Here is a 50,902-nt window from a genome sequence, read left to right as displayed (position 1 = left end):
AAAATGCAACATTCCATAATAAAATGTTGCATCAGTGCAAACCAGCAGGCAAGGAAGGCTGAATAAAAACAGGGAGGTTATCGATATGCTGCGTCTGACCGTTAGTCCGGAAGAATACCTGATGATCAATGACAATATCAAGATCGTGTTCCTGGGAGGAACCAAGAATCATCTCCGCATTATGATCGATGCACCGAAAGAGGTGAACATCGTGCGAAGCACGGTATTAGAAAACCAGATCACAGATCCGGAGGAGAGAGCGAAGCTTCCTAAATATTATGCGGAAGAAGAGCACCCGGAGAAGTACCGCAAGAAGTCAAATGTGATCATCACAAAGGGAAATGCGGACAAATAATTTCATATGGTAATAACCGGAGGAAGAGCGGCTCTGTCAGGGCCCGACAGGGAAGCTCCTACTCCGGTTACTATAAAAACTAAAAACAAGTATCTGGGAGAAAAGGATTTCTCAATAACAATACAGATACGCACACTGCCGCAAAAGGAATTGGGCAGTAATACAAGGAGGTAAATTATTATGGTAGTACAACACAATCTTACAGCTATGAACTCTAACAGAATGTTAGGCTTAACCACCGCTTCTCAGGCAAAGTCCACCGAGAAACTGTCTTCCGGTTACAAGATCAACCGTGCAGCAGATGATGCAGCAGGCCTGTCCATCAGTGAAAAGATGAGAAAGCAGATCAGAGGTCTGACACAGGCTTCTTCCAACGCACAGGACGGTATCAGTGCAGTACAGACCGCTGAAGGCGCTCTGAACGAAGTTCAGGACATGTTACAGAGAATGAACGAACTGGCTGTAAAGGCATCTAATGGTACAAACTCTGAAGATGACCGTCAGTACATTCAGGACGAAATCGATCAGTTGACTACAGAAATTGATCGAGTATCCACAACAACCAAATTCAATGAGACTTATCTGTTACAGGGTAATGCAAAAGGAACTGTTAAAGCAGCAGCAACTTTAAATAACGTTGGTGGAGTAACAGGATTAGGACTTAGTGTAGCAAAAGGAGCAGAACTTACCGCAGGAACAGTTACATTAGGAAAAGTTGGAGCAGAAGTTGATGATGCACAATTAGATAATGCAACTGCGTCTTTAGCTACTGACAGTTTAAGCAAGGATTTGCTGACCGCATTGAATGATTCTAACGACGGAACAGTAACGATTGCGCGTGAAGCAGATAAGGACACATGGACAATTGCAGGAACTGGAGCATATACTGCTGATGATCTCAAGAAAATGGGATTGAATGTTACGGTTACTAATCATGCAGCGGAATCGACAGTAGTAATTCGGAAGAACTTTACCGCAACTGATGCAAAAGATTTACAGACAGGACTTACAGTTACAGGAGTTGACGCTGTTGATGCTGGTGCTTTGAAGAGTGTAAAATTCGGAACAGAAGTAAAAGCAACGGTAAAGACTACAGAAGAAGACGGAGAAAATGTTTCTACAATTAACACATATGAAAATAATTATGTTCCTGATGCTTTGAAGTTTACTTTACACGTTGGTGCTGATTCAAATTCAGATAACAAGATTAAGATTGAAGTTGAGTCTATGAGTGCGGCCGGTCTTGGCCTGTTAAATGAAGATGGTAAATTGCTTGTAAATGGCAAAGATAGCACAAATGCAGATGCAGCTATTGATACTATTGCATCAGCAATCCAGAAAGTATCCACCCAGCGTTCCGCACTTGGTGCTGTTCAGAACCGTCTGGAGCACACCATCAACAACCTGGATAACGTTGTAGAGAATACCACCAGCGCAGAGTCCGCTATCCGTGATACCGATATGGCTACTGAGATGGTTAAGTACTCCAACAACAACATCCTGTCTCAGGCAGGTCAGGCTATGCTGGCTCAGGCTAACCAGTCCAACCAGGGCGTACTGTCTCTGTTACAGTAAGCTTAAGCTGAGATCAGGTTGTTTCCTAAGAGGAACGAACCATATCTGTAAGAGTTATGTAAGAACCAAAGGGCAGTCCATGATGGGCTGCCCTTTTGCTTTAATATTTATGCATTTGTAGAGCGGACATGAGAGCCTCTTGAAGAACTTTTGATACATTGATTCCTGCCTTATCAGCCTCCACATTTAGCCAATGAGGAAGGGTTACATTTTGCCTGACAGATTTGGTATCTACTTTTCTCCGATATTCTGCAAAGTCTACATCCACCAGGGAAACATAGGACGTTCCGGATTTATAGAATTTCCCCTGTTCAATAGAAATATTGTTTATATCACTTGGCTCTGCCATTACTTCTTTTTTATCTGGCGTATGAAAATTTTAAAACAGCATATTACCCAAATTCCAGGGGTCAAGATTTTGCTATTCTGCTACATTGACAATGAGATAGATGTCTGTTATTCTCAGCATGTAAGCAGATTTTTCTATTTCAATTTGTAATTATTCAGAACTAAGGCAATTTTCATAATTTGCGAATGAAGTGCTGAATAATTACATCAATTCTTTTATATCAGCGCAAGTTGATGTCTTTGACTTCAGAGGAATCCCTGCTTAGATACCCATTAATGACAATAGAGCAGGGGAAGACATAGAAAGAAATCGGAAGATTTGTTTTGTAAAGTGTCGTATATATTCTCCTGTGAAAGTGTGGAAGGAGAATACAAATGGCAAAACGGTATGAAGAACTGTCGATTGAGGACGATTTTATGTTCGGCAAGGTAATGGAGGATAAGGAACTTTGTCGGGATGTGCTGCAGTGTCTGTTGGAAGAACCGGTAGGAGAACTGGAGGATGTGCGGACACAGAGGGAGTTTCGATATACCTCGAAGGGTAAGCCTATTCGCCTGGATGTGTATACGAGAGATCAAAAACGGATTTATGATGCGGAGATGCAGAGATTGAATCATCAGACACCGGAAAACCTAGAATTGCCGCGCAGAAGCAGATTTTATCAATCTACCATGGATACAGATCACCTGAGCAGGGGCAAGTCCTATCGGGAATTGCCGGAGGGCAAGGTGCTATTTCTCTGTACCTTTGATCCGTTTGGACTGGGATATGCAAAGTATTCGTTTCAGAATCTTTGTATGGAAGACAGGAAATTGTGTTTAGAGGATGGAACCGAGAAAATTTTTTATAATTGTATCGCGGAAGAGATACCAGAGCAATTGAAGTATCTATATGAATACATCAGAACCGGTCAGGTCGGAGACGATCTGACCCAGAGAATAGATGAGGCAGTAATCAGAGCCAGAAAGAATGAAGAGTGGAGGTCAGAGTACATGAAAGAATTATTGCATGATGATGACGTCAGAGCAGAGGGAAGAGCAGAGGGAAGAGCAGAGGGAGAACACTCTGGGAAAAATAAGATGATATTGTTAATATCCAGAATGAGTTCGGGAGGAGATGCTGATAAGGTTGTACAGTTGGCTGATCCTGAAGTGTTGGAAGTAATGCAGGAAAAATACGGAATCAAATAATATAATTAAGTGAATCCGGGAGAAGCTCCGGTTATCGGAGGAAGAAGTACAGAGAGACATGAAACTATACTGGTAAAGAGTATATCATAATGAGAGGGCATCCCTATAGGGATTGCCCTTTCTGCTTTTCGTTAGACTTTATCATATTTCTGAATGGTTCGTTATTGTTGACTATAGTTCTGGTAAATACTCATATCACAAGGTCCTTATAATGACAAGCAGAAAAATGTTACAATTATGCTGTTAAAACGAAAGAAAAATGTTACAGAACGCTTCTAAAGTTTTACTTTCCCGGCATTTTGGGGTAAGATAAGCAGTATAGATTCCTAAGGACACAGAAAGAGAGGGTTACTATAATTATGAGATTTCAGGACATGCCTTACGAGAGAATAGATTTTGCCAAAGTGCAGGAAGAGATGGAAGAGCTGATCCGGGAGCTGGAGGCGGCGAAGAGTGGGGAGGAGCAGTTCGAGGTGCATAAGAAGTACTATGCGCTGACGGACCGTGTCATGACGCTGATGACGATCGCAAATATCCGCTTCGACATCGATACCTCCGATAAATTCTACGAGGAAGAGCATAAATACTACGATGAGCAGGGTCCGGTATTCAGCAATCTGGTGCTGGCTTATCAGAAGAAATTATTCGCATCCCCCTACAGAGCTTATCTGGAGGAGAAGATCGGTCCGGTCGCGTTCAAGAATATGGAGCTGGCACAGAAGTCCATGAGTGAGGCATTGATCCCGCTGATGCAGGAGGAGAACTCCCTGACCATGGAGTATGACAAGCTCATCGCCGGTGCGAAGATCGATTTCGACGGCAGGGAGCTGAATCTGTCCTTGTTGCGGCCCTATCTGGTGAATTCTGACCGCAATGTCCGCAGACAGGCGTGGGAGAAGATGAGTGCCTTTTTCCTGGAAAATGAGGAAAAGCTGGACAGCATCTACGACAAACTGGTGAAAAACCGTACCGCGCAGGCAAGGGCAATGGGCTATGAAAACTACCTGGAGCTGGGATATTACCGGATGAACCGCAACTGCTACGGCAAGGACGAGGTAGAGGCTTTCCGTAAGCAGATCAAGGAGTATTTCGTACCCTTCGCAGAGAAGCTGCATGACCGTAGAAGACAGCGTCTGGGTCTGGAGAAGCTCAGCTATATCGACGAGCAGGTATATTTTAAGGACGGCAACCCGGCACCCACCGGAACCCCCGAAGAGATCATGGCAGCCGGACAGAAGATGTACCGTGAGCTGTCCCCGGAGACTGCAGAATTTTTTGACTTCATGATGGAAAATCAGTTATTTGATGTCCTGGGACGCAAGACGAAGAAGGCAGGCGGTTACATGACCTATCTGCCCCTCTACCATGCACCTTTTATCTTCGCCAACTTTAACGGTACCAGCGGTGATGTGGACGTCATCACGCATGAGTGTGGCCATGCGTTCCAGGGGTATCTCGCTGCACAGGATCCCATCAGAGAGCATGCGGATATCGGCATGGAAACTGCGGAGATCCATTCCATGTCCATGGAATTTTTCACGGAAAAGTGGATGAACCTGTTCTTCGGTGACAGAGCGCAGGATTACGTGGAAATGCATTTGGAGGATGCGGCTGCGTTCATTCCTTACGGTTGTATGGTGGATGAGTTCCAGCATATCGTCTATGAACACCCGGAGCTGACACCGGCAGAGAGAAAGCAGACATGGAGCCGTCTGGAACGGGAGTACAAGCCTCATCTGGACTACGAGGGAGATCCTTTCTTCGGACAGGGAGGCTTCTGGCAGAAGCAGCTGCACATTTACGACTATCCTCTGTATTATATCGATTACTGCCTGGCACAGACCTGTGCACTGCAGTACAAGGTGAAGATGGATGCCGATTTTACAGAGGCGTGGAAGAGCTATCTGAAGCTGTGTCGGCTGTCTGCCAGTGATTTTTACATCAATATGATCAAAGAAGTCGGACTGGACAGTCCTTTTGAGCCCGGATGTGTGAAAAATATCGTGGAAAAACTTGAAAAATATGTGAAATAGCTTTCTTTTTCCGCTAAAATACGGTAAAATAAGGAGTCATTGGACTTAAGACGCTAGGAAGGAGACATGTAAGCGATGTCTAAGAATGAAAAAGTTACAGAAAATAAGGAACAAAAAGAACAAACAGAACAGAAGGTCATGACAAAATATGACCGTAAAGTACAGAAGCGTAAAGAGGAGAAGGAAAAGGAGAAAAAGGAAGAGCGCATCAGCACGGCAGTCGGGATCGTATTCCTCGTTGCTCTGGTATGCCTGGTGGCATCTTTCCCGATCCGGACCTATCTGGCAACCCATGAGACTTATGTAGTGATCAATGGTGAAGAGGTGAATAAGGTAGAATTTGATTATGTCTACAACACCTCCAAGAACAACTACATTACACAGTACGGAAGCTATTTAAGCTATTTCGGACTGGATACCAGCAAGGATCTGTCCACCCAGATGTATTCCGATACTCTGACCTGGCAGGACTATTTTGAGCAGAATGCAGTAGAGAGCCTGAAGCAGAATAAGGCGCTGATGGAGGAAGCCAAAGCAGCCGGCTTCACCTATGATACTACGGATGAGTACAACACTTTCAAGGAGACTATCAAAACCTCCGCTGCAGCCGCAGGCGTATCTGATAAGGAATATGTACGTTCCATCTACGGAAGCTATGCAACCATGGGTCGTATCGAAGAATATGTGAAGAATGACATGGTAATGAACGCTTATTATCAGAAGCTGCAGGAGGACAATGCTCCCAGTGATGATGAGATCCAGAGCTATTATGAGGAAAATAAGGCAACCTACGATTCCGTAGACTACCGCCTGACCACGATCGAAGCTGATCTGCCCACCGAGCCTACCGAACTGGCCGATCCCGTAGAGGAGACTGCTGCAACCACCGATACCACTGCAACAGACGGAACTGCAGCTACAGATGCAACAGCTTCCGACAGCACCGATACCGCTTACCAGCCTTCCGATGCTGAGATCGCCAAAGCCATGGATGATGCCAAGGTGCTGGCTGATGATGCAGAGCAGACCGTGGCAAAAGACGGCGAAGCACATGAGAATGAGAAGAAGTCTTCCGTGAACTACATGATCTCCGACTGGCTGTTCGATGATGCCAGAAAGGCAGGAGACACCACTGTCATTACCAATGACAACAGCCATTGCTACTATGTCGTGGCATTTGAGAAGAGATATCTGGATGAGACTCCTTCCGCAGATGTACGTGTGATCATTCCCACCGAGGATAAGACCGGTGAAGAGATCCTGGAGGAGTGGAAGAATGGTGCAGCTACTGAGGACAGCTTCGCAGAATTGTGCAAGAAGTATACACAGGATACTTCCGCAGTAGAGAACGGCGGTCTGTTCGAGCAGGTAACCAAGACCGGTATGACAGAGGAGCTGAGCAACTGGATCTTCGACAGCAGCCGTCAGGCAGGAGATACCGTAGCCATCACTGTCAGCGACACCACTTATGTACTTTACTACATCGGACAGGATCAGCCCGAGTGGAAGATCAACATCAAGAATACGCTGGTATCCGATACAATGAGTCAGCATATGCAGGATATTACCGCAGATGTAACGGTAGAGGATCCCAAGGGTAAGCTGAATTATCTGAAGGTGCAGGCAGAGGAATCTGCAGCTGCTGAGACTGAGACTGCAACGGCAGAGACTCAGGAGATCACCGAGGAGCAGACCGCTGCTACCGAAGAGACCGCAACACAGGCACAGTAAGGCTTGCCGGGGAACAGAACATAGACAACAGACAAGTACCTGTTTCACTGCGCAAGCAGAAGAGACAGGTACTGTTAGATTATGAGCAAAGATAGTCGAAAAATGGCGGAAAACAGGATAATGTGACTTTGCCAGTTACGTGAGCTGAACAGAGAATAACTTTGAGAAAGGTATGAATAAACATGCAGGAAAAAGTTCTGGTACTGGATATTGACGGAACACTGACCAATTCAAAAAAAGAGATTACGGAAGCTACCAAACAGGGAATCTGGAATATTTTACAGCATGGACACAAGGTGATCCTGGCTTCCGGACGTCCCACGCCCGGTATGCGGAAATGTGAAGAGGAACTGGAGTTGAAAAAATACGGCGGATATCTTCTGTCCTTTAATGGAGCCCGCATCGTGGAATGTAAAACGGGAGAAGTGGTCTATCAGAGAACACTGCCCCTGTCCATTGTGCCCGGATTGTATGAATTTGCCAAAGCGAATGGTTGCGGATTGATCACTTATCAGGGGGAGGGAGTCATCTCCGCATTTGAGCCGGATAAATATGTGCAGTTAGAAGCGAGGATTAACGGGATCCCCATTAAAGTGGTGGATGATTTTGTGTCCTACGTAGATTTTGATATCAATAAATGTCTGATGACGGCACCGGAAGAGATTGCTCCCAAACTGGAGAAACAGCTGCAGGAAAAATACAACGATGTGGCAAGCATCTACCGTTCCGAGCCCTATTTCATTGAGATCATGCCCAAGGATGTGAATAAAGCGACCTCTCTCGATCACATGCTGGAGGGTATGGGACTGACCAGAGAGAATGCGATCTGCTGCGGTGACGGCTACAACGACATCTCTATGATCGAATATGCGGGAACCGGCGTAGCAATGGGGAATGCTCAGCCGGCGGTCAAGAAAGCTGCAGATTTCATCACCGGTACTAACGATGAGGACGGGCTGGTGGAGGTCATCGATAAATTTATCATGAAACCGGAGCAGGAATAGCCTTTCTTAGAAACAAACAATAGACACAAAGCAGTAACAAGCGAAAAATCACAGAGCAATGAGCGTGTGTGATTTTTGCAAAAGAGGATATATATGATTCAGATACAAATACCTGAAAAAGCGAAATATATCATAGAGACCATACAGAATGCCGGGTTTGAAGCCTATGTGGTAGGCGGTTGCGTGCGGGATTCCATCCTGGGAAGATGCCCGGAGGACTGGGACATTACTACTTCGGCGAGACCGGAGCAGGTGAAGGCGCTGTTCCGTCGTACCATTGACACCGGGATCCAGCACGGTACCGTGACAGTCATGTTGGACAAAGAGGGCTTCGAGGTCACCACTTACCGCGTGGATGGAAAATACGAAGACAGCCGACATCCCAGGGAGGTCACTTTTACCCCGAATCTGGAAGAAGATTTAAAACGCCGGGATTTCACCATCAACGCCATGGCATATAATGAAACAGAAGGTCTGATCGATATCTTCGGTGGCTTACAGGATATCGGGGCGAAGCTGATCCGCTGCGTGGGCGATCCGGAGGAACGTTTCGGAGAGGATGCCCTGCGCATCATGCGTGCCATCCGTTTTTCTGCGCAGTTAGGCTACGAGATTCATGAGGACACCGAAGCGGCGATCCGGAAGCTGGCACCCACTTTGCAGAAGATCAGTGCGGAGCGGATCCAGGTGGAATTGACCAAGCTGCTGATCTCCCCTCATCCTGACACCTTGCGAGATGCTTATGACATGGGTGTCACGAAGGTGATCCTGCCGGAATTCGATGCCATGATGGAGACTCCTCAAAAACATAAGCACCATAAATACAACGTGGGAGAGCATACCTTACATGCCCTCATAGAGATCGCACCTGAGAAGAATCTGAGGTATGCTATGCTGCTTCATGATATCGGCAAGCCTGAGACACTTACCGTGGATGAAAACGGCACCACCCATTTCCACGGACATCCCGCAGTGGGTGAGGAGATGGCACGCAGGATCCTTAGGAGACTCAGATTTGATAATGATACAGTGGCAGTGGTGACCCGTCTGGTAAGATATCATGATTATGGTAATGATGTGACACCTGACCTGCGGATCGTGCGCCGGGCTGTGAATAAGATCGGGGAAGACATCTTCCCGCTATTGTTCCCGGTGAAACAGGCGGATATCCTGGCACAGAGCGATTATCTGCGGGCAGAGAAGCTTAAGAACCTGGAGCTCTGGAAGCAGTTATATGAAGAGATGCTGGAGAAAAAGCAGTGCGTATCCTTGAAAACGCTGGCTGTCACCGGCAGAGATCTCATTGCTATGGGAATGAAGCCCGGCAGGGAGCTGGGCGATATGCTGCAGAAGCTATTGGAACTGGTCTTAGAGCACCCGGAGCAGAATACCAGAGAACAACTGCTGGAAAAGGCGGGCGAGCTGGCAGCAGGCAAAGAGTGAGCATACTTTTATAAGATCTCTCATAAGATAGCGTAGGAACCGTCAAACCGGTTAAGTACATATCTTAGGAGGGGTTGTAAGTGAATGACAGAGCGGTGGCACTGCTGGAGCAGTATGAGATAGAGGTATTGCGTACCCGAAAAGGGCGGGGGGCGATTCTGTGCGATACACAGCAGGGCTGCCTGATCTTCAAGGAATATACAGGACGCGAGGAACAGCTGCGTCTGCAGGAACAGGTGCTAAAGCATCTGGAGGCTTGTGGGAATATCTCTGCGGAGAGACTGCTTGCCACCAGAGAGGGTGCACTGTCGGTCACGGACAGGGACGGTGTCAGATATATTCTGAAGACCTGGTGGGAAGGCAGAGAATGTAACATCCGTGACAGGGAAGAATGCATGGAAGCCATGGGGCTGTTGGCAAGGCTTCATGGAGATCTGGAATTTCGACCGGTATTTCCGGAGACGGAGGACGAACCGGCACCTAAAATAGAGAGATATCTTCCCAGCAGAGATTATGAGAAGCATAACAGAGAACTGAAACGCGCCCGGAAATTCTTAAAACAGCGAAGCCAGAAGACCTGGTTCGAGATTCGTCTTGCAGCCGTACTGGATTCTTTTTTAGAGGAAGCGGTGAAGGTCAGTAACGAGTGGAAAGCGCTGGAAGAGGAGACTGTGGCGGCACAGGATGCCGAAGCAAACGTAACCTTTTGCCACGGCGATTATCAGTATCATAATATATTGCGGCAGGACAGAGACTTTTTCCTGGTGAATTTTGAAAAATGCCAGGCAGACGGTCCGGTGAGAGATCTATATCATATCCTGCGAAAATTATTGGAAAAAAGTGAATGGGACCGAAGTCTGGGAATCGGACTACTCGAAAGCTACGAGAAAGTCAGACCGCTTACTCTTACGGAGAAGAGGGATCTGTATTATCGATTGTCTTATCCGGAGAAACTGTGGAAGATCGTTAACTTCTATTATAATTCGGGAAAGGCATGGATACCGGAGAAAAATCAGGAGAAGCTGGAGCACCTGTTAGAGCAGGAGACTGCCAGAAAACGATTCCTGCGAATCATGGAGCCGTAAGGCACCGGGAAGGAACAAAGGCATGAACGTAAGATACAGGAAGAAAATAACATGTATTTTGCTTATGACAGTATTGTCAATAAGTGGCTGCGGGCAGGCATCTACTGCAGGAAATGTACAGGACACAGTAACATTGCAGACAACGGAAGAATCCGACAGAGTGGATACCGGCTTCGTGGTGACGAATCCGGACAGCTATGATTCGGTGGATACAGCGGTACTGGTGGATATCAACAGTGTTGACAATACTGTCACATTGTTGAATCTGGATCTTGGGAAGCAATATACCCTGTCCGTGGACGGGACTACGCGCTATACGGACAAATACGGCAAGGCAATCTCTCTGGAGCAGCTGGGAGAAGGCGATATTGTGGATGTAACTTTTCTGAAGACGAAGAAGCATCTGACAACTCTGCAGCTGTCCCGGTCGGCATGGCAGTATGATGATGTGGAGCGCTATGATTTGAATACCGTACGCCGGGAAGTGACCATCGGGGAAGAAGTCTTCAAACTGTCCCGGGATACCCGGTATTTTTCCCAGGGGCACAGTATCGAAGAAATGGATCTCAACCCTTCCGATATCCTGACTTTTCATGGGATAGACACCACAGTACTCAGCGTAACGGTGGAGAAGGGACATGGGTATCTCAGACTGGTAAATGATGAAAATTTTATCGGCGGATGGCTGGAGATCGGGCAGGAGCAGATCGTCCGGATCACGGAGGACATGCTGGTGACGGTGCCTGAGGGCAGTTATCAGGTGGATATCAGCTATAACGGCGGAGGCGGCACGAAAAATGTGGTGATCAACCGTAATGAAGAGACCGCGCTGGACATCGGGGATCTCGAGGTCGCCGAGGCGAAGTACGGTATGGTGCTGTTCTCCATGAATCCTTCCGGCGCGGAACTGTATATCGACGGTAGCCAGGCGGATCCCTCCCAGCCCATCACGCTGGAATATGGCATCCATCAGATCATAGCGAAGGCGGACGGCTATAAATCTCTGACCCAGTACCTGCGGGTAGCCCAGGAGTCAGCAGGCGTGGATGTGGAGCTGGACAAGGTAGATTCGGACAGCGATAGCGATGAGAGCACGGGCAGTTCGGCTTCGACATCGTCCACTGCGACTTCCGCTACATCAGATACTACAACGACTTATTACCGGGTACATATCGATGCACCGGAAAACGTGGAAGTATATCTCGATGGCAACTACGTGGGAATCTCGCCCTGCAGTTTTAAAAAGACTTCGGGAAGCCATGTGATCACCCTGCGCAAGTCCGGATATGAGACCAGGAGTTATACCGTGCAGGTGGACGAAGAGAAGAAGGATGTGTCCTATTCCTTCGTAGATCTGGTGGCAAGTACATCGGCATCGGAGTGATCGTTACAAAGGCGTGAGAAATGCCGTAAATATGCGGAAATGCCTTGACAAAAGGGATAAAAACAGATATATATATTTATAGACGTTTCAAAAGAACTATTTTCGAGCGTAAATTTAATCACGAAAACTCATTATAGGAGGAGTTCAATATGAACAAAACAGAATTAGTTGCAGCTATGGCTGATCAGGCTGGTCTTTCCAAGAAGGACGCAGAGAAGGCATTAAAGGCTTTCACCGATGTTGTTGCTGAAGAGTTAAAGAAGGATGGTAAGGTTCAGTTAGTTGGCTTCGGTACTTTCGAAGTATCCAGCAGAGCAGCAAGAGAGGGTAGAAATCCTCAGAGCGGCAAGCCTATGAAGATCGCTGCTTCCAAGGCTCCTAAGTTCAAGGCTGGTAAGGCATTAAAGGATATGCTGAACGCTTAATAGAAGCTGAATTTTCAGAGACTCGAGAGGACAACCTTTCGGGTCTCTTTTGTATCTGTGAACGAATTAAGAGGATAGGAACATGAGATTAGATAAATATTTAAAGGTATCCCGTCTGATCAAGCGGCGTACCGTGGCAAATGAAGCCTGTGACAGCGGCAGAGTATTGATCAATGACAAGCCTGCGAAGGCATCTGCCAACGTAAAAGAGGGAGACATCATCACCATCTCTTTCGGTAATAAAGAGGTTAAGGTGGAAGTCCTGGATGTGCAGGAGACGGTGAAAAAAGAAGCAGCAAAAGAACTTTTCCGTTATATTTAATTTACGTATAAATTCCCATTTTGTACCATAAGATGAAATATAAGTCCGTACAGTGGAACAGGTGTGGCAAGGATGGGAGGACATATGGAAGATTTAAATACAGCAGGACGCATGCATAAAATATCGATAACGAATCGCCGGACCTGCACGGTGAACGGGGTAAACGATGTGCTTTCTTTTGATCTGCGGGAGATTGTGCTGGAGACGGAGCAGGGGATGCTGATGATCCGCGGAAATGAGCTTCATGTGAACCGCCTGACCCTGGATAAAGGGGAAGTGGATATCGACGGCAGGATCGACAGCTTTGTATATTCGGATACCGCAGCATCCGGAGAAAAACAGGAATCTCTTCTCACCAGGCTGTTCCGCTGATGAATGAGAATGTTTTTCTGCTGCATGCCGTTCTCCTGGGTGTGGAGATCACTTTTCTATATGATATACTGCGGATCCTGCGGAGAGTCTTTGTCCACAGTGGCATCATGGTGTCACTGGAGGATATCGCGTTCTGGATCTATTGTGCAGGGGAAGTGTTCCTGCTGATGTTTCGGGAGAGTAATGGGAATCTGCGGTGGTTCGCCGTACTGGGTGCGCTGGCGGGGATGTACCTGTATCACAGAACCTTCAGCCCACTTTTGGTAAAATATGTATCCGGACTGCTTAACAGCATCTTAAGCCCTATCCGCAGGAAAACGCAGGCGGTGAAGAGTTGGCTAAAAAAGCAGTTGACGAGCCTGTGGAAAATGCTTAAAATATTCTATAAAAGGAGATGCGCGCATGGCAAAGAGAAGAATAGCCTACCGCAGGAGACGGCACCAGAACCGGTTCAGCATGTTCTTAGTGAGTCTGGTCGTATTGATGATCATGGTCGTCGTGGCAGTGCGGAGTGTGGAATTACAACGGAAGATTGATGGATACGACATGCAGATTGCAGGCCTGAACGCGCAGATCGAAGCGGAGAATACCAGGACGGAACAGATCGAGGAGTATCGTAAGTACACACAGACCAAGGCTTATGTGGAGGAAGTAGCCAAGGATAAGCTGGGGCTGGTGTATCAGGGTGAGATCCTTTTTCAGGAGGATAAATAAGCAGGGAGACTTTTTCTTAAGTTGACCTGCTTTTTTTGTCGCAAAAAATGAAGTACCCGGATCCTTAAATTTGACAAAAAGAAAACAACAACCGTCCTATAATCGTGAAGGCAGAAAGGGGAAGGATCATGGTTATAGGGAAAAAGGAACAGAGAAATCCGAGACAGGAACAGTGTGCACAGGTGTCCATGCTCTGCAGGCAGAGATTATTGGGATATGCGGAAAGCTTTGAAGAATTGGGGAAAAGTTTTTGTGAGGAAGTGGGGATTGTCGGGGATGACAGGCAGAGCATTCTGGAAAAATACATGCTTCAGCAGAGCCGTCAGATCATGGGAGATCATTTACAGACCGTGGCCAGGATCATGGAACGGGTCGCCGGAGAGGAATTGGTCTACCTTCCGTTAGAAGAGAAAAAAAGAAAAAGTCTGACGCAGGCGTTTGGTAGTGAGGGAATCCAGGCAAGGGAATTATGTTATGTCCGGAAAAAGAGCATACCGGGAGGCATCAGTATGACACTTTCCACGGAACGATCCGGATGCAAAGCTTCGCAGGCGGCGGATATGCTGACGGTACTGTTGGGGAAGCGGCTGCAGCCATCGCCGGGGAGTCCCTATCTGATCGAAAAGGAGCCCCATTGCTTCCTGTTCACGGAGGAACCGGGATATGTAGCTCTCACCGGTGTGAGCCGGGCACTGAAAGAGGGGGAGAAAATCTCAGGCGATCAGTATACGATGCTGGAGTCGGAGAGGGGCAGGCTGATACTGCTATTGTCGGACGGCACCGGCGCCGGGGAAGATGCCGGCCGGGGAAGTGGCAGGGTATTGGATCTCATGGAGAAAATGCTGGAAGCCGGATTCGATACGGAAGCTTCTGTAAATATGTTGAATTCCGCATTATATGCCCAAAACGAAGAGGGGGATCATCCTACTGTGGATATCTGCAGTCTGGATCTGTATACCGGAGAATGTGAGATCTGTAAGGTGGGCGGAGTGGCTACTTTTATCAAGGGAAGAAGTGGTACGGAATACATCGGCGGAGACAGTCTGCCTCTTGGCATATTTCAGAAGGCACAGACTGAGCGGAGCATACGGACGCTGAAACCGGGAGAAATGTTAGTCATGATGACGGACGGCGTGCTGGATGCACTGGAAGATGACTGTGAGGAGCGTATGCGGAATAGGATCGATATGCTGGAAGAACAGAATCCCCAGGAGATTGCAGAGAAGATACTTTCTTATGCCATATGCAGCTGCGGAGGCAGGATCCGGGATGATATGACAGTGTTTGTGCTGTACTTGTGGGAGAATGCGTGATTGCTGCCTTGATTTTTCCGCATAATTAGGATAGAGTAAAAACATGAATACATGGATGGATACGCGAGAAAAAGTATTTGCATATATCAGAGAACACCGTATGCTGCAGGCGCACGATCGTGTGGTGGCAGGCGTCTCCGGAGGGGCAGACTCGGTTTGCCTCTTATTTTTGTTGCTGGAATGGCAGAAAATATGTCCGATCGATATTGCTGTAGTACATGTGAATCACGGGATCCGTGCCGAGGCAGGAGAGGATGCCCGGTATGTCGAGAAGCTCTGCGAGGAGAGAAAAATCCCCTATTTCCTGACCCGGACGGATGTACGGGACAGAGCCGGACGGGAGAAAATCTCCGAGGAGGAAGCCGGACGCAGAACGAGGTATGAAGCCTTTGAACAGGCGGCGAAGGACTGGGGAGCCACGAAGATCGCGGTGGCGCACAACAGCAACGACCGCAGCGAGACCCAGCTGTTTCATCTGTTCCGGGGCAGTGGGATCCGGGGACTGGCGAGCATACTGCCGGTGCGGGATAACATCATACGACCGATCCTGTGTCTCGAGAGATGGGAGATCGAAGACTTTTTAACACAGCAGGGAATTTTCTTCTGTAAGGATGCTACCAACGATGAGGACGATTACACCAGGAACCGGATCCGGCATCATATTTTACCCTATGCGGAGCAGAATATTGCGCGGGGCTGTGTGACACATATGAACCAGACAGCGGAGTTGCTGGCGGAGACGGAGGATTATCTGGAGCTTCAGACGGCGGAGGCAGTGAACAGATGCATACGGAGCATAAAGGCTCCGGGCAGTGCGCTGCAGCCGGATGTGAGCAGTCGGGCACAAGAGGTGTATATCGCGGTGGAACCTTTTCTGACGCTGCATCCGGTGATCCGTAAAAGACTTTTGTATGAAGAGGTAAAAAGACTTTCCCCCGGGCAGAAAGACATCACCTATCAGCATATTGCGGAACTTCTGACATTGTTTACACAGGAAGGAAACCGGACGATCTGTCTTCCCTTCGGAATCCGCGGCAGGCGGCAATATGAACAGGTCATCCTGACGACACAGGCGAGTCAGATAACGAAAAAAACGGACAGTGGCATGCAGACTGCTGTTGCAATGCCGCTCTGGCAGCAGCGGGATAAGGATATGGTTCCCGGACAGATGAAAACAGTGGAATGCACCCTGGGAACACTGCAATATTCTGTATGTGAGGTGCCTCATGGATCTGAAAAAAACCAAGAAGTTCCCACAAATCAGTATACGAAATGGTTTGATTATGATAAAATAAAAAAATGTCCAACGATACGTACAAGGCAGACAGGAGACTATCTGACCATTGCAGACGGCAGAGGAGGAATGATCCGTAAATCATTAAAAAGCTATTTTGTCGATCAGAAAATTCCACGGGAGGAACGTGACAGACTGCCGATCCTGGCGGAGGAAGATCATGTGCTGTGGGTCATGGGATATCGCATCAGCGAATATTATAAAGTTACGGAGAATACAAAACGTATTTTAAAGGTACAATTAATAAGAAAGGAGTTCGCCTAAGAGCGAAGAGACAAAAGAAAATGGCAGAACATATCAGAGTACTGTTGACAGAAGAGGAAGTAGATAAGAGAATTCAGGAGATCGGAGAACAGATCAGTAAGGACTATGCAGGTAAGCAGGTACACCTTGTATGCGTATTGAAGGGCGGCAGCTTCTTCATGTGTGAACTGGCAAAGCGTATCACCGTTCCCGTATCTCTGGATTTCATGTCTGTATCCAGCTATGGCAGCGACACCAAGTCCAGCGGTGTGGTAAAGATCGTAAAAGACCTGGATGAATCCCTGAAGGATAAGGACGTTATCGTAGTAGAGGATATCGTAGACAGCGGAAGAACCTTAAGCTATCTGTTAGAGATGCTTCGTGACAGAGGACCTGCTTCCTTACGTCTGTGCACGCTGTTGGATAAGCCGGAGAGAAGAGTCATCGATGTTCATGTAGATTATACAGGATTTAATATTCCCGATGAATTCGTAGTGGGCTACGGTCTGGATTATGATCAGAGATATCGTAATCTGCCTTACATCGGTGTGGTAGAATTCGATTAAGCAATACGAAGATGCAGGAGGCCCGTGAAGTTGAAACAAAACGGCAGAACAATTAACTCATATTTTATATTTATCATACTTCTGGTCATGGTGATCGTAGGACTTAACCTGTTGAGCGGTCGGGAAGAGGAATATACCAGAGCAGAATTTATCGCGGATCTGGATGCCGGAAATGTATCTGAGATCGTAATACAGCCTAATGGAGAAGCCCCTACCGGCTATCTGGAGATCCAGATGAAGAACGGACTGAATCATAAGCTGTATGCTACGGATATCACCGAGCTGGAGACACTGGTCCGCGAGTACGGATTTGACCCCGTAGTGAATGACATTGAGAGAGAGAACTGGTTCCTTACTTATATGCTGCCGATGCTGGTAGTACTGGCTGTGGGTGTCTTCCTTTTCATGATGATGAATGCCCAGCAGGCCGGTGGCGGTAACGGTAAAATGATGAACTTTGGCAAGAGCCGGGCCAAAATGTCCATGGGTGACAAGAGCGTCACCTTTGCACAGGTAGCCGGTCTGAAGGAGGAAAAAGAGGAACTGGAGGAAATCGTTGATTTCCTGAAAGAGCCCGGAAAATACACCGGTGTCGGTGCGAGAATACCCAAGGGTGTTCTGCTGGAGGGACCTCCCGGAACCGGTAAGACGCTGCTGGCGAAAGCTGTGGCAGGAGAAGCAGGAGTACCTTTTTTCAGCATCTCAGGTTCTGATTTCGTGGAAATGTTCGTCGGTGTCGGTGCATCCCGTGTGCGTGATCTGTTTGAAGAAGCGAAGCACAATGCACCCTGTATCGTGTTCATCGATGAGATCGATGCCGTGGCAAGACGCCGTGGTACCGGTATGGGCGGCGGACACGATGAGAGAGAGCAGACCCTGAACCAGTTACTGGTAGAGATGGATGGTTTCGGTGTCAACGAAGGCATTATTGTCATGGCAGCTACGAACCGTGTGGATATTCTGGATCCTGCGATCCTGCGTCCCGGACGATTTGACCGTAAGGTAGCGGTAGGGACTCCGGATGTGGGCGGCAGAGAAGAAATACTGAAGGTACATGCGAAGAATAAGCCCTTAGGAGATGATGTAAATCTACAACAGCTCGCACAGACTACCGCAGGATTCACCGGAGCGGATCTGGAGAATTTGTTGAACGAAGCAGCGATCATCGCAGCGAAGGAGAATCGTTCCTTTATCGCGAATAAAGATGTTAAGAGGGCGTTTATCAAAGTAGGAATCGGTGCGGAGAAGAAGAGCCGCATTATTTCCGACAAGGAGAAGAAGATTACGGCATATCACGAAGCAGGTCATGCCATCCTGTTCCATCTGCTGCCGGATGTGGGACCTGTCTACACCGTATCCATTATTCCTACCGGCGTAGGGGCAGCCGGTTACACCATGCCTCTGCCGGAAAAGGATGAGATGTTTGCCACCAAGAGCCGTATGCTCCAGGATATCATGGTATCTTTGGGCGGACGTATCGCAGAGGAGATCATCTTCGGAGATATTACCACCGGCGCATCCAGTGACATTAAGAAAGCCACCAAGACAGCCCGCCGTATGGTAACCCGTTACGGAATGTCCGATAATATCGGAGTCATCTGCTATGATGATGACGATGATGAAGTATTCATTGGTAAGGATCTGGCACATGCCAAGGCTCACAGTGAGGAGATTTCCGGTGAGATCGATAAGGAAGTCAAGCGGATCATAGATGACTGCTATACCAAGGCAAAAGACATTATTATGCAGCATGAGAATGTACTTCACAGTTGTGCTAAGCTTCTGTTAGAAAAGGAAAAGATCAACAGAGAAGAATTTGAAGCACTTTTCGTATAGGAAAAGGTTTTCGAGGGTGTTTCGTAGATTTGGTAGTATTGTACAAACCTCTTTTGTGAAAAATAAACAAAAACAAATATGCATTTTTGTAATATTTGTGAATTTTGAGAATAGTCAAAAATAGTAGTGCATGCTATTATAATACTCGTAACCCCCCCAATACATTATATAGTTTTTTGCTATACCCCATAAGAAAGAAATACCTTCTCTAAAAAGGACAGTCCTCCCAAGACTGTCCTTTTTACCGTTCAAAAACAAGTCAGGATGTTGTCAGATGTAAGGAAAAAGGGTATAATTACATATGTGTGTGCTGCACAGGTAAGAATAGCAGGAGTATAATATAAATAATAAGACATTAGTCTCAGAAAGGATAGATACTATGGATCTGGAGCTATTACGTCGAACAGAATATAATCAGCAGTATATTGCTGCCATGAGGCCTGTATTTAATAGAAGAGCTCTTTTTACGGATACAAGTGCGGAGTATGTGATCCCGGAAGAGCCGGAACCATATTCCGAGGTGACGATCCGTTTCCGTACCGCCAGGAACAACGTGGACAGGATATTCCTCGTAAGCGGTGGGCAGAAGCACCTTATGGTACGAGTGGAGAGCGATAATGATTTTGATTATTATGCGTATGTGATGCGTCTGGATGACCAGAAGGTATCTTACTATTTTGAGGTACAGACCGGCAGGATCACGGGTATTTTTGATATGAGAGGACTGGTGCAGGAGGTCAACGAGTATTATGACTTTATCATCATTCCCGGCTTCCATACTCCCGACTGGGCAAAAGGTGCGGTAATGTACCAGATCTATACCGATCGTTTCTGCAACGGCGATCCTTCCAACGATGTGCTGACCAATGAATACTGCTATATCGGGGAGCCGGTGCACCGTGTAGAGGACTGGGGACGGTATCCTGCACAGATGGATGTCCGCGAGTTCTACGGCGGAGATCTGCAGGGCGTGCTGGACAAGATGGACTACCTGCAGGAGCTGGGCGTTGAGGTAATTTATTTTAACCCTCTGTTCGTATCCCCATCCAACCATAAATACGATATTCAGGACTATGATTATATTGATCCCCATTTGGGTAAGATTGTCAGCGACGAGGGTGATCTGCTTTTGGACGGACAGCGGGAGAACCGTTTCGCGTCCCGTTATATCGACCGTGTGACCAATAAGGCAAATTTAGAGGCGAGCAACGAGATGTTTGCCCAGGTAGTGGCCGAGGCGCACCGCAGAGGCATGAGAGTCATATTGGACGGTGTGTTCAACCACTGCGGATCCTTTAATAAATGGATGGACAGAGAACGTATCTACGAGAATGCGGAAGGCTATGACAAGGGTGCTTATGTCAGCGCAGACAGTCCTTACCGGAATTATTTTGATTTCCACAATCAGGCAGCATGGCCCTATAACAATTCCTATGACGGATGGTGGGGACATGATACCCTGCCGAAGCTGAATTACGAAGGTTCTCAGGAATTGATGGATTACATTCTTCACGTTGCAAAAAAATGGGTATCTCCGCCCTATAATGTGGACGGATGGAGACTGGATGTGGCGGCAGACTTAGGTCACAGCCAGGAGTTCAATCATCATTTCTGGCAGGAATTCCGGAAAGCGGTAAAAGAGGCCAATCCGGAGGCTATTATTTTGGCAGAGCATTACGGTAATACCAGAGACTGGTTACAGGGCAACGAATGGGATACTGTCATGAACTACGATGCGTTCATGGAGCCTGTGACCTGGTTCCTCACCGGTATGGAGAAGCACAGCGATGATTATAGAGAGGACCTGCTTGGTAATGCAGAGAGCTTCTGGGGAGCCATGCGGCATCATACCTCCAGTTTTTCCATGCCCAGCTGGCAGGTGGCTATGAATGAACTGTCCAACCATGATCATTCCCGTTTCCTGACGAGAACGAACCATAAGGTGGGACGTACCAATACTTTAGGCCCCCAGGCTGCAGAGCAGGGCATCAATAAGGCAGTATTTCGGGAGGGCGTTGTGATCCAGATGACCTGGACGGGCGCACCGACGATCTACTACGGAGATGAAGCGGGCGTCTGCGGATTCACGGATCCCGACAACCGGAGAACCTATCCCTGGGGACATGAGGATCAGGTGTTACTGGCGTTTCACAAGGATATTATCCGCCTGCGCCGTGAGAACGAGGAACTGCGTACAGGTTCCCTGAAAATGCTGGAGAATGATTATAACTTCATCTCCTACGGGCGTTTTAACCGCAAGGGACAGTGTGCGATCCTGATCAACAATAATTATCATCCGATCACCAAGGAGATCCACGTATGGGAGATCGGAACTCCCAAGACGGGCAAGATGAAAGTGATCCTGCAGTCCAGAGATGACGGATATTGTATGGAAGGCGAGGAGTATGAGATCAAGGCAGGTAAGATCCTGATCGAGATGCCCCAGACTTCCGCAACGATCCTGAAATTCGTGTAGGAATAACAATTTACCAAAGACAGAGAGGATTTTAGATGTTTACCATCATTATTACCTTGCTGTTGCCGTTAGTATCCTTAGGGATCTGGCGGCAATATGTTTTAAAAAATAACGGAAGCACCGGGAAAGCAGTAACCGGCAGTAAAGGAGGGTATGTTCTTCGTTATGCATCGTGCCTGATGATCATGTTTTTTGGACCCTGGGTGTTGCTTTCCCTGACCGGCAATGATGACAATACGATCTGGAGAAAACTCATCGAATCCAGAGAATATGCAGTCAAAGTGCTGATCCTGGAGATCTGCATCATGCTGGCATATACCATCTGTGAACTGTTCGTGGAAGAGGCGAAAGCCGGCAAACATGAGAAGATCCGGAAGGTGTTCGGAAAAATCGCAGACAGCAAAGTATGGAAGATCATCTGCAGATACATAGCTCCGGCAGTGATGCTGGCAGCCACAGCTTTTATGGTGTACCTGAATTTCAGCATGATGTCCGACCGTGTATTGTGGGGCGACGAAGCTTTTTCTGCAAATACTGCACATAAGAGCGTCGGCGGTATCCTTCAGGTAATGTATTACTGGGACAATCATCCGCCGCTGTATTATTACTGGCTGAAACTGTTCGGAACACTGTTCGGATTCAGCGTTCCGGTATTCCATCTGGCATCCCTGGTGCCTTTTGTCATTGGACTGGTGCTGGCGCTGACTGTGGTGCGGAAGCGTTTTGGCATGCTGCCTGTTGCATTTTTCGTGATGATATCCGGACTGGGACAGGCGTGCCTGGAATATAATCTGGAAGTGCGTATGTATGCGCTCGCATTTTTATGCGTCATGGGCTGTTTCTATTGCTCTTACCGGGTTATTGCAGACGGCAGCAGGAAGACCTGGGTTGGAATGGTGCTGTGGGCACTGGCTGCGGCATATTCGCATTATTATGCACTGGTAGCGGTGGGAATTATGATGTTTTTCACCGGAGTGGCAGTCTGGATCAAATATCGTGGTAAGACCTGGAAAAAGGGTGTGCTGGCGATTGTAGCTTTTTTCATCGGCTATGTACCCTGGCTGTATTTCCTCTATGCGGGTCTTCGGACCGTCAGCGGAGGCTGGTGGATGACGGAGATCCTCGGACTGGATAAGAGCCTGGAGATCGTCATGAGCGGCAGGAGGATGAATGTAATCGTATTTCCGCTGCTGTTAGTATTGCTGATAGTGACGCTGGTGGCGGATTCGTCTCTGTTTTCCACGGGAGAAGAGGGTATTCGTCTGCAGAAGCCGTCAGTGAAAAGATGGTCTGACAAAACATATGCCATGGTAGTAGGTGCCTGCACGATCCTAGGAACGCTGGCATTTGCGTATCTGCTGAGTGTTGTAATGGCACCGATGCTGGCACAGAGATATCTGTATCCGTTAAGTGCAGTGGCGATCATGATGCTGGTCATCGGCAGCAGCCGTCTGCTGGAACAGGTGACGGAGCTGGGGAACCGGTCCTGGAAGGGCTTGGAGCTGTCAGCCCGATTGCTGTTTGTGCTGTTACTGCTTGTAATGTTTGGCATGGGAATACAGAATTACCGGGAATGCTATGACAGTTATGAACAGCAGAAGGTAGAGACTGACAAGACCCTGGATCTGATCGGCACGCCCGAAGAGGATGTGCAGATGGTCACCAACGGAGTGAAACACCTCGGATGGACAGTACTGTATTATTATTACCCCGATAATGAGATCGTAAACGGCGATTACAACCAGGCAGAATCCGACAGATTCTGGTACTTTACACCAGATGCCATGAGCGATGAGGCTGTTGCCGGATTACAGCAGGATGGATATCGGGTGACTGATTACGGGCAGATGCAGCTGGCGCAGTATCCTTTTTATCTGTACTATATTGAAGCAGTTCAGCCTGCACCATTCGTAAAGTTGCGTTAGCACGCTTTGAGTGCGAGCACCCAATCGTCGCTTCTGTCATCCCATGGCTGAACTTTTACACTAAAATAATAAAAAATATCTTGCAATTTGTGTGAACATATGCTACAATTTCACATTGTTAGGGCACTTTGCCTGACATGGATGGATTCCCGAGTGGCCAAAGGGGACAGACTGTAAATCTGCTGCAAATTGCTTCGGTGGTTCGAATCCACCTCCATCCATTTGCGTTGATGAGCTCAATGGAACAGTGCTTAGCGCGTAAGTCCATGCAGTCGAGTATAACGCAATGCGTCCGCTGGTGTGGCGGAATAGGCAGACGCAAGGGACTTAAAATCCCTCGGGGGCAACTCCGTGCCGGTTCAAGTCCGGCCACCAGCATCAATTTAAGAGTAGGAGAAACGTTGATTTTACAGCGTTTCTCCTATTTTTGAATTTATCCTATATAAACAAACAAGAATGTCGGCATTGCTGACATCCTTGTACAATGTTGGGCTAGTTCCATTTTAATTCCAATTCTCTGTTTTGCTCTTTGCAATCTGACAAATACAGATTAATTAGTGTTTGATAGGGAATACCACATTTTTCTGATTTTGCCTTGAAGAAATCAATGGTATCACCATCAATGTTAATAGTAATCTGCTTTTTTACACGCTTTGCATAGGGATTTTTTCTGGGATTTAATTTTTCGATATCGTATTCTTTTTCCATTGATTTACCACCTTTCGTTAATTTTGTAGTATTGAGTTGTTTCATTCTTGGTTGCTTTTCTGGCGGAGATAATACGAATAACATCATCCATACCGCGATAACAATGACATACAATTAACATTTTTGCGTGATCGCTTAGCCCCAACATCATAAACCTTTCTTCCTCTTGTGAATGATTGGGATCGTCAAACAAAATGGCATTTTCATCCGCAAATACAGTGCTGGCTTCTGAAAATGTGATGTTTTGCCTCGTTGATGGCTGCTTTATTATCATCCCATTCAAAACTAATACCTTTCATAATTAAATTATAATTATAATATAATTATATGTCAAGGGATTGAATTTTATTCAATAATTTTAATGATGTTCAATGTGAATTGTAATGAAATGAAAAATGTGTAATCAAAAGATTAATGTGATAAAATGGTAGTGCAGAAAGTGAAAAAGAACTTGCCTGTAGTGGAGGAGTAGAATGGAGAGTATGATATCATGAGTGAAGCGGTAGAGGAATATGCAAAGGAATATGTAAGGGAATATGTAAGGGAAAAGCAGGCGGTCAATGTGAAAAACATTATGGAAGATACTGGATTTACCGTGGAACAAGCATTAGACGAGGCAGATTTGCTGGCAGAAAATAGTAACGAGAGAATGACACATGAAGAAGTGTATCGCGCGCTGAAGAGCAGAGTAACAATTCCTTTTACACTCCATGGCATAGAAGAAATGCTTACAGTAGAATACAAACAAGGCACAGATCCCAGGGAAATTGGCTATGATGCCCTTCATGGATTTCCGATAGATAAAATATGTTGCACGGGATATCCCGTAATGCATGGTTATTTTGAACATATGAATGCGACCGGTTACCGGAGATCCTGCGGGTTTATTCAGTTCGTGGAAAGAATTGAAAATCACGGGGAAAACAGGGAGTTTTCCATAGATGTCAGCGATGAGAATCTGGAAAAAGGCAATCCGTATTTTGCGTATGGCTATCCGGCAGAAATATTTGATGCGCCTTGCTGTAATTTGGCTGGATGTAAGCATTTGAAGTGGACTGCCTATACTTACCTGGTGGATCTGCCTTCCCGAATGAATGGAAATAAACTCGAATTCCTAGCGGGATACTCCTGGGGATATGAGGAGGATGAAAACGGCCCACAGAGGTTATTGCCGTTAGAGGTGCTGACGAAAAATGAATGGAAAAGGCATGCAACCGAAAAGGGAATAAAATATTGATTTCTAAAAATTCCCTGTTATAATCTAATTGAATGAGGAAGATCGTGGTCGTTCGGTTCACGGTTGGAGTTCCCAAACGAGAGTAGGTTCGCTTTCCCGAATAGGCTATAAAGCTGAAAAACAAGGAATCTCATAATAGATGTAGTAATGCTCCTGATTTTATCAGGAGCATTTTTGCTAATATCAGCGTTTTTTGTAACTCAAAATAGAGATACTTCAAAACAAAATTGTAAAAAAGCCTTTAGATCCAAATACGGCACCTAGATATATGAAATACATTCCTTTTTGGGCATAGTAATTTGCCGGTAACTTTCAGATTACAAAATACAAAAAGCTCCAAACGTTGATAAACAGCGTTTGGAGCTTTTTGTATGTGGGGAAGTAGGGAGGAAAAGGGAAAATCGTCTTGACGGGGAAAAGGAAGGTGTTGTAATATAAAATGAGACTGCAAGTATCACGACGACATGGGTAATCGGGGATACGGATAAGGAAGCGAAAGTAACAAAGGATAAATTCCTACAAAGGGGACAGCTATGAGAAGGACAAAAGAGATGAAAAAGGGATTGAAAAGAGGTCTGGCAATTGCACTTTCGGCGGCAATGGTAGTGGGGATTGCGCCGATGGCACCGGGAAATGTGAGTAGGGTACAGGCGGAAGAAAGCACGGAGTCGGGGCTTAAGGCAACGGTCTATGCGACGAAGGATCAGCTGATGAATTTTTCACCGGACAGCAGTGCGAAATTGGTGTTTGGTAAGAATGATCAGGGGAATGCACAGGAATGGTATGTCCTGGGAAAAGATAATGGAGTAGAAGTGGATAATGCAGTCATTTTTGCGACAGAATCGATGACAACAGGTATGTTTGATTCGAATAACAATGGTAATACATACAAAGAAGGCAATCAAGAATATCCGGTACATCCGAACCATTATGGAGCCAGTGTGTTAAGACAAACATTACAGGGTATGGTAAGTGTGGATAATAATACCTATTTTTCTGTAGCTGAAAAATCTCTAATGCAGGAGACAACCATTATAACGAAAGATGTATTGAATCAAAAGGATTATACTACTTCGGATAAGTTGTATGCTCTTGCTTCAGAGGATCAGGATTATTATCAAAAGATGTATGTAGGGAGTAATAATGATAAAGAATTAGATGTAACTTTTTGTGGTAATAATACAGATTTTTGGTTACGCACTCCAAGCGATAGCCTGGTAAATCACGCACTTTGTGCGTGCCCGGGTTTATATCGGATTGGCGGTATACTAGTTCAGTATAGCAGAGGTGTTCGCCCTGCCTCCAACCTGAACCTCTCTTCTGTCCTCTTCGCATCGGCAGCTCGTGCCTCCGGCGGTGCGGCATACGGCGAGATTGCAGACGGAACGGCAATGACTCTGCGTCTGGATGGAAGCGATAAAAATATCGGTACGGTAAACTATATTATTGGTTCACGAGAAATTATTGCAGTCAAGGGAAGTACCACCAATGATGTGGTGCTGATGGTACAAGGAAATGATGGAACGAAGGACTGGTATTACCGAAGCGCACCTTTGGAGAGTTCCGCATGTACATATAATGCCACTGATATTATGACCCAATTGGACATGTCTTCGAGTGACTTTTCAAAGTGCAAGATCTGGCTGGAAACCACGGAGGACAATGTAACCTACGCAGTGAATGCTGCGAAGAAAGAGATAGTTAGCATAATTAGTGCAAACATTAAAGCCCCGATAGAGGGCGAAGAGCTTAGCAAACAGATTAGCTGTTATGCGGAAGGAGTTGCAGAAGCGAAAATTACATGGGATAAAGAAATAGCAGGTTATTATCCGGACACCTGCAAGGCACAGATCACCTTTACCCCTGCGGATGGATATATTTTTACGGAAAATACAGTTCTCAATATAAATACCGAAGAACGAAATGATGGGAAAGTACTAAATCCGGATGGAACGCTCACTATAACCGTAAAGTTTGAGTTCAAGAAGGATAAGTTGATAAGTATTGATTTTCCCGAGCCCATCACGGTAGCAAACGGCACTGCGTATGAAGATATGAACCTGCCCACGCAGGTTGCCATCGAGACAAAAGGCAGCACCATCAATAAAGCAGATGTTACCTGGGATACCAAATCACCTGTAAGCGGAAGCTATGATCCGGCGGTGATAACCAAGCAGACAGTAACATTAAAAGGTAATGTTTCCGGTTTAGACAATTTGGATATGAAAGAAGTAGATCCGGTTACATATATTACCATCACCATTTGGGCCATGGAGACGGTTGAGGCGCCTACGGCAAGTGTAGCAAGCGGAACTTATACGAAGAATCAGAGTGTTATCTTATCCTCCGCCACCGAAGGAGCCACGATCTATTATACTACCGACGGAACGGAGCCGGACAAGACGAATGGGGAGATATATACCGTACCGATCGCTGTGACAGGAACAGCAGGAGAGAGTGTCGCTACCACGATTAAAGCCATCGCGGTCAAAGACCGTATGCAGGACAGTGAAGTACAGACATTCACCTATACTATTGAACTCCCGGAGCCGACTCCTACACCGGTGCCGACCCCTACACCGACACCGGGGCAGAGCGGTAATTCCGATAACAGTGGTTCCGGCAGCTCCACAGACAGCAGCGCGGATGTGAAGATCGTGGACTGGGAGCAGGTAGCAGCGGATATGCGGCAGCCCCTTACCGGAGAAGGAAATCTGAATTATACCGTCCGGGGTGAGAATCGGGTCGCTACGTCGGTATTACAGCAGCTTGCCGGTCTGAGACAGACGCTGGCATTCCACAGCGGCAACGGAATCGCTCTGAGCATCAGCGGGCAGGACGTAGACAGAAATGCGCTGAACAATCTGAACTCCATGAACCTGACAGTTGCGGACGGAACACTTTCCGATAAAATATGCAGCACCAAAGAGACAGGAAGTCTGAAAAATCTGCAGTTGTCCGTATATGACAGCGGTGCCTTTGCAGTGCTTGTGAATCTGCATGTAAATGTGGGCGCTGAGTATGCAGGCAATTATGCGAATCTGTACCGGTACAATGCGCAGACCGGCAGCCTTGACTATTGCGGTTCTTATCGTGTGAACGCAGACGGACGGGCAATGTTTGGACTGAAACTGGGCGGAGAATATCTGGTCACTGTGACCTGGGCGATTCCGCAGGAGACAGCGGTACACACCGACGGAGAATATATTGTAAAAGCGGGCGATGCCCTGTCACGGATCGCGGTCAGGTACCATATGCCCCTGGCAGATCTGATCCGCAAGAATCCGCAGATTAAAAATATCAGCAAGATTTATCCCGGTCAGAGGATTCGTTTGAATTGAATAATGAACGAAACAGGTATAATAACGAGAGACGGCTATCATCATCAACAGTCGTCTCTTTTTTTAATTTTTCACTCCGAGAATTTGCAACGACAGCGTCTAATATATAAAATAACGTTGCAGCGATTATTTTTCAGGAAGGAGGGTGTTATGGATACGGACAACATCATAGAAGATTTATATCATAACCACGCCCGGAATAGGAGGTTGAAATAATTCTTGGAGTATATTATCTTTAAAGTGTAAATACCAACGATATCCCCAATAAAGGGAATTGATATTAGGGATCTGTGGCGAATGTGGAATGGGAGGGAACAATATGAATTATTATATCAGTGATCTGCATTTGTTTCATGAAGCGGCGATACGTTTCGATGACCGTCCCTTCCGGGATCTGGAGGAAATGCATACAGAGATCGTAAAACGGTGGAATGAAAAGGTGAATAACGGCGATACCGTATATATCCTGGGGGATGTATGAAGCCTTGGATGGACTATGAGCCGAGAAGTCTGCAGGAGATCATTAAGATGAAGTTTGTGGAAAATGGAAACTGATAATATAAAAACAGCAGATCCCGCCAGATCTGCTGTTTTTCTCTGTGTATATGAGCGTGAAAAACACACTTCTATCATAAAATAAAGGATACTTTGTTACTTAGAACTTCTCAGCGAAGCTCTTGTAATACTCGTCAAAAAACTCGTTAATCTTTTCCATAATCTTCTTCATGATATTCACCCTTAACCTTTCCAAGACAAATGAACTGTTGACTTTGTTGTTACGCTTAAGGGGTCAGGCCTGACTTCCTTTTGATGATTATAATTTACCATATTGCGCTTATAATGTGAAATACATATAATAGAAGTATAATAATACCTAAAAGGTATAGTAGAAGAAAATACAACATGTTACACAAATAGAATGATTAAGCTGGTTTTTGGAAAAAGCATGGAAGGAGGATGCTGGGAAGATGGAATTGCGGCATATCCGGTATTTCAAGGCAGTGGCGGAGGAGAAAAGCTTCACGAAAGCCGCGGAGCAGCTGGCGATCGCACAGCCGCCCTTAAGCCGCCAGATCCAGGATCTGGAGGCGGAGCTGGGGACGACATTGTTCCTTCGGACGCCCCATAAAGTGTCCCTGACAGAAGAGGGAGAGCTTTTCCTGCAATATGCGAATCAGATCCTGGACCTGGTGAACCGGTCGGAGGAGGATGTCAGAGAACGCAAGGAAGGACTGCAGGGGACATTATACATTGCGTCGGTAGAGGGCTGCGGCCCCAGACTTTTTGCGGAATGGATCGCGGGATTCGGGCAGAAACATCCCCATGTGCAGTATAATCTGTGGAATGGTAACACGGATGATGTGAATAATCGTGTGACGAAAGGATTGTGCGAGATCGCCATGATCACGGCACCTTATAATACAGAAGAATATGAGGTGCTGCCGGTCTATGAGGAACCCTGGGTGGCGGTGATACCCAAGGGACATCCGTTGTACGCGGAGGAAAATGACCCGGTAAAGCCTTCGGAACTGTTACCCTACGACCTGTTGATCCCTTCCCGAGAGTCCCGTAAGGGAGAGATCGACAAATGGTTCGAGGGAACGGGGCATGCACCGGTGATCCGGGGGCGCATCGCTCATATGATGAATGCGTATGAGCTGAGCCTGCACGGAGTCGGGATCTCTATTTATCCGGCATCCATTTCTTCCCTGATCCGGGACAAGGATGTCTGTGTGCGGGAAGTGGAGCATCCCGATGCCCATGCGTCCTATGCACTGATCTGGAATAAAAATCATACCCTGTCCCATGTGGCTGAAGAATTTATTGCTTACGTAAAAGCAGAATCCGGACAGCAGATGTACTATGCCTGAATTAACGCAACCGATACGTCATTCACATTCGTGCCGGTAGCTCCTACCTTGTCAAAAGAAAGGAAAGACCTTATACTTGGAAGCAGGAGGGTAATACGATGAATATTACGGTATATCTGGGAGCAAATGAAGGAAATGATCCTTCTCTGAGGAAAGCGGTGCGTGAGCTGGGAAGCTGGATCGGTGAAAGCGGTAACCGTCTGGTATACGGTGGATCCAAATCCGGTCTCATGGGAGAGATCGCGGAGAGCGTATTACAGGCAGGCGGAGAGGTGATCGGCGTGGAGCCGCAGTTTTTCATTGATATGGAATATCAGTATGATGCCATTACGGAGCTGATCGTCACAAAGGACATGACAGAACGCAAGACGAGAATGATCGAACTGGGAGATGTATTTATTGCTTTTCCCGGCGGAACCGGAACGCTGGAAGAGATCGCCGAAGTGATGTCCAAGGTGTCACTGAAGCATCTGGAGGCACCCTGCATCCTCTATAACCTTAACGGCTATTATGACAGCCTGAAAGCACTGTTATCACATATGATGGAGATGGGATTGTCCTCCCCGGAGAGACAGGAAGGCATTTATTTTGCCAAGGATTTGTCGGAAATCCGCAAGATCATAGAAAATCAGCGGAGCAATGCAACGATCACTCCGCCGGAAAATACACAAGGTATAGGAAATCAGCTAGGCTAACAGGTGAAAACACATAACTGCAATGCCCAGCACCACCAGGATCACACCGGTGACACGGTTCAGGGTCTTAGGGGTCGCCTTGTTGGCGAACAGTGCAGCGATCCGCGCCCAGATCAGGGTAAATACAACGCACAGGATCCATACCGTCCAGTCGGGCATACCGCCGATGGCAAAATGGGATGCAGCGCCGGTAAATGCGGTAAATGCCATGATGAAGACGCTGGTTCCTACAGCGGTCTTCAGTTCATAACCCAGGACAGAGGTCAGGATCAACAGCATCATCATACCGCCGCCGGCACCGACGAAACCGCAGATGAAGCCGATCATCATGCCGCATACCAGAGACTGGATGGCTCTTTTCTTCGCGGAGACACCCTGCATGGCTTCCTTGGTGGTCATTACGGGACGGACGATGAATTTGATACCTAACAGGAAAGTCATGAACACGGAGAAATTCCCCATGGTAGCGGAAGGCACCAGGCTGGATACGTAGCTGCCTACGACGGTGAATACCAGCACGCTTCCCATCATGATCAGACCGTTTTTGATATCAATATTTTTGTTCTTTGCATAAGTATAGGCAGATATTGCGCTGGCGAGGACATCCGAAGACAGGGCGATACCCACAGCCATATAGGGATCCATGCCGAGGAAAGTGATCAACATGGGACTGATGACGGCAGCAGCGCTCATTCCGGCGAAACCGGTGCCCAGGCCGGCTCCCATACCGGCGAAAAAAGTGACAAGAATTGTGATTAAAATCTGCATTTATTTAGCTCCTTTCAGGATATTGTCCATATTTTCTTCCATGACATGAAGCATGTTGAAAAAGATCTCTTTGCTTGCCTCATCAGTGCCATCGAGCAGAGTATCTTTGAAAATGCTCTGTATCATACGGCCTTTTTCGACGACATCCTGAGCTTTCTCCGTGCAGAACAGCAGAGTCTTCCGGCGGTCATCAGGAGCCTCTCTGCGCTCCAGGTACCCCTCTCGCACCAGCTTGTCCACATTGACGGACACCAGGTTCGCCTTGATCCTGCGGATTTCCACGATATCACTGGCGGTGTGGTATTCCGGATTGTTGCCGAAGAACATGAGAATATCAAAAGCTGTCTGCGGCAGCTTTAGCTGTTGGCAAAGAGGCTTGCACATGGCGTTGTAAGCCAGATTGAATTTTTGCACGAATTCGATATCAGTATTCATTCCAAGGCTCCTTTTACAAAAATGAATATTTCAAATTTGAAATAATTGTTATATCGCATAATATTACAGATAGTTTTCAAAGTCAATCATAAGATGTTTAATTTCATAAAAAATTTATATAAATTAACCTATCGTAAACATCATTTCGATATGTTATAATTCATATTGGAATTACTATTCAGAGACTGTGGGCATACAGAAGAAAGTGCCGGGAGGAGATATGAGTATCAATACATATGATGAACAAAAATTCTGGGAGGAAGTGGATATCCTGTTCCCGGATATTGTAAAAGCAATTACTTCTCTGGCGAAAAAGTCCTACATATCCATAACCAATCTGCGGAACGGCGTGACATGGTGGTCCGAGAAGGCGATGGAATATTTTGGTATGCAGGAGAACTATACCATTCGCGGACAGGAAAAATCAAAACGATCGCTCCATCCGGATGATCTGGAGGATTTTCGGAGGGGATTCCAGGAGAGAGTTGCCGGGAAAAATATGGACGAGCCCTGGGAATACCGGGTGCGTGACGGAAGCACCTACAACCGGATCAGTGCCAGGGCGAAAATGCTGAATGATAAGGATGGAAAGCCTTTTGTGATCGTAATACGATATAACAACTACGGTATTTCCGACGAGGTGGATGCGACCACCGGATTGCATACGGAACCGGCGCTGGACCGGGAGATCATGGAATTCCTGGAGGAAAGCGGACAGGGGGCACTACTGAAGATCGGACTGGATCAGTTCAGCCATATCAATGTTATGTACGGTGCTGCTTTTTCGGATAAGATTCTGAATTGTGCGGCACAGGAGTTGTTGCGTCTGTTAAAGGGAAAAGGATATGTATACCGGCTTTCCGGTGCGAAATTTGTGATCAGCTTTAAAAAGGTATCCAAAGCGGAACTGCAGCAGATATACGATGAGATTGTAGAAACTTTTGAAAATACAGAGGTAGAGGGGAAAAAGATCCCTCTGAAGGTATCTGCCGGCGCAATATTTATGGAACCTTATATGAAGGAGACAAATGCGGTCCGCAGCCGTCTGACTTACGCGTTGAACCATTCCCGGTTTGAGCATCATGGAGAGCTGGTGATTTTTAATGATGAGGTCTGTGGCAGTGACGAGAACCAGTTTGAACTGATCGGCGTGATCCATCAGTGTGCTACGCATAACTTTGAAGGCTTCCGGGTGTTCTATCAGCCGATTGCCGATACGAAGACCGGCAAGATCCGGGGAATGGAAGCGCTGCTCCGCTGGGAACTGGAGCCTTACGGGATGGTGTCTCCCGGTGTGTTCATGGAATGGCTGGAACAGGACCCCTGTATTTTTGATCTGGGGAACTGGATCCTTCGGACAGCACTTACGGATGTGCAGAAGCTGCGCAAGGAGACGGAAGGCTTTTTCGTGAATGTCAATGTGGCGGCGGCACAACTGGAGCGCAGAGAGTTCCGAAGTGCTGTCATGAATATTTTAAAAGAGACCGGTGCGAGACCGGAGGAGCTTTGCCTCGAATTGACAGAACGATGCAGAGATCTGGATATTCATTTTCTGCGGGGAGAGGTAGAATTTTTCCATTCCCAGGGGATCAAGATCGCACTGGATGACTTCGGAACAGGCAACAGTTCCTTAAGTCTGGCACTGGAGCTTCCCTTTGACGAACTGAAGGTAGACATGAGCTTCATCCGTGATATTAAGCAAAAACCTCAGAATCAGGCCATGGTGCAGTCTATCGTGGATTATGCCAGGAGGACTAATACCGAGACCTGCATTGAAGGTATTGAGAATAAGGAAGTCAGCGACTATATTGAGCAGTTTGGATCTACCTGGCAGCAGGGATATTACTATTCCAAGCCGGTACCTATCGATCGTTTTGAAGAAGTGCTGCGCAAGAAAGCAACCGAAAAAGAATAAATAGCTATTCTCGAATAGCATTGGGTGCTACACCGTATTTTTTCTTGAATGCGCGGCGGAAGCTGGTCAGATTATTATAGCCTACAGCTACATATAAATCTGTTATTTTAATATTCGTTGTTTCCAGCAGATGTTTTGCCTGCGTCATGCGGACCTGTTCCAGATACGTAGAGAAGTTTACGCCAACCGTTTTTTTGAAAAGGAAGGAGAAGTAACTCTCGGAGATGTGGAACAGGTCCGATATTCTGCTTAAACATAAGGATGGATCTCCATAATTCTCATCAATATAAGCCTGAATGCGCACGATCAGCTGGTTGTCGTTTTCCGGTTGCTTGTTTTTTTCACATAATTCCAGAGCAATCTGCTCGTAATTTTCCAGGGTAGAATCTTCGGACAGACCGGCTAAGCTTGAATCATCGTAAGAGATATCATTATCTCGCACTACTTTCAACAATGTGATTTCAATGTTTTCTAAAAGCCAGTTTACTTGCCTGGAATTCAGCTTTCGTTTCTTGAAATTTTCATCTTTAATAAAATTAAAAATCGCCTTTGTCTGTTTGAGGTTACCGGATTTTACAAAATTATACAGCTGTTCCGCGACCTCATTGGGATAAAAGAAGGAATCCTGACATTCCAGAATCTCACGATACAGGCACAGGTACCCCGGGCTGGAGACACGTTTTACAGCCTCTTTGGATTGGCGATACGATTTCCAGACGGAGGAGATGGTGTCGGTTGTACAGCCTAAGCCACCATAAATCCAGATATTGTATTCCTGCAACAGCGTAGTATGGACATGTGAAAATAAATCTTCGACTTTGTCCAGTTCTTCCCGGTCATATAATAAAATAGTATAAACACTATTCTTGGAACCCTGCATGATGTAGGAATGTATAAAATAACTGGAAAGGATATCGGAAATAACCTCAGCATAGTCAGGTGACAGAATATTGATTATTCCTTGAGGGTCATTGTTTAATTCCAAAGTATCCAGGTAGACATTACAGTATAATATAGCAAAGGAATTGGCATGATCGGAAATGGAAAGATAATTTTGGGCATACGCAGCTTCTTCCTCACTCAGAATCGTACCATGAATCAATTGATCAAAATAGTAATTGCGCAGGGTGATCTTTTGGGACTCATTTAACCGCATAAGCTCTTCGTGGCTGAAATTAACTTCTTGAAGACGATATTCCATTGCTTCATAGGGTTTATAATTGGCCTTGGATAACAGCACAATAATCAAAAAGCTTCCTACAACACCCAAAAAGACAATGAACAGAGACAGTAACTGCAGTCCGTTTCCCGGTGCTCTCAGGGAGAAAGTAGGAACAATCAGATAATAGTTCAGATTCGGTGTCTGTGCGGAGGTACGGAGCACCGTGACGGGCATGCCCTGAAATAAGGTGCCGGAATATCCCCGTTCGGAATAATCCAGCGAGGAAAGCAGAGAAGCATCCGTTTTTTTCAACAGCGCTTCATTGTTACTGAAAGTAAGCATGGTGTCACCGTTACTATCCTGAATGATAAGACAGCCATTCTTCATCAGATCGACAGAATCCACCATTTGCTGCATATAATCAGCATTCAACTCAAAAATGATGTCAGCATTGATGTTTTTGAAGGTATAATTCTGCAGAGAGACAGCATAACAATAGTTTTTTTTGTGTGGTGTATATTCGGTCGCAAAACGGTCAAGAGGCAGAAATTGGTTATAATTGTCGGAGGAATCCAGAGTCTCCTTCCAGTCCTCATATTTTGAGGGATCCAGCATTTGATTGTTTTTATAAAAGGAATAAAGATTCTCAAAATCATTGTAGCTGATCACATAGTCTGTATGACGCAGATGGATATAGTAGGTCTGGATCGGCTGGAGTGAATAGTCGGAATACATATCTACCAGAGCCTGCTTGGTAATATAGGCATTATAATAAAACGCCCGTTCGCCCTGATCGGCTTCCGCCAGGCGGGAAAGACTGGAATTATTTGCCATGCGCTTGGAAATCAGATAGATATTGGCATAACAGCTGCTGTACTGTTCGGCTACATTTTCCAGAGAAAGCATATTTTCATGCAATAGTTCCTGCTTTACATTATGTGAAAGAATAAAATGAAAAACAATTCCAAGAATGAGCACAATGACCAGGAGCAGACTGTAGGACGTTATCAATTTTATGAAGTATTTATTTTTTCTGGAATTCATAACAAAAAACCTCCTGAAAGATATTATTATAGTATCATAATCGACAAAAAAGGCAATGAAATAAGATGCGGTAAAGTGAAATATGTACCATTGACATAAAAAATGAACCCCAGATAACAAAAAATATGTACACCAAATATTGAAAAATGTGACTTCTAATTGTGCAGAATGACGGATATAATGAAGGCACATTGATACTTCTGGCGCCGAAGTGACAATAATCAACAAACGAGCAGTAAAGAAACAAAGTAAAAAACAAAATAAGAAACAACACAAAATAAGAAACAACAGAGAAGATAACAGAATATGGACGGAGGTTATTTATGGTAAAGAAAAAGTTATTATCAGTTGCACTGGTTGCGGTTACCGTATGTTCCATGATATTTACAGGGTGTGGGAGCTCTGCGGAAAATACGGGAAATGATACAGGAAAGACAGATACCGATGCACAGGCAGGAAATACTGCCGGGGATGCTGCGGATGATGTAGAGAAACCGGAAAAGATTACGATTATGGTAGACGGAACTTTCCAGGCGACATTGGCAGACGGTCAGGAAGAATGGGTTAATAAATGGGAAGAACTGACAGGAATCGAACTGGAGGTCATACAGCCGGACCATAATGCCTATTATGATGTGCTGGGACAGACCTTTGCCAGCGGACCGGAGAACTGGCCGGATGTAGTTATCCTTGGATCTTCCTATTATTCCGGATATGCGGGAGAGGGAGCTCTCTGGGATATGACGGATGCCTGGAACAATTCAGAGCTGAAGAAGAATCCCAACACGGATGTGGGCGTCGTAGAAGGCAATATGCTGGACGGACATCTTTACGGACTGGCACTTGGCGGAGGTGGCGGATGTATGACTTTCCTCAGAAAACAGTGGCTGGATAACTGTGGACTGGACATTCCGACGACGTATGAAGAGTATCTGGAAATGCTGGATGCTTTCACTAACGGTGATCCGGATGGAGACGGTATCAATGGAAATACCATTGGTGTATCCGCAGCCGGATTTGTAGGAAATGAAGCTCCTTATACCAATTATCTGCCGGAATTCTATCAGGATGCATATCCTTCTTTCTATCAGGGAGAGGATGGCGTATGGAGAGATGGATTTACCGAGGATTCCATGAAGGAAGCGATCAAGAGATTACAGGATGCTTACAACAAGGGTTATATCGACAAGGAATCTCTGACGAATGCGACCAGCAACTGCCGTACCAAATTCATGGAAGGTGAGTTCGGAGCATTTACTTACTGGGCAGGCGGATGGTCTGATCAGCTGTCGGATGGACTGGCTGCGAATGGACAGGACAGCGAACTGGTATTTATGCCGCCTATCGCAGAGGTTGGAAAATACTGGCAGAGATGTGCACCGGTGTATGCGATTACTTCTTCCTGTAAGAATCCGGAAGGCGTATTCAAATATTTCCTGGAAAGCATTTTTGATGATGGAGATATGGAAACCTTGTGGATCTATGGAGTAGAAGGTGTTCATTGGTCCAGACAGGCGGAAACGGTATGTGGTAATACATATCAGGATGGAGAATTCCATATGCTGGAGATGCGTTCTCAGCCCGGAGTACAGTATACGACCATCATTATGGGAGATACCAATATCTGCCCGTTGACCGAGAGACTGGTTCCCGTGAAGAAATATACAGAGGAATCTATGGAAATCTTCAATGCCAATAACAAGACGGCACCTCTGCCGGTAACAACAGATATGATGAGTCAGTATAACGGCGATCTGACCAGCTTGAAGAACTCTATTATTGCGGACTGTGTGGTACAGGGTATTTCTGTGGAAGAGGGTTACAAGCGTTTTGAACAGGAAGGCGGAGCCGAGTGGTCTCAGGCAATCGTAGATTCCCTGAATAATAAATAAAAAGGCGACAGCATGGGAGGTTATGGTATGGCAGCTAAAATGAGAGAACTGACGGAACAGAATATACAGGAATTTGTAAAAGAAGTGGAAAAAAGAAAAATTCCTTTACACAGTGTGCTGATCGCACAGCATGGGAACCTGCTGTTTGAAAAATATTATGCACCCTATTGCCGTAATAAGCTGCAGAGAATGTTTTCTGTGACTAAAAGCTTTACTTCACTGGCAATCGGATTATTAGAGCAGGAAGGGAAAATTTCCCTGCAGGATTCTATCTGTGGTTATTTCCCGGAATATCTGCCCGGGAGAGTGCATCCCTGGCTGGCAGAGATGACGATTGAAAATATGTTGAAAATGCAGACTTGTTACAACATGACAACTTATAACAAGACCAGCACAACGGAGAACTGGGTGAGGAGCTTTTTCCAGACAGAACCTACCCACAGACCCGGAACTCTCTTTATGTACGATACCTCATCCTCCCATGTGCTCTGTGCACTGGTAGAAAAACTGACCGGTGAAAAGATGCTGGATTATCTGAAAGAAAAGCTGCTGCGCCAGATTGGCTTCAGTGAGGAGTCTTATATCATAGAGGATCCCTTTGGAACCTCTATGGGAGGGAGTGGCCTGATGGCTACTCCCGAGGATCTGCTGCGTACCGGCTGTATGCTGTTAAATCAGGAAAAGGATTCCTATGCAGCGAGAGCGACAGAGCCGAGAACAGCAACACAGCTCGATGGCGACGGCCGCTGGTATGGATATCAGTTCTGGATCCCGATGGAGGGGACTTTTGCAATGCTGGGGCTGGGCGGTCAGATAATGCTGGCAGTTCCGGAAATGGATCTCGTCGTTGTAACGACAGCAGATACACAGGGTATGGGCGGAGCCGAGCAGATGATTCTCGCTGCGGTGAGAGAAGTGCTGCTGAAGGATTGTTTCCCGGAAAACGATGTGGAGAAAACAACGTTGCCTGTGCTGCGTACGGTATTTGAAGGGAAACCTTGTGCAGATTTTGGGAAAAAATATCCGCTGCTCCGAAACAAGTATGGATTTACATGGTGTGGTGTGACTTTTTCCGATGCGGATCAAAAAGGAGTACTCTCGTATGAAATAGAAGGAAGAGAATGTCAGCTTTCCTTTGGAATCGGACATCTGGAAGAGGGAGAGTTCCCTATATACAAGGAGAAATGTGCTTCATCCGGAGCCTGGATGGATCAAAATACGCTGTTTATCTTCTGCTGGCTGATCGGAGAAAGTGTTGCATCCATCCGCTTCCGTCTCTATTTCTCAGAGGATGGACTGACCATACATATGAATAAAACAGAAGAGACAAAGTACAACGAATATATGGGATTTTTGAATAGCTGACATAGAGCAGCCGGAACGGAGGGTAAACGTTGTGAAAGAGAAAGGAAAAACTTTGCCTAAGAGGACACCTGGAGGAACCGCGTTCAAGCACGCCCGTGCATATCGGGGAGTCTATTTGATGGCGACACCGGTATTGGTGTCAGCATTGATATTTTATTATCTCCCTATGTTTGGTATCCGTTATGCCTTTTTTACATATAAAGGAATCAATGATCCGATCTTTGTAGGAATAAAGCACTTTGTAAAAATGTTCAGTATGCCGGGGTTTTGGAAGGCGTTCAGCAATACGCTGGTGCTGAGTATTACAAAGCTGATTTTGAATACCGGTGCGGCAGTTATTATTTCGGTATTATTGAATGAATTGATTTTTTTAAAGTTGAAAAAGGTATTTCAGACAATTGTATACATTCCGCATTTTATGTCCTGGGTAGTGGCAGCATCCATATTTTCCATGATCCTGTCTCCGACATCTGCGGGATTGGTCAATGATGTCCTGATGAAATTACACTTGATCACGGATAATATCTATTTCCTCGGAGATCAGAAATGGTGGAGATTTTCGTATTACATAATCAATGTCTGGAAAGATACCGGCTGGGGAACGATTATTTTCATGGCGACGCTGGCGGGGATCAGCCCGGAATTGTATGAAGCAGCGTCGATGGATGGGGCAAACCGTTTCCAGAAGATGATTTATATTACCCTGCCTGCGTTGAATAATACGATCGTGACGGTACTGGTATTGAATCTGGCGAAGGTTATGAATCTGTTTGAGTCAGTTTTTGTATTACAGAATGATGCCGTTATCAAGGTATCGGATGTATTGCAGACTTATATCTATACGCAGACATTTAACTCCGGTGCAATTCCGGATTATGGGTATACGACAGCGGTCGGTATGTTTTCCTCTATTATAAGCTGTATTCTGGTACTGGTATGTAACAGGGTAAGCCATAAGACGAGAGGAAGAGGTATTGTATGATGAAAAAGAAAGTGAAAATTTTTGATATCGTATTGATCGTAATATTTACCGTATTTTCGCTGGTGATGATCATCCCGGTATATAAAGTACTGGTGGACTCTTTTGATCTGAAGACGGCTTATGGTATGAAGTTGTTTCCGGAGCAGTTCGGGTTCGCAGGGTATAAATCAATTTTTACCAATCCGACGATGCTCAGACCATTCCTGATCTCCTGCTACACGACGGCTATGGGTACGGTCATGGGACTGCTGATCTCAGTACTTGGGGCGTATGTGCTGATCCAGTGGAAGATGCCGGGGCGGGCATTTATTGCTAATGTACTGTTGTTTACCATGATATTTAACGGTGGTATGATCCCGACCTATCTGGTAATGAAGGATTTCCATCTGACAAATAATCTGTGGGGCGTGATCCTGCTGCCTGCAATCAATGTATATAATCTGGTGCTGATGAAGAATTTTTTTGAGGGAATCCCGATCAGCCTGATGGAATCGGCAGAGATTGACGGTTGTTCACATTTTAGGATCCTGTACAAGATCGTATTGCCATTGTCAAAGGCTGCACTGGCATCCATAGGACTGATGTATGCGGTGGGATATTGGAATGATTACACGAACTATAAGCTGTATATCACGAATTCAAATTTATATAACTTCCAGATGAAACTGCGGGCATTGATCATGGGAAGTGATCTGCCGTCTGCGGTAGAAGGAGCTACGGAAAATACAGTAAAAAATGCAGCAGTCATCGTGGCAATTCTGCCGTTTATGATCATTTATCCATTCTGCCAGAAATATTTTGTACAGGGAGTAAATATCGGGGCTGTAAAAGAATAATAAGTAATAATTATAGAAAGCAAAAATGACATCAGCATACAACTGCCAGATGTCATTTTTTGCGAAATAAAATCTCAAGAAAATCTTAAGAATTTTCGGTGGACAAACATAAGGCTTTCGCGATACAATGTATCTTAGAGTGTCGGTCGGATGACCGGTAAGAACAAACAGATGAAAGGAAGCATTCATGAAAAAGAAAGTACTTGCAGCAATTTTGATTGCAGTAGGTGTTCTGACAGGATGTGGAAACACAGAACCTATCTCTTCCCCTATCCAGACTGTGGAAGCAGAGCCTATTGCTACTGATATCCAGGAGGTTGAACAGCCCGGTGCGACAGAGGAAGCCAATGAGAATCATGACCATATGTACCGCAGTGAGCTTACCAATGAATGGATCGATGAGAGCCTGAAGGATCAGCGTCCCATCGCCGTAATGGTAGATAACGAGAAGACCGCACTTCCTCATTTCGGTGTGGCAGATGCAGATGTAGTATATGAGATCATGAACAGTACCCTGAACGACAGAATTACCCGTTTCATGGTAGTGGTAAAGGATTGGGATAAGATCGAGCAGCTGGGCAGTATTCGTAGTGCCCGCCCTACCAACTTCATGCTGGCAGCAGAATGGAACGCAGTTCTGTGTCATGATGGTGGCCCTTTCTTCATCAATGACTGGGTAGCAAAGGATTATTCCGCAAACTTCAGCGGTGGCTTTGCCCGTTACAGCAACGGCAAGGCAGCAGAGTTCACCGAGTATATCACTTACGATAAGTACACCAACACCCAGAAGGGCAAGACCTATGATGGTCTGAAGCAGCGTTTTGAGAGCTCCAGATATACCACGACTTACAATGACTATTATCAGGGACCTCACTTCAAGTTCGCAGATGCAGAGGTTACCTTTGCTGACAGAAACGATGCGATCAGTGCAACCACTATTGAGCTTCCCTTTAAGCATAATGGTTCTACTCTGAAGTACAACGAAGAGACCGGAACCTATGATTATTATGAGTATGGTTCTGCGCACAAGGATGCAGCAAGCGGCGAGCAGCTGACTTTTGAGAACGTTATCCTGCAGAATACCACTTTTGCAGATCTGGGCGAAGGTTACCTGATCTACAATGCGATCGATTCCGGACGCTCCGGTTACTATATCACCGAGGGTAAGGCAATCGAAGTGAACTGGACCAAGTCTTCCGAAAATGCGATCACACATTATTATGATGCGAAGACCGGTGAGGAGATTGAGGTTAATACCGGTAAGACCTACATCTCTCTGATTCCTTCCGATGGCTGGAACAATGTTGTGATCAAATAAATATAGTCATTATCATAAAAGTAATAAGATCCCTTCTGTGGTGTTAGCACCGCGGGAGGGATTTTCAGTTCAATAAGGCGAATAACAAAGAGTATCATCCTTTGATATGATGGATATTTGATAGATATTCTTAACAAAAAATAAGCGTTTTCTATACAATAACCCTAAAAACTTCATGGATATCACTGAAAACTTGACTTATAATAAAGTGTAGTAAAAAGGTTTAGGAGTAACAGAAATGAAGACTGCGAAAAAGTATAATCCGGATCTGATCCTGCATGGAAATCTTATTCGTGCAATATTATCTCTGGCGATCCCGGTGGTGATCAACAGCTTTTTACAGACCATGTATAATCTGACAGATACTTACTGGCTGGGGAAGATCGGTACGGAGCAGCTGGCAGCGATCAATCTGGTAACACCGATGCAGAATATCATTACGAATTTCGGCAGTGGGATCACGGTGGCAGGTGCTGTTCTCATCGCCCAGTTTATTGGTGCGGGTGAAAAGGAGGACGCCAGATCCATGGCGAATCAGATATTCATCTGTGCCATGGGTTTTGCGGTAGTCTGTGCAGCGCTATGTTTTCTGGGGACTCCGGCGATCGTGAACTGGCTGGGAGCTGACGGAGGCACGGCATATTATGCGAGAGTCTACTTGAGGGTAGTTATATGGGATATGCCCTTTTTGTATATGGTGAACATATTCTCCGCGGTACATCAGGCACAGGGAGATACGGTGAGACCTATGTTATTGAATCTGGGAGGCATTACGCTGAATCTGTTCCTGGATCCGTTTTTTATGATCATTCTGGATATGGGCACGGCCGGAGCAGCGCTGGCAACACTTTTGGCAAAAGCGGTGCCTGCTACGGTGGCATTTATACTTTTGTGCAGACCGGAAAATGACATCTGCCTGAATCGCAGGTATATGCAGCTGCAGAGAGAAAAACTGGGCATGATCCTGAAGGTCGGACTGCCTACCGCTATCGGAGGCAGCACCATGCAGCTCGGATTTCTGCTCATGAGTAAAAATGTATTTGTCTATGGAACGGAGGCGATGGCAGCTTATGGTATCGGTAACAAGGTCAATGGTCTGATCACTCTGCCCTCCAATGCCATCGGCTCAGCGACTGCAACGATCGTGGGACAGAATATGGGAGCAAAACAGCCGGAGCGTGCAGAGCAGGGATATCGCTTTTCTATGTGGATATCAGTTGTATTTTTGTTCGTAGGTGGTATGATCTTATCAAGAGATATGATCTCCACGGCGATCGTCAGTATTTTCTCCAAAGATGCAGAGGTCGTGGGAATGGCAGCAGACTTTTTAAGCGTGATGGCATTCTGGTGTTTTACCAACGGAGTATATAATACGACCTCCGGGCTGTTCCAGGGAACCGGACACACAGAGGTAACGATGGCAATCGATGTGACGAGGCTGTGGGTGTTCCGTTTTGTGACGCTGTGGTTCTGCGAGAGCATTCTGCATATGGGCGTGCGCAGTGTCTGGTATTCCGTGGTGATCAGTAACGGTATCTCTACCCTGATCCTGTATGTTCTGTACCGCTGTGGTATCTGGAAGAAGACGCGGATCAAAGTGGGTAAAGAAGCTGCTTAAGGAGCACCATGGAGAGTAAGAAAAAAGTTAAGAAGAGTCTTGTAGTATATATAAGCATCGTTGTAGTACTTTTGCTGCTTCAGGTCATTGCCTGGAACAGCAGAAGCTTCAGCGATGCTTATATTGCTTATATTTTCCCCATCTGGGTCAATACCTATGGCAGGATCACGGGAAGCTTCCCGTTTTCCGTGGGAGAATGGATGATCGTGGCGGGGATTGCTGTTGTAATATCAGCGGTTCTGCTGGGGATCAGTATGATCTTTCCGGGATGCAGGCATTCGGAAAAGTATTGTCGCGGTGTTAAGAGGTATTTTCGGTTTTTTGCTTGGGTGCTGCTATTCGTGTTTGCGATCATGACTTTGAATTGTACGATGATCTATCATGGTTCTACCTTTTCGGAGAAGTATTTCGGAGAGGAAGAGGGGCAGCAGGATGTAACGCTGCAGGAGCGGACGGAGGATCTGCTCAGGATTTATAACGATATTGTGTCCCATTGCAATGCACTGAGTATGGAGATGGAGCGCGATGACAGCGGCGCCGTGGTATATTCCGGAGGGGTGGACAGTAAGGGGAATGCGGTGGATATGGCAGGGAAAGCCATCGATGCGATGCAGAACCTGGGGAAAAGCTATGTCCAGCTGGATGGTTATTATCCGAGACCGAAGGCTATGTTTTTCTCGGATTTCATGTGCCAGATGTATATGTGCGGGTACTATTTCCCGTTTTCCATGGAAGCAAATTATAATGATGTTATGTCTATCATGAAGAAGCCGGCGACTATGTGCCATGAACTGGCGCATATCCGGGGATATATCTACGAGGATGAGGCAAATTTTATTGCATTTCTCGCCTGTGTGGAGTCGGATGATGCTGTGTTTCAGTACTCGGGATATTTAAGCGTCCTGAATTATGTGGCGAATGATCTGTACAAGACGAGACTGGCGGACCCTGAGAGTTATGCGGCAGCCAGGGAGGCAGTACGTCCGCTGCAGGTATTGCAGCAGGTACAGGAGGACAATATCTTCGTCACAGAGGAGGAATGGGAGCGGATCAACGGGAAAGCGGTGGTAGACACGGAGACCGTGGACAGTGTCTCAGATACTCTGACGGATGCTTCGCTGAAGCTGAACGGTGTGTCGGACGGCATGGTCAGCTACAACCGGGTAGTGGAGCTGTTGTTACAATGGTACGGCCAACAAGGGGAGTACTAGCCGCAACATTTGTAGGAGATAGAGGAATAATTGCAAAAATTTAAATTTTTTTCTATTAACCACTTGACATTTGATCGGAATTTATGTAAACTACGATTGTTGTGACGCAGAGCAGTCATGAAATACAGATTGCAAGAAGGATTAAGTCGCGGGCCCAGATAGCTCAGTTGGTAGAGCAGAGGACTGAAAATCCTCGTGTCACTGGTTCGATTCCGGTTCTGGGCATTTCGCAGGACACCATTTATTAAAATGGCCGCCCTGCTTCATATATAAACATGCGGGTGTAGTTCAATGGTAGAACACCAGCCTTCCAAGCTGGATACGTGGGTTCGATTCCCATCACCCGCTCTCTTTTTTTAGCGGGAAGCCTGATAAATCAAGGCTTCCCGCTGTTTTTGTATTACCTGGTTTGATACCAGGTGATATCAAAATTTTTGAATGCACGATCCGTTTTTTATTTGTATTTTTTTATAGCGGCGTCAAAATCAGAAACATAAGATTCATCTTGCTTTACACGGAAAATCTCGTACTCTTTGATTGCCAGCTTTTTTGCAACTTCGCTGGAAATAAAACCGGCATTATGAAGAAGCTCATATTCATTAAATTTCAGAAAAGAATCAAGTTTGTCTATCCAGTCCTGCATGGACATAAGTTTGTTTCGTTTTGCCTGATTTTCAGCATAGTCTAAATACATAGTTACGATATCATTTAACGAAGATATTTCTTCTTTGAAAAGATAGTTTTTCGAAACAGTAACATCGGATTTATGTATTTTACCATCGGGTGAGCCTTTCCAGGTGGTCAGTCCCATATGTTCCTTTTGACTATTGGCGCGGGAATGAATGATTTCCGGAGCTGTTTTCTGTGTTACAGCAAAGAGAAGTTTATTCTGTACAGTCTTAAAGAATTTCTGAGTGATCTCGCTGTCCTTGTCGTAATCATAACTACACTGGGAATAAATATCGGTGATCTTCTGATAAAATCTTCGTTCACTGGCCCGGATCTCTTTGATACGTTCCAGTAATTCATCGAAGTAATCTTGTCCGAAAGGCGTTCCGTTCTTTAACATATCATCGTTAATGACAAAACCCTTAATCATATATTCCTTTAGTGTCTTGGTTGCCCACTGACGGAACTTAGTGGCTTTTTTAGAATTTACACGGTATCCCACAGATATAATCGCATCGAGAGAATAATACTTCATGGAACGCTTAACCCGCCTGTTTCCTTCTGTTTGAACTACCTCAAAAAATTTACTAGTTGGAATTTCGTCTAATTCTTTCTCAAAATAAATATTCTTTAGATGAACAAGGATGTTATTGGTGGAGCATTCAAATAAATCCGCCATTGCTTTTACATTCATCCAGAATGTTTCATTGTAAAAATATACTGAAACAGAAATATTTTGATCATCTGACTGATATAATAAAACGTCTCCCTGCATAGGCTCTGGAAGAGAGGTGCTTTGTTGCGGCACTTCTGATGATTCATCCCAGTTATCTGATGATTCAGTGTCATCATCTATATGTAGAACATGTCTTCGCCGCATTGCTTCTAATTGCTTATCAAAATCCATAAATTCTCCTTTCAATTAAATTAGTAGAGCTGCTCTACAATAATTGTAGAAAACATATGTTCCCATGTCAAGATAAAAAGAGCAGCATTTTTTGACCTGGAACAATTTCATAAAACCAAAGTTAGGTTTGACGTTCAAGAGATCTTTTCTAAGCAGAATGATACAATGTTGATGAGTATGTGAACGAGATGCGTGCGGAGGACCGATTATAACAAGGTGTTCTAGGAGACTGAATAAAATAGTGAATACCTCCGATATACATGATAGAACAGGTAGACCCGGAAACAGGAACGGAGGGGCTTATGCAGGTCGGTGGAGTAGGAAGCGGACATGACACATATTCTCATCAGGTGACAGGATGTATTCACGAACATGGGGAAAATAAGGACGTAGGCGACGCTGGAACCAAATTAGGAAGCGTACAGACTATACAGAGCGCCGAGGAAGTATTGCAGGAGAATTCTTCGGTGAATCTTATGTCCTGGGTGCAGAAGATCGGGAACAGCGGAAAGCAGCTTTTACAGAAAATCTGGGGAGAGAGCAAGGAAGCTAATGATGCGATCACTTCACAAAATGGCAGTGGAAATCATATTGCAGGGCAGGAGACGCTGGTCACCGGGAATTCTGTAGGAGTAAAGACCACAATGAACAGGGCAGCAGTGGAGACTGCAGCTACCCATACGTATTTCCGACCTGTGGAAGCAAAGGATGCTATGCCGGCGAATCCTTTTCAGAAGGTGCGTTATCAGGTACAGAAGGTAGCGAGAAAGTTGATGGAACGGCTGCCGGGTCGATTTCTGGGATCCCATACAGGCGATTTTTTGCAGACGAAACAACAGCAAACGAAAGAAGACTTGCGGAAGAGAAGTCAGTATAAGCAGGATGATCAGGAGATCGAGTGCATTCTCACGGATGAAAGCTATCTGACAGATTCCTATAACCGCAAGGGTGAGTACAGCCATCTGACTACGGATAAATAATTATATTACAAATTTTACGAAAAATTTCAATAATTTGCTTGACAGTTTGGCATTCATCATGTAATATAGTCTTTGCTGTGAGATACAGCAGACATTCATAAGATTGCGGATGAATGCCGATACAATTAATTTCATACCTTCAAGATACAGGTTTTGACCTGTACAATATGCGCGAGTGGCTCAGCGGTGGAGCACCTCCTTGCCAAGGAGGGGGTCGCGGGTTCGATCCCCGTCTCGCGCTTGAAAAAAAACGATACCAAATCGGTATCGTTCTTTCAGACTGTAGACAAAGCTCCTTTCTGTGAGGGAGTTTTGTCTACAGTCTGTTTATTTATCGTTATTTTTACCGTTATCTTCTCTTTTCCGAATCATGCCTCTTACTTTTTATAGTACCATCTTCCTGTATAGGGTGCAAGTCGTCACTGATGGTTCGTATAAATAATTTTACGCGTTTTTGCTGTATTTTTAAGGTGCAAAATTTGTATAATTCCGATAATTGTAGTATACTGTAGGAAAAGAATTTTCGTAACACATCAGTTCACCATGTATTACAGAAAAGAGGTTATATTTCAAATGAAAAAGCAAAGCAAAGTAACCAGTCAGTCTGCCATGCTGCAGCAAAACACAAGATCAACCTATCGGATACTGATCATCAGCATCGTTATGCTGATCCTGTTCATCGGATCCAACATGTATCTGAGCCGGATCAATTCCCAGCAGCTGGAAGCTACCATGTATCTGAACCAGTATCGTCTGGGTTCCAAGACGCTGACCGCTGCCGTACAGTCTTACGCAGTCACCGGAGACCAGACCTACTATGACAATTATATGAAGGAATTAAATGAGGACAAAAATCGTGACATTGCCTGGGAAGGTCTTCAGAAAGACGGTCTGACCGACAATGAATGGGCACAGTTAAACCATATTGCTGAAATGTCCAACGGTCTGGTTCCTCTGGAAGAAGAAGCCATGGATAAGGCCGGTTCCGGAGATACACAAGCAGCTATTTCTTATGTATTTGGTGAGGAATATGAATCTACCGTACAGGAGATCACTGCAACCACAGATAATTGTATCAATGATATCCAGGCACGTATGGTTCAGAAGCAAAATACTCTGAATCTGATAATGATCACTACCATGGTGATTTTCATTCTCTGCTTCCTTACCATTGCCCGCAAGATTGTCACCACACTGACCTTTGCAAAACAGGAACTGCTGATTCCCATTGTAAAAGTATCCGAGCAGATGAAAGTACTTGCGCAGGGACATTTTGACAGCCGTCTGGATCTGCCGGAGGATGACAGTGAAGTCGGCATCATGGTGCAGGCCGTTCATTTCATGAACGACAACTTTACCAAGATGATCACCGAGATTTCCGAGATCTTAGGTCAGATGGGTCAGGGCAATTACCGTGTAGAGCCTACGGAAGAATATGTCGGTGACTTTGTACAGATCAAGGATTCCATGGTGAAGATCATTGCCGATATGAAGAAGACACTGTCCACCATTCAGGTCAGCGCACAGGAGATCGATGGTGGTTCCGAGCAGCTGGCACAGGCAGCTACCGATCTGGCAGAAGGCTGTACCGCACAGGCCTCCAAGATTTCCGAAGCATCCCAGATGATCGACGCTATGGCAAAGAGTATTGAAGAAAAAGCCAGAGTTGCACAGGAGACCGCAGATATCTCCAAGCAGTCCGCACAGACGGTTGCTGATGGCAATGCCAAGATGCAGGAACTGAAAGTCGCAATCGGTGAGATCAGTAAATGTTCCGAGGAGATTCGTTCTATCATTCAGGTCATTGAGGATATCGCTTCCCAGACCAACCTCCTGTCACTGAATGCCTCCATCGAGGCTGCCCGTGCCGGAGAAGCAGGCCGCGGATTTGCTGTCGTAGCCGAGCAGGTCAAGAATCTGGCGGAACAGTCCACCGAGGCTGCCGGAGAGACCACAAAGCTGATCGAGAGCACCATCGATGCTGTCAACAAGGGAATCGCCATTGCAGAAGAAACCGAAGCCAGCATGGATCAGGTAATGGAAGAAGCCGAGGCATCTACCAAGCGTATGGTTGATATGGCACAGGCCCTTCAGGCTGAAGTGTCCAGCGTCCAGCAGATCGATGAAAACATCGCTCATGTGGCCGGAATCGTGGACAACAACTCCGCATCTTCTCAGGAGACCGCCGCTGTCAGCGAAGAACAGTCCGCACAGGTACATACTATGTTACAGCTGATGCATCAGTTCCAGATCTAGTTTTCAGACTGTAGACAAAACGCTTTTGGTCAGCACTCCAGAAGCGTTTTTCTTGTT

The 50,902-nt window shown here is 45.9% G+C and carries 42 protein-coding genes and 5 tRNA genes; 40 read left to right on the top strand and 7 right to left on the bottom strand.

The genetic code is table 11. The features are described 5' to 3' along the window. Nucleotides 1-85 precede the first annotated feature (85 nt). Together ACTRDR_RS09160 and ACTRDR_RS09155 are read left to right on the top strand one after the other, a co-directional pair. Nucleotides 86-355, top strand: a complete 270-nt coding sequence (locus ACTRDR_RS09160) for a carbon storage regulator (RefSeq protein WP_022155041.1) — start codon at nt 86-88, stop codon at nt 353-355. 180 nt (nt 356-535) lie between these two features. After that, nucleotides 536-1,930 (top strand): flagellin N-terminal helical domain-containing protein, encoded by a 1,395-nt coding sequence (locus ACTRDR_RS09155; RefSeq protein WP_440527082.1) that lies wholly within the window; start codon nt 536-538, stop codon nt 1,928-1,930. A gap of 100 nt (nt 1,931-2,030) precedes the next feature. Here ACTRDR_RS09155 and ACTRDR_RS09150 read toward each other — a convergent pair whose 3' ends face one another. Beyond that, nucleotides 2,031-2,279, bottom strand: a complete 249-nt coding sequence (locus ACTRDR_RS09150; protein WP_440527081.1) for a hypothetical protein — start codon at nt 2,277-2,279, stop codon at nt 2,031-2,033. Between the two features lie 374 nt (nt 2,280-2,653). Here ACTRDR_RS09150 and ACTRDR_RS09145 point away from each other — a divergent pair, with 374 nt between their 5' ends. The 20 genes from ACTRDR_RS09145 (at nt 2,654) to ACTRDR_RS09050 (ending at nt 24,013) form a co-directional block, all read left to right on the top strand. Beyond that, nucleotides 2,654-3,469: an Rpn family recombination-promoting nuclease/putative transposase gene (locus ACTRDR_RS09145; protein ID WP_440527079.1), complete on the top strand. Its 816-nt coding sequence runs from the start codon at nt 2,654-2,656 to the stop codon at nt 3,467-3,469. A 359-nt stretch (nt 3,470-3,828) separates the two neighbouring features. Beyond that, nucleotides 3,829-5,502 (top strand): M3 family oligoendopeptidase, encoded by a 1,674-nt coding sequence (locus ACTRDR_RS09140; protein ID WP_440527078.1) that lies wholly within the window; start codon nt 3,829-3,831, stop codon nt 5,500-5,502. A 75-nt stretch (nt 5,503-5,577) separates the two neighbouring features. Next, entirely contained in the window at nt 5,578-7,233 is a 1,656-nt protein-coding gene (locus ACTRDR_RS09135; RefSeq protein ID WP_440527076.1) for a peptidylprolyl isomerase, read from the top strand. A 182-nt stretch (nt 7,234-7,415) separates the two neighbouring features. After that, nucleotides 7,416-8,237, top strand: coding sequence for a Cof-type HAD-IIB family hydrolase (locus ACTRDR_RS09130; RefSeq protein ID WP_440527074.1), 822 nt, complete (start codon nt 7,416-7,418; stop codon nt 8,235-8,237). Nucleotides 8,238-8,330: 93 nt separating this feature from the next. Continuing rightward, entirely contained in the window at nt 8,331-9,680 is a 1,350-nt protein-coding gene (locus ACTRDR_RS09125; RefSeq protein ID WP_440527072.1) for a CCA tRNA nucleotidyltransferase, read from the top strand. Nucleotides 9,681-9,760: 80 nt separating this feature from the next. Continuing rightward, entirely contained in the window at nt 9,761-10,765 is a 1,005-nt protein-coding gene (locus ACTRDR_RS09120; protein ID WP_176864864.1) for a phosphotransferase, read from the top strand. A 22-nt stretch (nt 10,766-10,787) separates the two neighbouring features. Beyond that, complete coding sequence (locus ACTRDR_RS09115; protein WP_440527070.1) at nt 10,788-12,149, top strand: PEGA domain-containing protein; 1,362 nt, start codon at nt 10,788-10,790, stop codon at nt 12,147-12,149. 149 nt (nt 12,150-12,298) lie between these two features. Beyond that, nucleotides 12,299-12,574, top strand: coding sequence for an HU family DNA-binding protein (locus ACTRDR_RS09110; protein ID WP_022153433.1), 276 nt, complete (start codon nt 12,299-12,301; stop codon nt 12,572-12,574). Between the two features lie 82 nt (nt 12,575-12,656). After that, complete coding sequence (locus ACTRDR_RS09105; RefSeq protein WP_176864868.1) at nt 12,657-12,896, top strand: S4 domain-containing protein; 240 nt, start codon at nt 12,657-12,659, stop codon at nt 12,894-12,896. Nucleotides 12,897-12,980: 84 nt separating this feature from the next. Then, nucleotides 12,981-13,268, top strand: coding sequence for a sporulation protein YabP (gene yabP, locus ACTRDR_RS09100; RefSeq protein WP_176864870.1), 288 nt, complete (start codon nt 12,981-12,983; stop codon nt 13,266-13,268). Continuing rightward, nucleotides 13,268-13,804 carry a spore cortex biosynthesis protein YabQ gene (gene yabQ / locus ACTRDR_RS09095; RefSeq protein ID WP_440527068.1) on the top strand — a complete coding sequence of 179 codons (537 nt, stop codon included), beginning with the start codon at nt 13,268-13,270 and terminating at the stop codon, nt 13,802-13,804. Before yabP ends, yabQ begins: the two co-directional genes overlap by 1 nt. Next, the gene (locus ACTRDR_RS09090) at nt 13,782-13,982 is read left to right on the top strand and encodes a septum formation initiator family protein (protein ID WP_440527066.1); all 201 of its coding nucleotides are present in this window, start codon (nt 13,782-13,784) and stop codon (nt 13,980-13,982) included. The genes yabQ and ACTRDR_RS09090 overlap by 23 nt, the downstream gene beginning before the upstream one ends. A 128-nt stretch (nt 13,983-14,110) precedes the next feature. Beyond that, nucleotides 14,111-15,295 (top strand): SpoIIE family protein phosphatase, encoded by a 1,185-nt coding sequence (locus ACTRDR_RS09085; protein WP_440527064.1) that lies wholly within the window; start codon nt 14,111-14,113, stop codon nt 15,293-15,295. A gap of 43 nt (nt 15,296-15,338) precedes the next feature. Continuing rightward, nucleotides 15,339-16,853: a tRNA lysidine(34) synthetase TilS gene (gene tilS, locus ACTRDR_RS09080; RefSeq protein WP_440527063.1), complete on the top strand. Its 1,515-nt coding sequence runs from the start codon at nt 15,339-15,341 to the stop codon at nt 16,851-16,853. 20 nt (nt 16,854-16,873) lie between these two features. Beyond that, nucleotides 16,874-17,398 carry a hypoxanthine phosphoribosyltransferase gene (gene hpt, locus ACTRDR_RS09075; protein ID WP_022153439.1) on the top strand — a complete coding sequence of 175 codons (525 nt, stop codon included), beginning with the start codon at nt 16,874-16,876 and terminating at the stop codon, nt 17,396-17,398. 30 nt (nt 17,399-17,428) lie between these two features. Continuing rightward, nucleotides 17,429-19,234: an ATP-dependent zinc metalloprotease FtsH gene (ftsH, locus tag ACTRDR_RS09070; RefSeq protein ID WP_440527087.1), complete on the top strand. Its 1,806-nt coding sequence runs from the start codon at nt 17,429-17,431 to the stop codon at nt 19,232-19,234. Nucleotides 19,235-19,613: 379 nt separating this feature from the next. Further along, on the top strand, nt 19,614-21,710 hold the full coding sequence (locus ACTRDR_RS09065; protein WP_440527062.1) for a glycoside hydrolase family 13 protein: 2,097 nt from the start codon (nt 19,614-19,616) through the stop codon (nt 21,708-21,710). A 35-nt stretch (nt 21,711-21,745) separates the two neighbouring features. Further along, the gene (locus tag ACTRDR_RS09060; protein WP_440527061.1) at nt 21,746-23,635 is read left to right on the top strand and encodes a hypothetical protein; all 1,890 of its coding nucleotides are present in this window, start codon (nt 21,746-21,748) and stop codon (nt 23,633-23,635) included. 139 nt (nt 23,636-23,774) lie between these two features. Beyond that, nucleotides 23,775-23,856, top strand: a tRNA-Tyr gene (locus tag ACTRDR_RS09055). 73 nt (nt 23,857-23,929) lie between these two features. Next, nucleotides 23,930-24,013 (top strand) — tRNA-Leu (locus tag ACTRDR_RS09050). 114 nt (nt 24,014-24,127) lie between these two features. On the opposite strand, the gene ACTRDR_RS09045 is transcribed toward ACTRDR_RS09050, so the two are convergent. Together ACTRDR_RS09045 and ACTRDR_RS09040 are read right to left on the bottom strand one after the other, a co-directional pair. After that, nucleotides 24,128-24,343, bottom strand: coding sequence for a BrnA antitoxin family protein (locus ACTRDR_RS09045; RefSeq protein WP_022153443.1), 216 nt, complete (start codon nt 24,341-24,343; stop codon nt 24,128-24,130). A 4-nt stretch (nt 24,344-24,347) separates the two neighbouring features. Next, the gene (locus ACTRDR_RS09040; protein ID WP_440527085.1) at nt 24,348-24,617 is read right to left on the bottom strand and encodes a BrnT family toxin; all 270 of its coding nucleotides are present in this window, start codon (nt 24,615-24,617) and stop codon (nt 24,348-24,350) included. Nucleotides 24,618-24,833: 216 nt separating this feature from the next. On the opposite strand from ACTRDR_RS09040, the gene ACTRDR_RS09035 reads away from it, so the two are divergent. The 5 genes from ACTRDR_RS09035 to ACTRDR_RS09015 all read left to right on the top strand — a co-directional run bounded on the left by ACTRDR_RS09035 (nt 24,834) and on the right by ACTRDR_RS09015 (nt 31,487). Beyond that, nucleotides 24,834-25,580, top strand: coding sequence for a hypothetical protein (locus ACTRDR_RS09035; protein WP_440527059.1), 747 nt, complete (start codon nt 24,834-24,836; stop codon nt 25,578-25,580). A gap of 533 nt (nt 25,581-26,113) precedes the next feature. After that, the gene (locus ACTRDR_RS09030) at nt 26,114-28,921 is read left to right on the top strand and encodes a chitobiase/beta-hexosaminidase C-terminal domain-containing protein (protein ID WP_440527057.1); all 2,808 of its coding nucleotides are present in this window, start codon (nt 26,114-26,116) and stop codon (nt 28,919-28,921) included. A gap of 319 nt (nt 28,922-29,240) precedes the next feature. Then, entirely contained in the window at nt 29,241-29,402 is a 162-nt protein-coding gene (locus ACTRDR_RS09025; RefSeq protein ID WP_440527056.1) for a hypothetical protein, read from the top strand. A gap of 487 nt (nt 29,403-29,889) precedes the next feature. Then, nucleotides 29,890-30,792, top strand: coding sequence for a LysR family transcriptional regulator (locus tag ACTRDR_RS09020; RefSeq protein WP_349211227.1), 903 nt, complete (start codon nt 29,890-29,892; stop codon nt 30,790-30,792). A 98-nt stretch (nt 30,793-30,890) separates the two neighbouring features. Continuing rightward, complete coding sequence (locus tag ACTRDR_RS09015) at nt 30,891-31,487, top strand: TIGR00730 family Rossman fold protein (protein ID WP_440527054.1); 597 nt, start codon at nt 30,891-30,893, stop codon at nt 31,485-31,487. On the opposite strand, the gene ACTRDR_RS09010 is transcribed toward ACTRDR_RS09015, so the two are convergent. Together ACTRDR_RS09010 and ACTRDR_RS09005 are read right to left on the bottom strand one after the other, a co-directional pair. Further along, a complete protein-coding gene (locus ACTRDR_RS09010; RefSeq protein ID WP_440527053.1) occupies nt 31,479-32,255 on the bottom strand; it encodes a sulfite exporter TauE/SafE family protein in 777 nt (258 codons plus the stop codon). The genes ACTRDR_RS09015 and ACTRDR_RS09010 overlap by 9 nt on opposite strands. Beyond that, nucleotides 32,256-32,690 carry a MarR family winged helix-turn-helix transcriptional regulator gene (locus ACTRDR_RS09005; protein ID WP_440527051.1) on the bottom strand — a complete coding sequence of 145 codons (435 nt, stop codon included), beginning with the start codon at nt 32,688-32,690 and terminating at the stop codon, nt 32,256-32,258. It lies immediately after the preceding gene. A 220-nt stretch (nt 32,691-32,910) separates the two neighbouring features. Here ACTRDR_RS09005 and ACTRDR_RS09000 point away from each other — a divergent pair, with 220 nt between their 5' ends. Next, nucleotides 32,911-34,605 carry an EAL domain-containing protein gene (locus tag ACTRDR_RS09000; RefSeq protein ID WP_440527050.1) on the top strand — a complete coding sequence of 565 codons (1,695 nt, stop codon included), beginning with the start codon at nt 32,911-32,913 and terminating at the stop codon, nt 34,603-34,605. Nucleotides 34,606-34,609: 4 nt separating this feature from the next. Here the strand turns inward: ACTRDR_RS09000 and ACTRDR_RS08995 are convergent, their stop codons facing one another. After that, nucleotides 34,610-36,811: a helix-turn-helix domain-containing protein gene (locus tag ACTRDR_RS08995; RefSeq protein ID WP_440527048.1), complete on the bottom strand. Its 2,202-nt coding sequence runs from the start codon at nt 36,809-36,811 to the stop codon at nt 34,610-34,612. Nucleotides 36,812-37,134: 323 nt separating this feature from the next. Here ACTRDR_RS08995 and ACTRDR_RS08990 point away from each other — a divergent pair, with 323 nt between their 5' ends. From ACTRDR_RS08990 to ACTRDR_RS08950, 9 genes are all read left to right on the top strand, one after another. Continuing rightward, nucleotides 37,135-38,703, top strand: a complete 1,569-nt coding sequence (locus ACTRDR_RS08990; protein WP_440527046.1) for an extracellular solute-binding protein — start codon at nt 37,135-37,137, stop codon at nt 38,701-38,703. 27 nt (nt 38,704-38,730) lie between these two features. Further along, nucleotides 38,731-40,068: a serine hydrolase domain-containing protein gene (locus ACTRDR_RS08985; protein ID WP_440527044.1), complete on the top strand. Its 1,338-nt coding sequence runs from the start codon at nt 38,731-38,733 to the stop codon at nt 40,066-40,068. Between the two features lie 31 nt (nt 40,069-40,099). After that, nucleotides 40,100-41,050 carry an ABC transporter permease gene (locus tag ACTRDR_RS08980; RefSeq protein WP_440527043.1) on the top strand — a complete coding sequence of 317 codons (951 nt, stop codon included), beginning with the start codon at nt 40,100-40,102 and terminating at the stop codon, nt 41,048-41,050. After that, the gene (locus tag ACTRDR_RS08975; RefSeq protein ID WP_440527041.1) at nt 41,047-41,886 is read left to right on the top strand and encodes a carbohydrate ABC transporter permease; all 840 of its coding nucleotides are present in this window, start codon (nt 41,047-41,049) and stop codon (nt 41,884-41,886) included. Before ACTRDR_RS08980 ends, ACTRDR_RS08975 begins: the two co-directional genes overlap by 4 nt. Before the next feature lie 187 nt (nt 41,887-42,073). Further along, complete coding sequence (locus ACTRDR_RS08970) at nt 42,074-43,204, top strand: DUF3048 domain-containing protein (protein ID WP_440527040.1); 1,131 nt, start codon at nt 42,074-42,076, stop codon at nt 43,202-43,204. Between the two features lie 238 nt (nt 43,205-43,442). Continuing rightward, entirely contained in the window at nt 43,443-44,822 is a 1,380-nt protein-coding gene (locus tag ACTRDR_RS08965) for an MATE family efflux transporter (protein ID WP_440527039.1), read from the top strand. Nucleotides 44,823-44,830: 8 nt separating this feature from the next. Further along, a complete protein-coding gene (locus ACTRDR_RS08960; protein ID WP_440527037.1) occupies nt 44,831-46,033 on the top strand; it encodes a DUF3810 domain-containing protein in 1,203 nt (400 codons plus the stop codon). Nucleotides 46,034-46,185: 152 nt separating this feature from the next. After that, nucleotides 46,186-46,258 (top strand) — tRNA-Phe (locus ACTRDR_RS08955). Nucleotides 46,259-46,310: 52 nt separating this feature from the next. After that, nucleotides 46,311-46,381 (top strand) — tRNA-Gly (locus tag ACTRDR_RS08950). A 106-nt stretch (nt 46,382-46,487) separates the two neighbouring features. Here ACTRDR_RS08950 and ACTRDR_RS08945 read toward each other — a convergent pair. After that, on the bottom strand, nt 46,488-47,477 hold the full coding sequence (locus ACTRDR_RS08945) for a virulence RhuM family protein (RefSeq protein ID WP_440527084.1): 990 nt from the start codon (nt 47,475-47,477) through the stop codon (nt 46,488-46,490). 434 nt (nt 47,478-47,911) lie between these two features. Here ACTRDR_RS08945 and ACTRDR_RS08940 point away from each other — a divergent pair, with 434 nt between their 5' ends. The 3 genes from ACTRDR_RS08940 to ACTRDR_RS08930 all read left to right on the top strand — a co-directional run bounded on the left by ACTRDR_RS08940 (nt 47,912) and on the right by ACTRDR_RS08930 (nt 50,845). Then, nucleotides 47,912-48,589, top strand: coding sequence for a hypothetical protein (locus ACTRDR_RS08940; protein WP_440527036.1), 678 nt, complete (start codon nt 47,912-47,914; stop codon nt 48,587-48,589). A gap of 169 nt (nt 48,590-48,758) precedes the next feature. Next, a tRNA-Gly gene (locus ACTRDR_RS08935) sits at nt 48,759-48,830 on the top strand. 332 nt (nt 48,831-49,162) lie between these two features. Next, the gene (locus ACTRDR_RS08930; RefSeq protein WP_440527034.1) at nt 49,163-50,845 is read left to right on the top strand and encodes a methyl-accepting chemotaxis protein; all 1,683 of its coding nucleotides are present in this window, start codon (nt 49,163-49,165) and stop codon (nt 50,843-50,845) included. Nucleotides 50,846-50,902: the final 57 nt, after the last annotated feature.

Origin of the sequence: Simiaoa sp. (assembly GCF_051972595.1) — a bacterium.
GTDB lineage: Bacteria > Bacillota > Clostridia > Lachnospirales > Lachnospiraceae > Acetatifactor > Acetatifactor hominis.
The sequence above is the reverse complement of the archived record's forward strand: the minus strand, read 5'-3'. Positions and strand labels throughout refer to the sequence as shown.

Bases quoted from the DNA above. Each gene is read 5' to 3' on its own strand.
- ACTRDR_RS09160 (WP_022155041.1), top strand. From the start codon at position 86: ATGCTGCGTCTGACCGTTAGTCCGGAAGAATACCTGATGATCAATGAC.
- ACTRDR_RS09155 (WP_440527082.1), top strand. From the start codon at position 536: ATGGTAGTACAACACAATCTTACAGCTATGAACTCTAACAGAATGTTA.
- ACTRDR_RS09150 (WP_440527081.1), bottom strand. From the start codon at position 2,279: ATGGCAGAGCCAAGTGATATAAACAATATTTCTATTGAACAGGGGAAA.
- ACTRDR_RS09145 (WP_440527079.1), top strand. From the start codon at position 2,654: ATGGCAAAACGGTATGAAGAACTGTCGATTGAGGACGATTTTATGTTC.
- ACTRDR_RS09140 (WP_440527078.1), top strand. From the start codon at position 3,829: ATGAGATTTCAGGACATGCCTTACGAGAGAATAGATTTTGCCAAAGTG.
- ACTRDR_RS09135 (WP_440527076.1), top strand. From the start codon at position 5,578: ATGTCTAAGAATGAAAAAGTTACAGAAAATAAGGAACAAAAAGAACAA.
- ACTRDR_RS09130 (WP_440527074.1), top strand. From the start codon at position 7,416: ATGCAGGAAAAAGTTCTGGTACTGGATATTGACGGAACACTGACCAAT.
- ACTRDR_RS09125 (WP_440527072.1), top strand. From the start codon at position 8,331: ATGATTCAGATACAAATACCTGAAAAAGCGAAATATATCATAGAGACC.
- ACTRDR_RS09115 (WP_440527070.1), top strand. From the start codon at position 10,788: ATGAACGTAAGATACAGGAAGAAAATAACATGTATTTTGCTTATGACA.
- ACTRDR_RS09110 (WP_022153433.1), top strand. From the start codon at position 12,299: ATGAACAAAACAGAATTAGTTGCAGCTATGGCTGATCAGGCTGGTCTT.
- ACTRDR_RS09105 (WP_176864868.1), top strand. From the start codon at position 12,657: ATGAGATTAGATAAATATTTAAAGGTATCCCGTCTGATCAAGCGGCGT.
- yabP (WP_176864870.1), top strand. From the start codon at position 12,981: ATGGAAGATTTAAATACAGCAGGACGCATGCATAAAATATCGATAACG.
- yabQ (WP_440527068.1), top strand. From the start codon at position 13,268: ATGAATGAGAATGTTTTTCTGCTGCATGCCGTTCTCCTGGGTGTGGAG.
- ACTRDR_RS09085 (WP_440527064.1), top strand. From the start codon at position 14,111: ATGGTTATAGGGAAAAAGGAACAGAGAAATCCGAGACAGGAACAGTGT.
- tilS (WP_440527063.1), top strand. From the start codon at position 15,339: ATGAATACATGGATGGATACGCGAGAAAAAGTATTTGCATATATCAGA.
- hpt (WP_022153439.1), top strand. From the start codon at position 16,874: ATGGCAGAACATATCAGAGTACTGTTGACAGAAGAGGAAGTAGATAAG.
- ACTRDR_RS09065 (WP_440527062.1), top strand. From the start codon at position 19,614: ATGGATCTGGAGCTATTACGTCGAACAGAATATAATCAGCAGTATATT.
- ACTRDR_RS09060 (WP_440527061.1), top strand. From the start codon at position 21,746: ATGTTTACCATCATTATTACCTTGCTGTTGCCGTTAGTATCCTTAGGG.
- ACTRDR_RS09045 (WP_022153443.1), bottom strand. From the start codon at position 24,343: ATGGAAAAAGAATACGATATCGAAAAATTAAATCCCAGAAAAAATCCC.
- ACTRDR_RS09040 (WP_440527085.1), bottom strand. From the start codon at position 24,617: ATGATAATAAAGCAGCCATCAACGAGGCAAAACATCACATTTTCAGAA.
- ACTRDR_RS09035 (WP_440527059.1), top strand. From the start codon at position 24,834: ATGAGTGAAGCGGTAGAGGAATATGCAAAGGAATATGTAAGGGAATAT.
- ACTRDR_RS09030 (WP_440527057.1), top strand. From the start codon at position 26,114: ATGAGAAGGACAAAAGAGATGAAAAAGGGATTGAAAAGAGGTCTGGCA.
- ACTRDR_RS09025 (WP_440527056.1), top strand. From the start codon at position 29,241: ATGAATTATTATATCAGTGATCTGCATTTGTTTCATGAAGCGGCGATA.
- ACTRDR_RS09020 (WP_349211227.1), top strand. From the start codon at position 29,890: ATGGAATTGCGGCATATCCGGTATTTCAAGGCAGTGGCGGAGGAGAAA.
- ACTRDR_RS09015 (WP_440527054.1), top strand. From the start codon at position 30,891: ATGAATATTACGGTATATCTGGGAGCAAATGAAGGAAATGATCCTTCT.
- ACTRDR_RS09010 (WP_440527053.1), bottom strand. From the start codon at position 32,255: ATGCAGATTTTAATCACAATTCTTGTCACTTTTTTCGCCGGTATGGGA.
- ACTRDR_RS09005 (WP_440527051.1), bottom strand. From the start codon at position 32,690: ATGAATACTGATATCGAATTCGTGCAAAAATTCAATCTGGCTTACAAC.
- ACTRDR_RS09000 (WP_440527050.1), top strand. From the start codon at position 32,911: ATGAGTATCAATACATATGATGAACAAAAATTCTGGGAGGAAGTGGAT.
- ACTRDR_RS08995 (WP_440527048.1), bottom strand. From the start codon at position 36,811: ATGAATTCCAGAAAAAATAAATACTTCATAAAATTGATAACGTCCTAC.
- ACTRDR_RS08990 (WP_440527046.1), top strand. From the start codon at position 37,135: ATGGTAAAGAAAAAGTTATTATCAGTTGCACTGGTTGCGGTTACCGTA.
- ACTRDR_RS08985 (WP_440527044.1), top strand. From the start codon at position 38,731: ATGGCAGCTAAAATGAGAGAACTGACGGAACAGAATATACAGGAATTT.
- ACTRDR_RS08975 (WP_440527041.1), top strand. From the start codon at position 41,047: ATGATGAAAAAGAAAGTGAAAATTTTTGATATCGTATTGATCGTAATA.
- ACTRDR_RS08970 (WP_440527040.1), top strand. From the start codon at position 42,074: ATGAAAAAGAAAGTACTTGCAGCAATTTTGATTGCAGTAGGTGTTCTG.
- ACTRDR_RS08965 (WP_440527039.1), top strand. From the start codon at position 43,443: ATGAAGACTGCGAAAAAGTATAATCCGGATCTGATCCTGCATGGAAAT.
- ACTRDR_RS08960 (WP_440527037.1), top strand. From the start codon at position 44,831: ATGGAGAGTAAGAAAAAAGTTAAGAAGAGTCTTGTAGTATATATAAGC.
- ACTRDR_RS08945 (WP_440527084.1), bottom strand. From the start codon at position 47,477: ATGCAGGGAGACGTTTTATTATATCAGTCAGATGATCAAAATATTTCT.
- ACTRDR_RS08940 (WP_440527036.1), top strand. From the start codon at position 47,912: ATGCAGGTCGGTGGAGTAGGAAGCGGACATGACACATATTCTCATCAG.
- ACTRDR_RS08930 (WP_440527034.1), top strand. From the start codon at position 49,163: ATGAAAAAGCAAAGCAAAGTAACCAGTCAGTCTGCCATGCTGCAGCAA.